At 70.4% G+C, this 57,671-nt stretch carries 46 protein-coding genes, 1 tRNA gene, 1 pseudogene and 1 riboswitch (1 of these 49 running past the window's edge); of the genes and pseudogenes, 27 read left to right on the top strand and 21 right to left on the bottom strand.

Features of this window, described 5'->3' with window-relative positions:
• The 7 genes from manA to H9623_RS14480 all read left to right on the top strand — a co-directional run.
• Window positions 1-410 carry the 3' portion of a mannose-6-phosphate isomerase, class I gene (gene manA, locus H9623_RS14510; RefSeq protein ID WP_193720745.1) on the top strand. 874 nt of this gene lie to the left of the window's left edge, so the window shows 410 of its 1,284 coding nt (coding positions 875-1,284); its start codon lies off the left edge, out of view; it ends in the stop codon at window positions 408-410.
• A 340-nt stretch (window positions 411-750) separates the two neighbouring features.
• Window positions 751-2,436, top strand: a complete 1,686-nt coding sequence (locus H9623_RS14505; protein ID WP_321575460.1) for a glycosyltransferase family protein — start codon at window positions 751-753, stop codon at window positions 2,434-2,436.
• 20 nt (window positions 2,437-2,456) lie between these two features.
• The gene (gene wecC / locus H9623_RS14500; protein ID WP_193720763.1) at window positions 2,457-3,704 is read left to right on the top strand and encodes a UDP-N-acetyl-D-mannosamine dehydrogenase; all 1,248 of its coding nucleotides are present in this window, start codon (window positions 2,457-2,459) and stop codon (window positions 3,702-3,704) included.
• A 182-nt stretch (window positions 3,705-3,886) separates the two neighbouring features.
• Window positions 3,887-5,689 carry a CgeB family protein gene (locus H9623_RS20040; protein ID WP_193720743.1) on the top strand — a complete coding sequence of 601 codons (1,803 nt, stop codon included), beginning with the start codon at window positions 3,887-3,889 and terminating at the stop codon, window positions 5,687-5,689.
• An 11-nt stretch (window positions 5,690-5,700) separates the two neighbouring features.
• Window positions 5,701-7,647, top strand: coding sequence for a glycosyltransferase (locus H9623_RS14490; protein WP_193720742.1), 1,947 nt, complete (start codon window positions 5,701-5,703; stop codon window positions 7,645-7,647).
• A complete protein-coding gene (locus H9623_RS14485) occupies window positions 7,644-9,248 on the top strand; it encodes a heparinase II/III family protein (protein WP_193720741.1) in 1,605 nt (534 codons plus the stop codon). Before H9623_RS14490 ends, H9623_RS14485 begins: the two co-directional genes overlap by 4 nt.
• Window positions 9,238-10,977: a DUF6270 domain-containing protein gene (locus H9623_RS14480; RefSeq protein ID WP_227748705.1), complete on the top strand. Its 1,740-nt coding sequence runs from the start codon at window positions 9,238-9,240 to the stop codon at window positions 10,975-10,977. The genes H9623_RS14485 and H9623_RS14480 overlap by 11 nt, the downstream gene beginning before the upstream one ends.
• 268 nt (window positions 10,978-11,245) lie before the next feature.
• Here the strand turns inward: H9623_RS14480 and wecB are convergent, their stop codons facing one another.
• From wecB to H9623_RS14455, 5 genes are read right to left on the bottom strand one after another with little or no spacing between them, the layout of a single operon-like run.
• A complete protein-coding gene (gene wecB / locus H9623_RS14475; RefSeq protein ID WP_193720739.1) occupies window positions 11,246-12,370 on the bottom strand; it encodes a non-hydrolyzing UDP-N-acetylglucosamine 2-epimerase in 1,125 nt (374 codons plus the stop codon).
• 2 nt (window positions 12,371-12,372) lie between these two features.
• A complete protein-coding gene (locus H9623_RS14470; protein ID WP_193720738.1) occupies window positions 12,373-13,308 on the bottom strand; it encodes an ABC transporter ATP-binding protein in 936 nt (311 codons plus the stop codon).
• Entirely contained in the window at window positions 13,295-14,236 is a 942-nt protein-coding gene (locus H9623_RS14465) for an ABC transporter permease (protein ID WP_193720737.1), read from the bottom strand. The genes H9623_RS14470 and H9623_RS14465 overlap by 14 nt, the downstream gene beginning before the upstream one ends.
• Window positions 14,233-15,981, bottom strand: a complete 1,749-nt coding sequence (locus H9623_RS14460) for a glycosyltransferase family 4 protein (protein WP_193720736.1) — start codon at window positions 15,979-15,981, stop codon at window positions 14,233-14,235. Before H9623_RS14460 ends, H9623_RS14465 begins: the two co-directional genes overlap by 4 nt.
• Window positions 15,978-17,210, bottom strand: coding sequence for a glycosyltransferase family 4 protein (locus H9623_RS14455; RefSeq protein WP_321575459.1), 1,233 nt, complete (start codon window positions 17,208-17,210; stop codon window positions 15,978-15,980). Before H9623_RS14455 ends, H9623_RS14460 begins: the two co-directional genes overlap by 4 nt.
• 309 nt (window positions 17,211-17,519) lie before the next feature.
• On the opposite strand from H9623_RS14455, the gene H9623_RS14450 reads away from it, so the two are divergent.
• Together H9623_RS14450 and H9623_RS14445 are read left to right on the top strand one after the other, a co-directional pair.
• Window positions 17,520-18,623, top strand: a complete 1,104-nt coding sequence (locus H9623_RS14450) for an LCP family protein (RefSeq protein ID WP_321575458.1) — start codon at window positions 17,520-17,522, stop codon at window positions 18,621-18,623.
• Between the two features lie 5 nt (window positions 18,624-18,628).
• The gene (locus tag H9623_RS14445) at window positions 18,629-19,375 is read left to right on the top strand and encodes a DUF6270 domain-containing protein (protein WP_193720734.1); all 747 of its coding nucleotides are present in this window, start codon (window positions 18,629-18,631) and stop codon (window positions 19,373-19,375) included.
• A gap of 124 nt (window positions 19,376-19,499) precedes the next feature.
• Here H9623_RS14445 and H9623_RS14440 read toward each other — a convergent pair whose 3' ends face one another.
• On the bottom strand, window positions 19,500-19,967 hold the full coding sequence (locus H9623_RS14440) for a hypothetical protein (protein WP_235534045.1): 468 nt from the start codon (window positions 19,965-19,967) through the stop codon (window positions 19,500-19,502).
• Window positions 19,968-20,074: 107 nt separating this feature from the next.
• On the opposite strand from H9623_RS14440, the gene H9623_RS14435 reads away from it, so the two are divergent.
• Both H9623_RS14435 and H9623_RS14430 read left to right on the top strand, forming a co-directional pair.
• Complete coding sequence (locus H9623_RS14435; protein ID WP_193720733.1) at window positions 20,075-20,542, top strand: MarR family winged helix-turn-helix transcriptional regulator; 468 nt, start codon at window positions 20,075-20,077, stop codon at window positions 20,540-20,542.
• Window positions 20,539-21,882 (top strand): MFS transporter, encoded by a 1,344-nt coding sequence (locus tag H9623_RS14430; protein WP_193720732.1) that lies wholly within the window; start codon window positions 20,539-20,541, stop codon window positions 21,880-21,882. The genes H9623_RS14435 and H9623_RS14430 overlap by 4 nt, the downstream gene beginning before the upstream one ends.
• A gap of 125 nt (window positions 21,883-22,007) precedes the next feature.
• Here H9623_RS14430 and serC read toward each other — a convergent pair whose 3' ends face one another.
• Entirely contained in the window at window positions 22,008-23,141 is a 1,134-nt protein-coding gene (gene serC / locus H9623_RS14425; protein ID WP_321575457.1) for a phosphoserine transaminase, read from the bottom strand.
• 133 nt (window positions 23,142-23,274) lie between these two features.
• Between serC and H9623_RS14420 the strand changes: the two genes are divergently transcribed.
• The 3 genes from H9623_RS14420 (at window position 23,275) to H9623_RS14410 (ending at window position 26,449) form a co-directional block, all read left to right on the top strand.
• Window positions 23,275-23,991 (top strand): metal-dependent transcriptional regulator, encoded by a 717-nt coding sequence (locus tag H9623_RS14420; protein WP_193720731.1) that lies wholly within the window; start codon window positions 23,275-23,277, stop codon window positions 23,989-23,991.
• Window positions 23,992-24,258: 267 nt separating this feature from the next.
• Window positions 24,259-24,421, top strand: a riboswitch (cyclic di-AMP (ydaO/yuaA leader).
• Window positions 24,422-24,423: 2 nt separating this feature from the next.
• Entirely contained in the window at window positions 24,424-25,212 is a 789-nt protein-coding gene (locus tag H9623_RS14415) for a C40 family peptidase (RefSeq protein ID WP_193720730.1), read from the top strand.
• A gap of 286 nt (window positions 25,213-25,498) precedes the next feature.
• Window positions 25,499-26,449: a universal stress protein gene (locus H9623_RS14410; RefSeq protein ID WP_193720729.1), complete on the top strand. Its 951-nt coding sequence runs from the start codon at window positions 25,499-25,501 to the stop codon at window positions 26,447-26,449.
• A gap of 74 nt (window positions 26,450-26,523) precedes the next feature.
• On the opposite strand, the gene H9623_RS14405 is transcribed toward H9623_RS14410, so the two are convergent.
• The 5 genes from H9623_RS14405 to H9623_RS14385 all read right to left on the bottom strand — a co-directional run bounded on the left by H9623_RS14405 (window position 26,524) and on the right by H9623_RS14385 (window position 32,304).
• A complete protein-coding gene (locus tag H9623_RS14405; RefSeq protein WP_193720728.1) occupies window positions 26,524-27,366 on the bottom strand; it encodes an ABC transporter permease in 843 nt (280 codons plus the stop codon).
• Window positions 27,366-28,490 carry an ATP-binding cassette domain-containing protein gene (locus H9623_RS14400; protein ID WP_193720727.1) on the bottom strand — a complete coding sequence of 375 codons (1,125 nt, stop codon included), beginning with the start codon at window positions 28,488-28,490 and terminating at the stop codon, window positions 27,366-27,368. Before H9623_RS14400 ends, H9623_RS14405 begins: the two co-directional genes overlap by 1 nt.
• Window positions 28,491-28,758: 268 nt before the next feature.
• The gene (locus tag H9623_RS14395) at window positions 28,759-30,024 is read right to left on the bottom strand and encodes an aminotransferase class I/II-fold pyridoxal phosphate-dependent enzyme (RefSeq protein ID WP_193720726.1); all 1,266 of its coding nucleotides are present in this window, start codon (window positions 30,022-30,024) and stop codon (window positions 28,759-28,761) included.
• A 10-nt stretch (window positions 30,025-30,034) separates the two neighbouring features.
• Entirely contained in the window at window positions 30,035-31,360 is a 1,326-nt protein-coding gene (gene rocD, locus H9623_RS14390) for an ornithine--oxo-acid transaminase (RefSeq protein WP_193720725.1), read from the bottom strand.
• Entirely contained in the window at window positions 31,357-32,304 is a 948-nt protein-coding gene (locus H9623_RS14385) for a dimethylarginine dimethylaminohydrolase family protein (RefSeq protein WP_193720724.1), read from the bottom strand. The genes rocD and H9623_RS14385 overlap by 4 nt, the downstream gene beginning before the upstream one ends.
• Window positions 32,305-32,708: 404 nt before the next feature.
• On the opposite strand from H9623_RS14385, the gene H9623_RS14380 reads away from it, so the two are divergent.
• Window positions 32,709-33,623 carry a PadR family transcriptional regulator gene (locus tag H9623_RS14380; protein WP_193720723.1) on the top strand — a complete coding sequence of 305 codons (915 nt, stop codon included), beginning with the start codon at window positions 32,709-32,711 and terminating at the stop codon, window positions 33,621-33,623.
• A 72-nt stretch (window positions 33,624-33,695) separates the two neighbouring features.
• On the opposite strand, the gene H9623_RS14375 is transcribed toward H9623_RS14380, so the two are convergent.
• From H9623_RS14375 to H9623_RS14365, 3 genes are all read right to left on the bottom strand, one after another.
• Window positions 33,696-34,259: an SRPBCC family protein gene (locus tag H9623_RS14375; protein WP_193720722.1), complete on the bottom strand. Its 564-nt coding sequence runs from the start codon at window positions 34,257-34,259 to the stop codon at window positions 33,696-33,698.
• Entirely contained in the window at window positions 34,256-35,266 is a 1,011-nt protein-coding gene (locus tag H9623_RS14370) for a hypothetical protein (protein WP_193720721.1), read from the bottom strand. The genes H9623_RS14375 and H9623_RS14370 overlap by 4 nt, the downstream gene beginning before the upstream one ends.
• 78 nt (window positions 35,267-35,344) lie before the next feature.
• Window positions 35,345-35,824, bottom strand: coding sequence for an OsmC family protein (locus tag H9623_RS14365; RefSeq protein WP_193720720.1), 480 nt, complete (start codon window positions 35,822-35,824; stop codon window positions 35,345-35,347).
• 107 nt (window positions 35,825-35,931) lie between these two features.
• Between H9623_RS14365 and H9623_RS14360 the strand changes: the two genes are divergently transcribed.
• The 3 genes from H9623_RS14360 to H9623_RS19585 all read left to right on the top strand — a co-directional run bounded on the left by H9623_RS14360 (window position 35,932) and on the right by H9623_RS19585 (window position 38,980).
• Window positions 35,932-36,738 (top strand): thymidylate synthase, encoded by an 807-nt coding sequence (locus tag H9623_RS14360; RefSeq protein ID WP_193720719.1) that lies wholly within the window; start codon window positions 35,932-35,934, stop codon window positions 36,736-36,738.
• Window positions 36,735-37,346 carry a dihydrofolate reductase gene (locus H9623_RS14355; RefSeq protein WP_193720718.1) on the top strand — a complete coding sequence of 204 codons (612 nt, stop codon included), beginning with the start codon at window positions 36,735-36,737 and terminating at the stop codon, window positions 37,344-37,346. The genes H9623_RS14360 and H9623_RS14355 overlap by 4 nt, the downstream gene beginning before the upstream one ends.
• 155 nt (window positions 37,347-37,501) lie before the next feature.
• Window positions 37,502-38,980 (top strand): ATP-binding protein, encoded by a 1,479-nt coding sequence (locus H9623_RS19585; protein WP_227748703.1) that lies wholly within the window; start codon window positions 37,502-37,504, stop codon window positions 38,978-38,980.
• A gap of 71 nt (window positions 38,981-39,051) precedes the next feature.
• On the opposite strand, the pseudogene H9623_RS19580 reads toward H9623_RS19585, so the two are convergent.
• Window positions 39,052-39,885 (bottom strand): annotated as a pseudogene (locus tag H9623_RS19580) (sensor histidine kinase); the annotation flags it as partial.
• Between the two features lie 452 nt (window positions 39,886-40,337).
• Complete coding sequence (locus tag H9623_RS14345; RefSeq protein ID WP_193720716.1) at window positions 40,338-40,994, bottom strand: response regulator transcription factor; 657 nt, start codon at window positions 40,992-40,994, stop codon at window positions 40,338-40,340.
• Between the two features lie 147 nt (window positions 40,995-41,141).
• Here H9623_RS14345 and H9623_RS14340 point away from each other — a divergent pair, with 147 nt between their 5' ends.
• The 5 genes from H9623_RS14340 to H9623_RS14320 all read left to right on the top strand — a co-directional run bounded on the left by H9623_RS14340 (window position 41,142) and on the right by H9623_RS14320 (window position 45,291).
• The gene (locus H9623_RS14340) at window positions 41,142-41,756 is read left to right on the top strand and encodes a hypothetical protein (RefSeq protein WP_193720715.1); all 615 of its coding nucleotides are present in this window, start codon (window positions 41,142-41,144) and stop codon (window positions 41,754-41,756) included.
• A gap of 71 nt (window positions 41,757-41,827) precedes the next feature.
• A complete protein-coding gene (locus tag H9623_RS14335; protein WP_321575456.1) occupies window positions 41,828-42,868 on the top strand; it encodes a peptidoglycan-binding protein in 1,041 nt (346 codons plus the stop codon).
• Entirely contained in the window at window positions 42,865-43,740 is an 876-nt protein-coding gene (locus H9623_RS14330; RefSeq protein WP_456093954.1) for an ABC transporter ATP-binding protein, read from the top strand. The genes H9623_RS14335 and H9623_RS14330 overlap by 4 nt, the downstream gene beginning before the upstream one ends.
• Window positions 43,734-44,933, top strand: a complete 1,200-nt coding sequence (locus H9623_RS14325) for an ABC transporter permease (RefSeq protein ID WP_321575455.1) — start codon at window positions 43,734-43,736, stop codon at window positions 44,931-44,933. Before H9623_RS14330 ends, H9623_RS14325 begins: the two co-directional genes overlap by 7 nt.
• Before the next feature lie 282 nt (window positions 44,934-45,215).
• A tRNA-Arg gene (locus H9623_RS14320) sits at window positions 45,216-45,291 on the top strand.
• Window positions 45,292-45,325: 34 nt separating this feature from the next.
• Here the strand turns inward: H9623_RS14320 and H9623_RS14315 are convergent.
• The gene (locus H9623_RS14315; protein WP_193720713.1) at window positions 45,326-46,552 is read right to left on the bottom strand and encodes an alpha/beta hydrolase; all 1,227 of its coding nucleotides are present in this window, start codon (window positions 46,550-46,552) and stop codon (window positions 45,326-45,328) included.
• Between the two features lie 715 nt (window positions 46,553-47,267).
• Here H9623_RS14315 and H9623_RS14310 point away from each other — a divergent pair.
• From H9623_RS14310 to H9623_RS14300, 3 genes are all read left to right on the top strand, one after another.
• Entirely contained in the window at window positions 47,268-47,912 is a 645-nt protein-coding gene (locus H9623_RS14310) for a vitamin K epoxide reductase family protein (RefSeq protein WP_193720712.1), read from the top strand.
• Between the two features lie 477 nt (window positions 47,913-48,389).
• The gene (locus H9623_RS14305; protein ID WP_321575454.1) at window positions 48,390-52,493 is read left to right on the top strand and encodes a hypothetical protein; all 4,104 of its coding nucleotides are present in this window, start codon (window positions 48,390-48,392) and stop codon (window positions 52,491-52,493) included.
• A 113-nt stretch (window positions 52,494-52,606) separates the two neighbouring features.
• Complete coding sequence (locus tag H9623_RS14300) at window positions 52,607-52,837, top strand: hypothetical protein (RefSeq protein WP_193720711.1); 231 nt, start codon at window positions 52,607-52,609, stop codon at window positions 52,835-52,837.
• A gap of 169 nt (window positions 52,838-53,006) precedes the next feature.
• Here H9623_RS14300 and mscL read toward each other — a convergent pair whose 3' ends face one another.
• From mscL to H9623_RS14285, 3 genes are all read right to left on the bottom strand, one after another.
• On the bottom strand, window positions 53,007-53,483 hold the full coding sequence (gene mscL, locus H9623_RS14295) for a large conductance mechanosensitive channel protein MscL (protein WP_193720710.1): 477 nt from the start codon (window positions 53,481-53,483) through the stop codon (window positions 53,007-53,009).
• Window positions 53,484-53,595: 112 nt separating this feature from the next.
• Window positions 53,596-54,282, bottom strand: a complete 687-nt coding sequence (locus H9623_RS14290; protein ID WP_193720709.1) for an SAF domain-containing protein — start codon at window positions 54,280-54,282, stop codon at window positions 53,596-53,598.
• A 100-nt stretch (window positions 54,283-54,382) separates the two neighbouring features.
• Window positions 54,383-54,736 carry an FmdB family zinc ribbon protein gene (locus tag H9623_RS14285; RefSeq protein WP_193720708.1) on the bottom strand — a complete coding sequence of 118 codons (354 nt, stop codon included), beginning with the start codon at window positions 54,734-54,736 and terminating at the stop codon, window positions 54,383-54,385.
• 160 nt (window positions 54,737-54,896) lie between these two features.
• Here H9623_RS14285 and H9623_RS14280 point away from each other — a divergent pair, with 160 nt between their 5' ends.
• Entirely contained in the window at window positions 54,897-57,599 is a 2,703-nt protein-coding gene (locus tag H9623_RS14280; protein ID WP_407671934.1) for a penicillin acylase family protein, read from the top strand.
• The last annotated feature ends 72 nt before the right edge of the window (window positions 57,600-57,671 follow it).

Here is a 57,671-nt window from a genome sequence, read left to right as displayed (position 1 = left end):
CCAAGCGGGTCGACGTCGAGGCGCTCCTGGCGTGCGTCGTGTACTCGCCGGGGCCTGCGGCGCGCCCGCGGGTCCGGCCGCTCGGGACGGGGCGCGGGGCCGGACGTCGGGGCGCACTCGCTGAGGGCGGTGGGCTCCGCGAGTACCGCGCGGCGATCCCGGAGTTCGCGCTCGTCATGGGTGAGCTGTCGGCCGACGACGGAGCCGTGACGGTGCGGGCCGAGGGCCCCCGGATCGTCCTCGTCCTCGATGGGCAGATCGAGACGCTTTGTCCTGCTGTCGGTAGCGACCGGTCGGGTGAATCTCTGCGGGCAGTGGTGCGTGCGGGAGAGTCGGTCTTCGTCCCGCACGCCACGGGAACGTTGGCGCTGCGCGGGTCCGGCCGGGTGGTCGTCGCCTTCGTGCCGTGAGACACATGCCACTGTGAGTCACCTGGGAGCGGTACTATAGTGCCGCACTCCGAGGCCTGCTCGTCCGAGCACTTCCCGCGTCCGCGCTGGATACGGGTGCTCCAAGGCAACGAGCAGGATGGCAGATGTGACGACTCGCAGGGGCGGGGGACTGGGCGCGGCGCGCCGGGCCCTCTGGCATCTTCGGCACGGCGGGGTCTCCCAGCTGCAGTCCTTCCTCCGTCGGCAGCGCGTTCCCTCCTCGGGGAGCGGGCAAGGTGGGTACCGCACCAGTGATGGCGAACTGACATTCGACCCGTGGGACTTCTCTGGTCGTCTGCCTGCTCGGCCTGGCTTGCGTGTGGGCGTCATCCTTGACGACTTCTCCCGGCTCGCGTTCGCGTTCGAGTGGGACCAGGTGCTGCTCAAGCCCTCGTCATGGCGTCAGGTGCTGGCTGACGAGCCGATCGACCTGCTCTTCGTCGAGTCGGCATGGAACGGCAACGGCGGGGCCTGGCAGTACCACCTCACCGGGACGTCGGCCCCCCGACCGGCGTTCGTCGAGCTGGTCGCGTACTGCGGTGAGCGGGGCATCCCGACGGTCTTCTGGAACAAGGAGGACCCGGTCCACTTCGAGGACTTCCTCGATGCGGCGGCGCTCTTCGACCACGTCTGCACGACCGACGTCGACCGGGTACCTGACTACGTCGCGCGGCTCGGCCACGACCGTGTGAGCGTTCTCCCCTTTGCCGCGCAGCCCGCGATCCACAACCCGATCCGGCCGCACGGGCGCGGTCCGGAGCGGGACGTCGCGTTCGGTGGCATGTACTTCGCCCACAAGTACCCCGAACGTCGTGAGCAGATGGACTTGCTCCTGGGTGGGGCGTTCGACGTCTCGTCGCGCATGGAGCACGGGCTGGAAATCTTCTCCCGCTTCCAGGGCGGCGACAAGAACTACCAGTTCCCGGAGCCGTTGGCCGACCGCGTGGTGGGCTCTCTGGACTACGAGCGGATGCTCACGGCCTACCGCGAGTACAAGGTGTTCCTCAACGTGAACTCGATCGTGGGCTCCCCGAGCATGTGCGCTCGCCGGGTCTTCGAGATCACGGCCTGCGGCACACCCGTCGTGACCACCCCGAGCCGCGCGATCGGTGAGTTCTTCCCCGCGGACGAGGTGTTCGTGGTCTCCGAGCGTGCGGAGGCAGGAAACACCGTGCGGGCACTCGTACGTTCCGAGGAGCTGCGCGATCGTGCGACGCACCTGGGGCAGCGCCGAATCTGGCGCGAGCACACCTACGGGGCCCGCATGCAGAGCGTGCTGCACAGTGTCGGCCTGGCGGACTCTCCGGTGGTTCCGCGCCCGTCCGTCACAGCATTGGTCTCGACCAACCGGCCACACCAGCTCGACCACGTCCTGCGGACGGTCGGCGGCCAGGAGGATGTCGCGCTTCAGTTGGCGCTGCTGACCCACGGGTTCGAGGTCGACGAGGCAGACCTGCGGGTGCGCGCCAAGGCGGCGGGCATCGAGGAGCTGGTGCTCCTGACTGCTGGCTCTGACGTCTCGCTCGGAGGTTGCCTGAACCGGCTGGTTTCCGCCGCGGACGGAGACGTCGTGGCCAAGATGGACGACGACGACCTCTACGGCGCGCAGTACCTCTCCGACCAGCTGTACGCCATGGCGTACAGCGGTGCGGAAGTCGTCGGCAAGCAGGCACACTACATGTACGTCGAGCGCATGGACGCCACGCTGCTGCGTTTCGCCGACCGTGAGCGCCGTTTCACCGACTTCGTGATGGGACCGACGATCGTCGCTCGCCGAGACCTGGCGACGGGCCTCCCCTTCCACGATGTGGGCCGCGGTGAGGACACCGCCTTCCTCCGGGATGCTGTGGATGCAGGGGCACGCGTGTACTCGGCGGACCGCTTCAACTTTGTCCAGGTGCGCTCCGGGTCCGGGGCGCACACCTGGACAGTTTCTGACGCCGAGCTCCTTGCGAGCGGCCGTGTCGAGTTCTACGGACGTGCGGACTCGCACGTCCTCGTCTGAGCAGGGAGAACGTGAACACCATGGGCATCAGCTCTGTCGCGGTGATCGGACTGGGATACATCGGCCTGCCGACGGCCGCGATCCTGGCGTCGCAGGACGTGACGGTCCTCGGGGTCGACATCAGTCAGAGGACCGTCGATGCGGTGAACCGCGGCGACGTACCGTTCGTCGAGCCGGACCTCGCGACGTACGTGGCGGGGGCCGTGACGCAGGGGAAGCTGAGCGCAGCGCTCACACCGTCCCCGGCGGACGCCTTCATCGTGGCTGTGCCCACGCCCTTCACGGATGGCATGAAGCCGGACCTGTCGTACATCCAGGCCGCTGCTCAGGCGATCGCGCCTCAGCTCCAGGGTGGCGAACTCTTGATCCTCGAGTCGACGTCCCCTCCCGGAGCGACGCAGCGCATGGCGGACTGGATCCTCGAGGCTCGTCCGGACCTGAGCCTCGACGGCTCGGGAAGCCGCCCGGTCATCCACGTCGCGCACTGTCCGGAGCGTGTGCTCCCTGGGCGCGTGATGATCGAGCTCGTCACGAACGACCGTATCGTCGGCGGGCTCACTGCCGAGGCTGCTGAGCGAGCTCGCGACCTCTACCAGGTGTTCTGCCAGGGCGAGATCCTCCTGACGGACGCCGTGACGGCGGAGATGGCCAAGCTCGTGGAGAACTCGTTCCGCGACGTGAACATCGCGTTCGCCAACGAACTCTCTGTCATCAGCGACAACCTGGGCATCGACGTCTGGGAACTCATCCGCCTCGCGAACCACCACCCGCGCGTGAACATCCTCCAGCCCGGCCCGGGTGTGGGGGGGCACTGCATCGCAGTGGACCCGTGGTTCATCGTCGACGCAGCCCCCGAGGACGCGCGCTTGATCCGCACCGCCCGGGAGGTCAACGATGCGAAGCCTCAGTGGGTCATCGACAAGGTGCGCACAGCCGCGGAGGGCGTCGCGAGCCCGACCGTGGCCGCACTGGGTCTCGCCTTCAAGGCGAACATCGATGACCTTCGCGAGTCTCCGGCGCGCAAGATCGTCGAACAGCTTGCGGACGAGATGGCCGATGGGACGATCCTCGTCGTCGAGCCGCACATCGAGGAACTCCCCAAGGAGCTGGCAAACCGTCGAAACGTCGAATTGGTGTCACTTGAGGACGCGTTGATGCGGGCCGACGTCTCGGTTCTCCTTGTCGACCATGATGCGTTCCACCAGGAGAACCTAAGGGAATCGGTGCCCTCGACGATCTCGATCGATACTCGGGGAATGTGGCGATGAACATGGTGAAGCGATATCTTTCTCGCAGTACCTCAACCACGAGAAGCGCACTAGGACGATTCGCCGTGGGAAGAGTTGGGGGAATTCGAACAATCATCGCGATTGCGATTGTAATACTTGGCGGAACTGCTCTCCTGCACCAGAACTATAGGGCACTCAGCGTATCGGCGGTTGCCATTCTCGTGGCAATCTATGTCGCAATCACCTCAGCCAATGACCGCCGACGCGATATTCGCGAGGGCCGTATTGAGAGCGCCGTCCGCCGCCTCGCCCAGGCCCCAGCACCCGCGCAATCGAGTGCCCGACCAAAAGGCGACTCAGCTACTTCGGCCGCACGCGGCAGCACGAATGGCGCGGCAGCACAAACGCCTGTGCCAACCGCGACCATGAATGCGTCCCGAACTGAAGATCCGGACGACGCTAGCCAGAACAGATCGAACTGGCCAATCGAGCGACAGATAATTCCGCGCATCGCAACTCCGGACGATATCGAACAGTCCTACGCCAACAAGGCGGAACGCGCGAAGGACGTGCGTGTTGCGATCATTTGTGACGAGTTTACGTACAACAGCTTCTCGCCCGAATTCGACGCGGTCGCCCTCGATCCCTCGTCGTGGCGGGAACAGATGGAAAAGCATCAACCAGAGTTTCTTCTGTGCGAATCCGCTTGGGCCGGCGTCGATCCGATCACCCGCCCCTGGCGCGGAATGATCTACGGAAGCGTAAAGTTCGCCTACGAGAACCGCAGTGTACTCTTCGATATTCTTTCGTACTGCAAAACCATGGGCATCCCAACGATCTTCTGGAACAAGGAAGATCCGACGCACTTCGGCGACAGGGTGAACGATTTTGTGGATACTGCAAGTCGATTCGACCACGTATTCACTACGGCTGAAGAGTGCATCCCGGACTACATGAAATTCATGGGGTCCGGGAGAGTCGGCCTTCTACCGTTCGCGGCGCAAACTCAACTATTCAACCCACTCCCGCTGCATGCTCGGCGAGACCAGATCATCTTCGCCGGGGCTTGGTACAGCATTCACGAAGAGCGCTCCAGCGCTATGCGGTCAATGTTCAATGACGTAATCAAATCTGGCCGATCGCTCGCGATCTACGACCGCGATTCCGCGGTCAATTCGCCTGACCGGCGGTACCCGGATGAGTACGCAAGGTACATCCACCCCGCGGTCAAACACAGTCTGACCGCGGACTTGTATCGCCGCGCAACCATCGGGATGAACGTCAATACGGTGACAACATCCAACAGCATGTTTGCGCGTCGAGTGTTCGAACTGGCCGCGTCGGGAACAATGGTTGTTTCCAACTATTCCCCGGGAATCGAAAGGTACTTCGGAGATTCCGTCGTGTTCATGGACAGGGATCGTGATCGTTTCCTTCAGTTAAACAAGGAAGAGATCGAATCCAACACCCTCCGAGGACAAGAAACGGTACTCGAGGCTCACACGTATGCGCACCGGGCTCAGACGATCCTCAGCGCCCTCGGCCGGACGGTATCGATGAGACCGCTACCCACGCTTGCGGCCAGGGTATCCTCCCTCAGCGACGCTGAAGTGATGGTTGGCGCTTACCGTCGACGAGCTGTTGAATTCCACCGCATGATCCTGATAGTGGACGCATCGGTGCCGACGCACCGCGTCGGAGAGTTCTTCACGCGATTCAATGACTCGATGTGCTCAGTAGTATCCGCGCGTCTCGCCACAAGCCAGCCTATCCAGCCCAGAACTATTCTAGAGACGCCGGATGTCCTGATGGTTGGAACACTGATTCCAAGCAAAGAGGTGATACGCCGCATGATGCTCCATCGCGCGTACTGCCTAAAGCCGATCGTTTCGGGGAACACGAGTGCTCTTCGCTGGGGGGCCAGCGCAGCTGACCAACCGATTCTCATGAGTGCGGCGGACTTCCTTCCGATGACGATGCGGCCACATCTAGCGCTCCCGGTCTTGGAGGTCCCTTCGGTATGAACGCTCGTTTGATGGCATCTCAGCCTTTCTTGACAATTATTGTGCCGATGCACAACGCTCAACACAAGATGGGACCTTGCCTCGATAGCCTTCGTGATCTCGATTTGGAGGTCGCGCATGAAGTTATTTTCGTAGATGACTCTTCGAGCGACGGTACCTTCGAGCGACTTCTTGAGGAATCGAGCGACATCGATCAATGGCGCGTCCTGCGCACGGAAGAGAACAGTGGGACCCCGTCCGTCGGTCGAAATATGGGAATAGACGCGGCTCGAGGAGAATGGCTGTTTTTCCTCGACGGCGATGATGCCATACGTCCGCGCGGAATCAATGCCGCAGTCGATCGGGCGTTGAGGGATGACGTTGACATCGTCCGCGGCTCTGTCGATCTCCACTATGTCGGTGTTCGTGAGCTAACGATCGATAGAATTCGACCCGAAGCACTGGTCGGTGACAAACTTGCGCGCGTCTCGGCAATCGCCAAGCATCAGAGCCTTACATGCATGGCGCTTATTCGTAGGAGCCTGGTCGTCGAGAATGGAGTTCAGTTCGACCAAGCAGTTCGAATGGGCGAGGATATCGTATTTACCGCCGAACTGTTGACGTGTGCGAGCGACGTAGATTATGTCGACATGCCGCTCTTTCAATACTGGCGCCGACAAGCCGGCGGAAACTCGGCCATGCACTCTTTGGGTTCTCGTGAAGTTTCAGAACTTGCTCATTCCTGGACTCGGGTCGAAGAGTTCTTCCGAGGCCTTGGGTTGAGCTACATCGAACTACACGGTGCAAGTACGATTGGTTATGCGCTTCGTCAGCTTATCCAGCATCGACGTGAAGAGATCTCCCGCGATGCATTCACGCAGCTTGCCGCGTTCTTTAGCAAGTATCGCGACAGTGTTGCGGCGCTGGTCATCCCCGAACGAGTTGAATCAATTATTGATGCGCTTGTCTGCGACGACTACATAGCATTTGTACACGAGATTCGTCCCCGCATGCTCATTGCGGGTCACGATCTCAAGTTTATCCGCGATGCCGAGCCTGAACTGTCATCCGTGTTCAATATCCGATATGACGAATGGCCGTCTGAGCGCGTACACGATGTATCAGAGTCCCGGGCGGGGGCGGCTTGGGCGGACGTAGTGTGGTGCGAGTGGCTTACGGCGTGTGCCGTATGGTACTCGAACAACGTGACACCAGGCACAAAGCTGATTGTCAGGGTGCACAGATACGAACTTGGAAGAGACTATGGCTTCCAAATCAACGAGGCTTCCGTGTCAGCCTTTGTCACCATCGCACCTCACTGTTATGAGGATGTTGTTGATCGGTTTGGCTACGCGCGTTCCAAGGTACGCTTCATACCAAACTACTATAGGACGTCAGACTACCTTCGTGGCGAGGGAATCGAACGCCTTAAGCGGTTGGCGATGATTGGCATTGCGCCGCGCCGTAAAGGCTATCTCGCTGGGCTGCAGGTACTGAATGAGTTGCGCGCTTCGGGGGAGGACTACACTCTGAGCGTTCTTGGAAGAGCACCGAATGAGTACCCGTGGATAGACTCTGATCCAGAGGAGCGCGCGTACTACGCCGCATGCGAGTCATATATCGAGGATATGGGGTTGCGCGAGGCGGTCAAGTTCGAGGGTTGGGTGGACACGTACACCGCAACCAAAGAGTTCGGCTTCGTGCTCTCTATGAGTGAGCACGAAGGATCGCATGTTGGGCCGGGCGAGGCATTCTGTGCTGGGAACCAAGGACTGTTTCTACCTTGGAGGGGCGTTGAGTACGTCTATCCTGAGCAGTTTGTCTTCTCGACGACGTCCGAGATGGTTCATCATATTCGTAGCAGTCAAAACCTGGCGGACTTCCAAGTTCTCGCTGAGAAGGGGCGCTCGTACATGGTTGACACTTACGACGTGTCGGCGTTTCTCGACCGAGTAGTAGACCTTTGGCGATCGCTATGACACCGAATCGGCTCGGTTCATACGTTGGCGCGTACCGCGATTTTTCGCCGCATGGCTGGGCGGTGAAGCCCAGTACTGCGCCTCAGGAATTTGAAGTGCGGCTACCAAACGGCTTTTTGTTCCAGATCGATGACCGCTTCTTCCCGATTGAATGGTGGAAGGTCTTTGACTATAATCATGTGACAACGCGCTTGTGGCATCGATCGCTTTGCTATCTCCCACTCCTCGCACGCGAGGCGGGCGGGTGGCAAAGGGTTAGCCAGATTCTCGTGGAGTTTCTAGACCTCATGAAGCGTGCGGCCGACGAGCCCACAATCCTGGGGATGAACAGCCTAGATCATGCGATCGCTCTCCAGCTTCGTAGCCTTTGCGCACTGCGCGCCCAGCTCCATGCCGAGCCAGTCATTGACTTGATTGATATTGACGCCCTGGACGCGATCATGGTGGAGACGGTCGCGCTCCTTGAGGTTCACGCCAGGTCAGAGGGCTTTCGCCTGGTGAACAATCATGGCATTATGCTCGGTCTGGCTCTCATGCACTCACAGTGGGTCTTCGATGACGTCCTCCGTGATGAATCGCAACTGGCTGACGATGAACGATGGCTACTGGCAAGTCTTGATGAGATCGTCGACCAGGACGGCATCGTATTCGAGAATACGCCGCAGTATCAAAGGCTCTACATCGACGCCATCGAGCAGATTTCGGAGGTGGCGCGAGATCTCTTGGGAGATCGCAATTCGGCGCAATCCTTTGCGCTAAGGTTCGCACGTGTTGTCGAGGGGTACCGCCATCTGATTTCGGCTCATGGTACTGTTCCCGCGATAGGCGATGCTCAACGCACCAAGGACCACAAGTACACGTATGTCCCAGGAGTCTTTGTATCGCCGGGGAACGGAATCTACGTTCGTAACACTTCACGGGCCCAGCTGGCAATTTCATCGGGATGTCGATCTCATGTTCACAAGCACATGGATGACTCCGCGATCCGGCTCCTGGTAGATGATATTGACGTTGTCATCGACGGGGGTCTCATAAACTACGACTCCGGTGATCCGGACGCGGTGGCGGTTCGCGGCCAACTGGGACACAGTGGATTGTTCTTTCGGGAGTTCGACACAAAACCATGCCATTGGTTCTATCCGGCTGGCGCCCCGGCGAAGGTGGACGCGTCGCTCGTTCACTGGGTGGGCGATGATGGACGCGACGTCGTGGACTGTCGATATATTATTGGCAGTTGTGAGGCGCAGCGGCGCATCGAGGTTCTTTCTGCAACCGATTTGGTAGTTACTGATCGCTGTTGGGGTCCCGCGGAGGCGGTTCAGCGATTCCTAATCCCACCCTCATCTACTGTCGCTGTCAGTTCCAGCTCAGTTGTCGCGAGTATTGGTGAGGGCTTGGCGCTTCGTGTCGAAGCGATGGACGTGTCGACCGACACGGAGTGGACGATCGGGCGAGCTGCCGTTGGCCTGGAGCGGATGCGCTCGGAGACTTGGGTTCTCGAGCGTCCTGTAGGGGCGGGAGGTGAACCCGTGCGCACACGTTTGTCCGTCGTCGATTCCGCGGGGAACACTATCGACGAAGGAGGTCTCAATGTCGTCTGATGGCGCTTGTACGCCCGATGGGCCGGTGCGCGTCTTTGTCTATGGTAGTTGCGTGGGTCGGGATTCGATAGGATCGTCAGAGACGTCAGAGACGTCACTTCTGGACTATGTCGCTAGGCAGAGCATCATAAGCTCAATGGGACCGCCGGTTGATTCTCCTGTCGCAATCTCTGCGTCGCTCAAATCTACCTTTCAGCGCTCGATGGTTGATGGGGACTTGTCGAGTAGTTTGTCGGCACGAGTCTCGCGCAGTCATGCAAAAATCGACGTCTTGCTTTGGGATCTGACGGACGAACGGTTTGGTGTGCGACATGCAGAGGGTGGCGGGTACTTCACTCCCACGAGTGAGGCGGTCGTCGGTTTCGCGAGCGACCCGGTCTTCCGGAACTCTCGTCTGATTCCCTTTGGGTCCGACGAGCATTTTGCGCTATTTCAAGATGCCGCAAGCAGGTTTGCTGAGTTCTTGAACGGGCTAGAGTTGTTTAGTTCAGTCCTGGTTTTGGGGGTTCCGCACTCGGACAGAGTTGACGTTAATGGAGTGATTGCGGTTGACTCGGTCTTAACTGGTAGCGCACGGTTAGGGAATGCGCAGTTCGGTCGCTATCTGAATTTCCTCTCCGAGAGACTCGGTTTCGCTCTCCTTGCCCTGCCTCATGCGCGTGTCTCGGTGGATTCGGAGCACAAGTGGGGGCTTGCGCCATTTCATTATTCACGAAAGGTCTATGGTGACGTGCTAGAGGGGGTGCTAGCGACGGGCCGCGCCCGCCAGGAACGAGACCGCATGAATATGTCGGCGCCGCCACGCCTAGTGGATAGATCCTTCGCTGGTGAGCGTCGCTTGTTTACGTGGGGCACCCTCTCGGACCTGTTGGATTCCGATGAACTCGCGCCCGGAATTCATACCGTTCGTATTGAACACGGCATGGAACTAGATTTTACGATTTCGGGACCTCTGGGCGACAACGCAAATGTTCCAGTGTTCTTCACGGGTGCAATTTCTGAGGCCTATTCAAGAGCGCCTGTCTTTGTTGGCGCCGGAATTGCTGGTGAGCTTGGGGTTCCGTATGTTTCGTTTGCGGATCCGACGCTCTACCATGCTCCTCGGCCGCTTCTCGGTTGGTACCTTGGGAGTGAGTTTGGCGACTTGGTTGGTTCTTTGACATCAATTCTCGACCACATCGCCGAGGTGTCAGGGTGTCGCTTCATCATGTGCGGCGGGTCGGGCGGCGGCTTCGCGGCCCTGCACTTTGCATCAAGAATGAACCACTTGCGGGCTTCGGCGTTTGTGTGGAACGCTCAGACGGATGTTCTCCGATATGGCTGGTCCAGTGTTGATTCGTATCTTGCTTCGAGTTTTCCGAGCGAGTACGTTCTTCACGCCGCGCATGCGAATTTGGATGAGTGGCGGCTCGGACTTGGAGAGCGCAGTGTGCAGTCGTCTTTGCTCGAGCCGGGGACTATCGCTGGCCTCCGAAACGTTCTGTTTGTCCAGGAAGAGGCTGATTGGCACGTTCAGGCTCATTTTGAGCCCTTATTGCGTGCCGCTGTGGCGAAGCGTGTCAGTCCAGATCGATGGCGTGCGCCGGGAGACGTTGTCTTCGTTCTGAAGAGTTGGAGCGGTTCTCATACCCCTCCCTCTCGCCAAATTCTAACGGGTGCCCTCCGTTTATTTCTCGAGGGTCGGTCGGCAACTGAGACTGCTGACGGGCTTGAAGGGCTGGAGTGGTAGTCGCTTTGTGTTTCGATAGTATTGGCGTCTCGCTTGGAGGTGTCCGTCTGGTTCGCAGTCGACGGGCCCTGAATTCTTTGGTGCTGATGATGGATGGGTGATTTGAGGACCTTCTCCGGTGGCTTATCTGTGCACATAGGGCCCGCTGGTGCCACAGTTGTGCTTGCCTAGTTGCTGGTGGTGGGCGCGGCAGGTGTGGTCAGACTTCACTGCGGGACGGGAGGCGCAGTTGTCGTATGCCCCGGTGTTCCGATGCTCACCGGCTGTCTTATTTCCTAGACGACGTTAAGTTCTTCAAAGATTGAAGAACGCGTTCGCGCGATTTCCCATCTCCGTATGGATTGAGTGCACGGGCCATGCTCTGGTAGGTCGCGGTGTCTGTAAGCAGCTCGGTGACGCTCGCGACGATGCGCTCCTCGTCGGTTCCGATGAGGCGGACGGTGCCCGCGGTGACAGCCTCAGGGCGCTCTGTGTTCTCACGCATCACCAGGACGGGCTTGCCCAGGCTGGGTGCTTCCTCCTGGACGCCGCCCGAGTCCGTCAGGATGACGGTCGAGAGCGCGAGCATCCTGGTGAACTCGCCGTACCCCAGGGGCTCCGTGACCGTGACGTTCGCGAGGCCGACGAGGTGGGGGAGCACAGCCTCGCGGACGATCGGGTTCCGGTGAGCGGGAAGGACGATCTCGAGCTCGGGGAACGCCAGCGCGATGCGAGCGAGCGCGCGGCCGACGCTCTCCATCGCACCGCCCCAGTTCTCGCGGCGGTGCGTGGTCACCAGAAGAATGCGGCGGCCTGAGGCCGCCAGGGCTTCCAGCGCCGGGTCCGCGAAGGGACGGTCCTTGCCGACGGTCATGAGGAGCGCATCGATGACGGTGTTCCCGGTGATCACGATCGTCGACTCATCGACCCCTTCAGCCAGCAGGTTGGCCCGGGAGACGTCCGTCGGCGCCAGGTGCAGTGCTGCGATCTGAGTCGTGATCTTGCGGTTTGCTTCCTCGGGGAACGGTGAGGAGATGTCACCGCTCCGCAGCCCGGCCTCGAGGTGGATCACCGGGATCTTGCGGTAGAACGCGGCGAGGGCAGCGGCCGTCGACGTCGACGTGTCACCCTGGACGATCACGGCCGCGGGCTCCTCTTTCTCAAGGATCGGATCGAGCCCGTCGATCACTCGCGCGAAGATCTGCGCGAGGGTCTGCCCGTGGCTCATGATGCTCAGGTCGTGGTCCGGCACGATCCCGAACAGCTCGTTGACCTGGTCCAGCATCTCGCGGTGCTGGCCCGTCACCACCGTGACGCTGTCGAACTCGTCGCTCGCCTCGAGTGCCTTGATAACGGGAGCCACCTTGATGGCCTCAGGACGGGTGCCGTACACGGTCATGATGCGGGGGCGCATCGCTACCTACTCTCTGCATTGTCGGCGCGGGTCTTCGGCCGCTGCCCTCGTACGTGGCGGGGGGTGTAGAGCTTCCCCGGGGGTTCTTCGATCTTGACGAACGTGTCCTCACGCTCGCTGAGCGCGTCCTCGATGATCGTCTTGGCTTCCTCGGGCTTCTCCTTGGCGATCGCCCAAGCCCACTTGCGGTAGCGCAAGGCCACATCCTCGGCGGGACCATCCAGGATGAGACGGCCGTGATTGAGCCAGATAGCCCGGGTGCAGGTTTCCTCGATGGTCTGGGCGGCGTGGCTCACGAGGAAGACGGTGCCCGCGTTCTCGCGGAGCTTCTCCATCCGGACCTCGCTGCGCTCCTTGAACGCGGCGTCCCCCGTGGCCAGGGCCTCGTCGATCAGAAGGATGTCCGGGTTCGCTGCCGTCGCGATGGCAAAGCGGAGGCGAGAGCCCATGCCCGACGAGTACGTCTTCATGGGAAGGTAGATGGACTTCCCGAGACCCGCGAGCTTGATGACGTCCGGAACAGCCAGGGCGGTCTCCTCGGGGGAGAGGCCCATGGCGAGGCATCCGAGCCGGACGTTTTGTTCACCCGACAGGTCTGGGACGAGCGCGGCGTTGACACCGATCAGAACCGGGCTGCTCTCGGCGAGCACCTGTCCGCGCGCCGGCTTCTCGAGGCCCGCGATGATGCGTAGCAGCGTGCTCTTGCCCGAGCCGTTCTGACCGACAATGCCGATCTGCTCACCGGATCGAGCGACGAACGAGATGCCGGCGAGGGCGCGCACCAAGACCATGGGCTGCTGACCCAGGAGCGTCTTGGCGGCACGTGCTAGGGGGTTCGCTCGGCGCCTTTCGGCCATGTCGGTCGACGGGACGCGGTAGCGGACGTGGACATCCTGGACCGCCACAGTCGCCGAGGCGAACGGATCAGAGACGGCCATACGACTCCTCCCCCTGCCAGAAGACGAGGAAGCCCACGATCAGAGCACCGAAGGCCCAAGCACTCAGGGCGAGCCACATGGATCCGGGTGAGTCCAGACCGTAGAGAAGACTGTTGCGCACGATGGTCAGGACCATGAACATCGGGTTGGCTTCCATGAGCGACAAGATCGTGGGGTGGTCGATGAATTTCTCATAGGAGAAGAAGACCGCAGATCCATAGAGCCATAGACGCATCGCGAACGAGATGAGTTGGTTGAGGTCCGGAAGTTTGGCGGCTGCACGCGCGAGTAACAGAGCGAGGCCAGTACAGAAGATCACCTGGAGTGCGAGGACAAGTGGGACCAGTACAAGGCGCCAGGTGAGCACCTCGGAGGGCGGGAGAACGAGGATGATCGCGAACATAGCCGCCAGGACGGGGATCATGTTGAGCATCTCGCGGAGCACCACGGAGATGGGGAGTGCCGCACGGGGAAAGGCGAACGCTCGGATGAGGTTCCGTCCGGCCGTGATGGACCTGGCGCCCCCCGTCACACAGCGCGTCGTGAACGAGAAGAGGAAGGTGCCGATGATCAGGTACCCGACGAAGTTCTCGACCCCACGGCCGGACTGCAGCAGCAGTCCGAAGATCAGGAAGTACGTCAGCCCGTCCAGGATCGGCTTGAGCACGAGCCACGCGGTGCCGAGCAGCGTCTCGCGTGTCCCGCTCGTGACCTTGGCGCGTGCGTCTGCCCACAGGAAGTAGCGCCGGTCCCAGAGCTGGGCGATGTACTCGCCGAGCGGCGGACGCGCCCCGACCCGCGTCAGGCGCCCCGCCGAGATCACCTCGACCTTGGTCTCGGGCCCCTCGAAGAGCATCGAGTAGAGGTCGACCGGGCTGGCCTTCCCCTCCGTCTGCCCCGTCGTGGGAGCCTTCGATGATGCGGTCATGCGGTGAATCCTAGGCAACGTCGGTAGATACCCCGGTACGCATCCGCGTTTTTCGCCCACGTGCGCTCGCCCGCGAGTACTCGACCTCGGGCAACGAGCTCGCCGGCGAGGGCCGGGTCGTGCTGCAGCGACTCGATCGCATCCGCCCACCCGGGCAGGTCGTCGGGGGCGACGAGCAGCCCCCCGCGCGGCGCGTCGAGCACCTCGGCCAGGGCCGGCAGGTCGCTCGCGATCACGGGACGCCCGATCGCCATGGCCTCGACCGGCTTGAGGGGCGTGACCAGGCGGGTCACGCGGTCGTCGCGGCGCGGCACGAGGAAGGCGTCGAGCGCAGCCATGTACAGCGCAGCCTGCTCGTGGGGCACCCGCCCGGGGAGGATCGCGTGCGGCCCCAGGCCCAGCTCGTCGGCCAGGCGCAGCAGGCCTGGCCGGGCCACGCCGTCGCCCACGACGAGCGCTGTCACGTCCAGACCACGCTGACGCAGCAGCGCGACGGTGCGCAGGATCGTGTCGTGCCCCTCGTATCCGACGAGGCTGCTCACCGTGCCCACGACGAACGACACCTCGGGCAGCCCCAGCGACGCGCGGGCAGCGGCAGGCGCAGGGTGCTCCGTCAGGAGCGAGGAGCGCACAGCGTTCGGCACGACCGAGATCCGCTCGGACGGAACCCCTCGGGAGACCAGCTCGTCGCGCATGGTCGCGCTCAGGGTCACGACGGCGTCGGCGGCGACCGCGAGCTCGGTCTCCTTGGCGCGCAGAAGAGCGCGCCGCTCGGACCGCTCCGCGACCTCGCGGGCCTCGGGCGTGCCGTGCGAGGCGACCCATGTCTCCTCGGGCAGCCCGCGCACCTCGTAGACCCACGGGATCCCCAACCGCTCCGCGGCGGCACGGGTGACCTCTCCGTTGGTCCCGGGCGTCGTGGTGTGCAGGACGTCGGGCTCGAACGCCTCCGGGGCCCGGACGAGAAGGTCCGTGGCCTCCGAGGACCGGCGCGCCGGATCGTTCGGCAGCCCCGACGGGATGAGCCGTCGGTAGGAGATCCCGTCGACCACGTCGACCGCGCGCGCGCCCAACGACCCGATGGTCACGGGGTAGCCCGCACGCGTGGTCGCCTCGACCCGCATCCCCGCGTCGCGCTGCGCGGTGAGGACCGCGTGGGAACGCAGGGTGTACCCGCTCTGGGTGTGAGGCAACGAGTTGGTGAGGTGGTGCAGCACGGCGAGCGGCGCCGTCGGGCCGGGGGAGGACGGGACGACCACCCGCGACCGGACCTCCGCGCGCGGAGCGAGCGCATCGACCTGACCCAGCAGGCTGGACAGGACCCGCTGCTCGGCGCGACCCGACGCGTGCGCAGCACGCAGGGCCGTGACGTCCCCTCGCTGCCACAGCGCCCGCAGGCCCGCAGGGCCGGGGGAGGGCACGCCGTCGAGGAGGTCGGGGCGTCCGACGGCGACGGCGACCTCGGCGCCGATGCGCGAGCGCCCGCCCGACTTCTGGAGCAGTCGTGACGACTCGTCGGCAGCCCCGGACGAGTCACCTGCGAGGTAGCGCGAGAGAGCGCGAGGGGCCGAGGGGGACGGTGCGAGCCCCAGTGCGCGGACCACGACAGCTCTGACCCGGGACGGCGCGCGCCGTACGGCCTGGATCGCGAGCCACACCGGGTCGTCGAGGAGCGCATGCGTCGCGAAGGACGCGGCGAAGCGGACGTTGCGCGCGAGCTCGCGCGCGGAGGACAGACCGCTCATCGGGTGAGGCCGTCGAGCAGCGCGAGGTAGGTCTCGGCGAGGACGTCGTCGTTCGCGTGGGCCGCGACCCAGGCGCTGGCCGCGTGACTCGCGACGGGCGCGATCCCGGACGTGGCGTAGCCCGCCCAGAGGTTCGCGAGGGCCTCGACGTCACCGGGCGGCACCACGTCGCCCGCCTCGAGCGACAGGACCAGCTCGGCAGACTCTCCCGCGACGCACGCCGTGACGTGGTGACCCGATGCCATGACCTCGTACAGCTTGGACGGCACGGTCCACTGGAAGGGCTCCCAGTCGCGCAGCGAGACCACCAGGGTGTCGGCCCAGTTGTAGAGGGCGTCGATCTCGGCGTGCGGGATGGGCGGGCCGATCGTCACCGGGGCACCCAACGACCTGGCGAGCCCGGCGAGCTGCGTCGCGTCGTTGCCGGCGCCGACGATCCTGACCTCGATCGGCAGTCCGCGGGACTCGACCAGGGCAGCGGCGCGCACCACGACCTCGAGGCCCTGGGACCTGCCGAGCGTCCCGGCGTAGACGACGCGGAACGGACGGGGCGCGAGGTCCGTGCCCGCAGCCACGGCGGGGCGGCTGACCACGGGGAACGCCGTGCCGTTGCGCACGACGGCCACGTTGCGGGCGCCTCGGGAGCGGACGACGTCGGCGAACGTCTCCGTGGTGGTCACCACCAGGTCGGCGCGGGACTGCAGCCGCGTGATGACCCGGTGCGCGAGCGTCGTCGCGAACGCCCGCCCAGGGCGACGCTGGGCGAGCGAGCCGGTCATGATCCCGCTGGGACGGATGAGGTCCGGCCAGGCGTCTCTCATCTCGACGACCAGGGCCGCGCGGAAGATCCGCGCGAGCGCCCAGGCCGCGAACATGCTCGGGATCCCGGGCACGGTCCCGATCACGACCGTGGGGCGGACGGTCCGTCGGCGTAGACGCCGCCACCCCAGGTGGATCGAGCTCAGGGCCGCCACGAGATGGTCCAGGGTGCGGGAGACGAGCGACGTCGTGTGCTCCCGGTAGCGCACGCGGATGATGCGCTCACCGTGCGCGCCACGCGAGACCGTCCCGGGCAGGTGCGCCTCAGAGCCGGGGGCGAGGGTTCCCGAGGGGTAGTGCGGGGGTGGCGTGAGGACGCTCACATCGACGCCAGCCGGGATGAACCGGGCGACGAGCGCCCCCCACCGGCGCTGCGGGGCCCCCGTCTCGGGTGCGTAGTGATGGGTCACGAGGAGGACGCGATGCCCCGACGACGGCTTCTGCCGCGCGTGGAGCGCCCCCCTCGGTGCGCGACCGGCCATGTCCCCTGGTTTCTCTCAGTGATCCCGGCAGGTCGACATCGACACCGCTCGTGGTGTGGGCCGGTTCGGCCCGAAATATTGCACGTGTGTCCCACGTGTTCGACGCGAAACCTCCACAGTCTATCGCCGCGCGAGAGGGTCGTTGGCACGCCAAGAGTTGGGTAGGTGGGGTGAACATCCGCGCGAGGGCGCCAGATTCGGGGCCGGGGCGGCGTGAGGTCCCCTAGGATCTCTCCCGTGTCAGACAACGAGCTGCTCCCGGTCGGGACCGAGTCGACCCCAGGTTCCGGCGACGTCGGGGCTGGGCGTCGTCATGTCCGCAAGCGCAGGCACGGCACCAGGACCGCCTTGATCGTCCTGGGCGCGCTCGTTGCGGTGCTCTGCCTGGGAGGCGTCGCGGCCGTCGTCGCGTTCCGGAACAACCTCGACAGCAACATCGAGAAGCTCGCCGACCCGTTCGAGGGTATCCAGAACCGGCCGGAGGCTGCCCCGAGCGACCCTGCTCTGCCCAACGAGGCCGTCAACATCCTGGTGCTCGGGTCGGACAGCCGCATCTCGGCGGGGGACCCGTCGCAGTGGAAGGCGGGGGCGCAGCGCACCGACGCGATCATGCTCGTCCACCTGCCGGCCGACCGGAAGTCCGCTCAGGTGGTCTCGTTCCCCCGTGACAGCTGGGTGCCGATCCCGGGTCACGGAGAGGCCAAGATCAACGCGGCCTTCTCCTACGGCGGCCCGGCGCTCATGATCGAGACCGTCGAGCAGCTCACGGGCGTGCGGATCGACCACTTCGCGCTCACCGACTTCACGTCCTTCACGTCGCTGACCGACGCCCTGGGCGGCGTGCAGATCCGCATCCCCGAGGACATCAGCGACGGCAAGAAGGTCCAGTTCGAGGCCGGCGTGCACATCATGACCGGCGAGCAGGCCCTCGCCTACACGCGTCAGCGGCACGGCCTGCCCAACGGGGACTTCGGCCGTGCGCAGCGCCAGCAGAACTGGATGCGCTCGATCCTCGCCAAGGTCAACAACAACCGGAACGACGTGCCCCTCATGACGTCGTTCTTCACCGCCTTCAGCCAGTCCGTGGCGGTCGACGAGCAGTTCACGATGGACCGCATCCAGAACCTGTACATGAGTGCGCGCGGGCTGTCGACCAACGACGTCGCGTTCCTCACGGCTCCGCACAACGGCACGGGACGCTCGGCGGACGGCCAGTCGATCGTGGTGCTCAACCGTGAGCTGCTCGACCCCCTCATGGCGTCGTTCGCGAGCGACACCGCCGCGCAGTTCGTCGAGGAGAACAAGGGAGTGCTCACGGTGCTCCCAGCGACCGTGAAGTGACGGCCTTGAGCGACTCGACAGGTAACGCTGCGCGGTCCGTCCTGATCCACGGGAGCTGCGTCACGCGCGACGCGTTCGCGCTCCCGGGGGAGTCGGGTTTCCAGCTCGTGGACTACTTTGCGCGCAGCTCGCTCGCGAGCGCGTTCGCCGACCACGGCCTTCAGGGGGTCGACACCTCGACCATCCCGTCCCCCTTCCAGCGACGGATGGTCGATCGCGACCTGGGCAAGCACTTCTGGCGCGACCTCGCCGACGTGCGGGCGGACGTGATCGTCGTCGACCTCGTCGACGAGCGCTACGGGCTCCTGGTGGACGACCGCTCAGGCGTCGGGACCCCGTCGGCGGAGCTCCTGCGTGCGGACGGCATCTCGCCCGACCTCCACCGGGTCCTTCCCGGATCGATCCACTTCCTCATGGCCTGGGAGGCCGGTCGTCGTCGTTTCATGGCCGAGGCACGGGCGGCCGGTCTGGCGGACCGCATCGTCGTGCATCAGGCCCGCTGGGCCGAACGTTGTGCCGACGGGGCACCGTTCGACTACCAGGCGTCGGCCGACGCGAACCATCTGCTGGAGTACATGTACGGGCGGCTGCGGCAGGATCTCGCGCCCAACCAGTTCGTCCGGGTGCCGGCGCACCTCGTGGTCGGTGACCCCGACCACCGGTGGGGTCGTTCGCCCGTCCACTACGTCGAGGAGTACTACCGGACCTTCCTCGACCTGCTGGACCGCGCGACGGCGTCGCCCCGCCGCTGAGCGACGGCGTCGCCGGGCGCTGAGAGCGGCCTGCCCCGCCACTGAACAGTGGCTTGGTCCCGCCGCTGAGCGTCGCGGGGCGTCGCTCAGCGGCGGGACGGGTCGAGGGGCCCAGGGAGGTCGGTCAGGCAGCGGTTCCGTCGAGCACGACGAGCCCGTCCCGGAACGACACGTCCGCGACGCTGGCGCCGGGGAGGCGGGCCTGGAGGAGACGCTGGACGTCGAGCGCGATCCTCGCGTCGGGCAGGACGCGCACCGAGCCGGCCGGCAGCCCCTTGGCGGTGACGACCGTCTCGATCCGGCTCGCGGCGAGGCCGAGGAGCTTGTGCGCGGGCAAGCCGCCCGCGTGCGCGTCCACGGAGAACGTCGCGACGCCGTCGGTCACCTCGACCACGCGCAGCGTGGCGCGGACCGTGGGCGCGAGGCGGGTCGCGAGCTTGAGGGGGGCGGGCAGGCGCTTGACCTGGCGCGGTTCCGCGACGAGGTCGAGCGCGTCGTCGCGCCCCGAGACGGAGGTGATGAAGGACGGCAGATTGCGGCCCATGAGCCCGAGGAGGTGGAGCGTCTCGGCGAGGGTGAGTTCCTGATGCACGGCGCACACCATAGCGGACGTTCGGGGCGAGTCGGGTGCCCCGTCGGGAGCGTTCTCGTCCCACCCGAACCCTTTCCTTACCTAAGGTAATGAGTTAAGGTAAAGAGATGCCTGCTGCGGAACCGATCACGTCCTCGTCCCCCACGAAGGCGCAGTGTCGGCCCGCGACCCTCGGTGGTGACCTGCGCGTCGCCCTGACCCGCGTCTCGCGCGCGCTGCGCTCGCGGCGCGGAGGAGCTGACCTTCCCGAGGGACAGTTCGGGGTCCTGACCGTGCTCCACAAGCACGGCGGCATGACCCCCGGCGCGCTCGCCACGCATGAGCGCATCCGGCCGCCCTCCATGACGCGCACCGTGAACGCGCTCGTCGAGCTCGGCCTGGTCCACAAGGTCGAGCACCCCACGGACGGGCGCCAGGTCGTCGTCGCGCTGACCGACGCCGGCGTGCTCGAGGTCAAGGAGACCCGACGCCGCCGCGACGCGTGGCTCACCCAGCAGCTGACCGCCCTGACCCCGGAGGAAAGAGAGACCTTGGCCCGCGCCAGTGACCTGTTGACCCGGATCGCCGCCCGATGAGCGCGACGTTCTCCTCGCTCAAGTACTACAACTACCGCCTGTGGTTCGGCTCCGCGCTCGTCGCGAACGTCGGGACCTGGATGCAGCGCATCGCGCAGGACTGGCTCGTCCTGACCGTCCTGACCGCGAACTCCGGCGTCGCCGTCGGCGTCATCACGGCCCTGCAGTTCGCGCCGGTCCTCGCGCTGTCCGCGTGGGCGGGCGTCCTCGCGGACCGCCTCCCGCGCCGCAAGATGCTCATGGCGACCCAGGGGGCCTCGGGGCTGCTCGCGCTCGGGCTCGGCGCCCTGGTGCTCTCGGGGCACGTCGAGCTGTGGCACGTGTACGGGTTCGCGCTCGCGCTCGGCTGCGTGTCCGCGCTCGACGGACCCGTGCGCCAGACGTTCGTCGCCGAGATGGTGCCCAGCGACAAGCTCTCCAACGCCGTGGGCCTCAACAGCGCGTCGTTCAACGCCGCGAGGCTCATCGGCCCCGGCGTCGCGGGCCTGCTCATCGCCGCCGTGGGCACCGGCTGGGTCTTCATCATCAACGGCATCAGCTTCGGGGCGACGATCTTCGCGCTGTCCCGCATGCGGACCCGGGAGATGCACCGGCTGCCGAGCGCCTCGCGCGAGAAGGGGCAGATCCGCGAGGGCATCCGCTACGTGCGCGGCCGCTCCGACATCATCGTCATCATGGTCGTGCTGAGCGTCGTGTCGACGTTCGGGCTCAACTTCCAGCTCACGTCCGCCATGATGGCGCGCGTCGAGTTCGGGATGGGCGCGGGCGAGTACGGCATGCTCGGGTCGATCCTCGCGATCGGCTCCCTGACCGGTGCGCTCATGGCGGCGCGCCGCGAGCGGCCGCGCGTGCGGCTCGTGATCGGGTCGGCGTTCGGGTTCGCGGTCGCGACCGGCGTCATGGCGCTCATGCCCAGCTACACGACGTTCGCGCTCGCGTGCATCCCGGTCGGTTTCATGTCGCTGACCATGATGACCGCGGCCAACACGACCATCCAGATGACGACCGACCCCGTCATGCGCGGGCGCGTCATGTCGCTCTACATGATCGTGTTCCTGGGCGCGACGCCCGTGGGTGCGCCCATCGTCGGCTGGATCGCCGAGGCGTACGGTCCGCGCTGGGCGATCGGGATCGGGTCCATCACGGCCCTGCTGGTCTCCGTGGGCGCCGCGATCTGGGCCATGCGGAACTGGAAGTTCACGGTCTCCTACCGCGTGACCCAGCGCCCGCACCTCCTGGTCACCTACCCCGCGGGCGGCGCCGCGCGGCGCGCCAGCCGCAGCGACACGCGTGAGCGGCTCGGCGTCGAGGACGCGCAGGAGGTCGCCGAGGCGGCGTGACCCCGCTCGGCCGTGAGCCCGGCGGCACCGCTCGGCGGTCCGGGCGGTCGCGGCGAGCAGGTGCGTGAAACGGACGTGGCCCGTCCCGGTCCTCCCGGGGCGGGCCACGTCTGCGTCGCGGTGACTCAGGCCAGGGCGTCGACCACGAAGTCGATGCTGCGCGTGAGCAGCTCGACGTCCGTGGGCTCGATCGCGGGGAACATCCCGATGCGCAGCTGGTTGCGCCCCAGCTTGCGGTAGGGGAAGACGTCGAGGATTCCGTTGGCGCGCAGGGCCGCGATGACCTGGGTCGCGTCGATCGACTCGTCCAGGTCGATCGTCCCGACGACGGTGGACCGGTCCTCGGGGCGCGTCACGAACGGCGTGGCCCACTCGCGCGCCCCGGCCCAGGAGTACAGGGTCTCGGCGGACGTCGCCGAGCGGGCGCTCGACCAGGCGAGGCCGCCCTGCTCGTTGAGCCAGTCGACCTGCTCGGCGAACGTCACGAGCGTCGTGACCGCGGGCGTGTTGAGGGTCTGGTCCTGACGCGAGTTCGTCAGGGCCGCCTGGAGCGAGAGGAACTCGGGGACCCAGCGGTCGCCGGACTCGATCTCCTCGACGCGCGCGACGGCGTCGGGGGACAGGATCGCGACCCACAGCCCGCCGTCGGACCCGAAGACCTTCTGCGGCGCGAAGTAGTAGACGTCCGTCTCCGCGAGGTCGACCGGCAGGGCGCCCGCGCCCGACGTCGCGTCGACGAGCGTCAGCGCCCCCTGCTCGCGCGAGCCCGGGACCCGGCGGACCGGGGCCATGGCGCCCGTCGAGGTCTCGTTGTGGGGCCACGCGTAGACGTCGACGCCGTCCGCGAGCCGCGGCACCGCGACCGACCCCGGGGGAGCGGTGACGACCTGCGACGGCTCGAGGAAGGGCGCCCGCGTGGTCGCGGTCGCGAACTTGGCGCCGAACTCGCCGAACGCAGCGTGCTGGGCGCGCTCGCGCACCAGGCACAGCGTCGCGACGTCCCAGAACGCCGACGCGCCGCCGTTGCCCAGGACGACCTCGTAGCCCTCGGGGGCGTCGAACAGGTCGGCGAGCCCCGAGCGGATGCGGCGCACCAGGGACTTGACCGGGGCCTGGCGGTGGGAGGTCCCCAGGAGGGACGTGCCCGCCTCGGTCAGTGCGCGGACCTGGGCCTCGCGGACCTTGGAGGGGCCGCAGCCGAAGCGGCCGTCGCTGGGCAGGAGGTGCGGGGGGACGGTGATCTGGGTGGGCTCAGGCACAGGGCCACGATAGTCCGGCGTGGCGCACGCACCGGCAGGCGTCCACAATGTCGGTGGCTCGGACCTAAACTAGTGGTCAGCGGCCCGCCGGTGCGGCAGGTGCCCCCGAGCCCCCAAGCGACAGGAGCGCGACGTGACCGACCTGATCGACACCACCGAGATGTATCTGAAGACCATCTACGAGCTCGACGAAGAGGGGATCGTCCCTCTGCGCGCGCGCATCGCGGAGCGTCTCGGCCATTCGGGTCCCACCGTCTCCCAGACCGTGGCGCGCATGGAGCGTGACGGTCTGGTCGTCGTGACGGGGGACCGTCACCTCGAGCTCACCCCCGACGGCCACGCGAAGGCGCAGCGCGTCATGCGCAAGCACCGCCTCGCGGAGCGCCTGCTGACGGACGTCATCAAGCTCGACTGGGAGTTCGTGCACGTCGAGGCCTGCCGCTGGGAGCACGTCATGAGCGAGCTCGTCGAGAAGCGCCTCATCGGCCTGCTCGACCACCCGCACTACGACCCCTACGGCAACCCCATCCCCGGGCTCTCGGAGCTGGGTGAGGACATCCAGGAGATCGAGTACCTCGACGGCGTGGTGTCCCTGCCGGCGTTCGTGGCCGCCCAGGACCGTGCGGGGCGCGCTCCTGGTGAGCTGCGCGTCGTCGTCCAGCGCATCGCGGAGCCGCTCCAGACGGACACGGACCTCCTCGTGCGTCTCGCGGCTGCGGGGATCCTGCCTCGCCAGGAGGTCGTGGTCACGCCGGAGGCCGGGGCGTTCACGGTGTCCGCGACGGGCGCGGAGACGGTCCTCGACCTGCCCGACGACGTCGCTCGCCACATCTTCGTCTCGGCGCCCTGAGCGCAGCGCACGACGGCTCCCACCGCCCTGCGCCCTCCCGGGGGCGCGGGGCGGCGTGCTGTCCGGGTCGGTCGGGGGTCAGCCGCGCGGCGGCCCCGCAGGGGCTCCCGGGCGGCGGTCTTGTGGTGCTTCGTCCCGCTCTGCCCGGCCCTTCCGGAACGTCGTGACGGGAACGTGACATTCACCCCCGGGTCGTGTACGTTCGGTTCTGCTTCACGGAAGACTCATTCGTCGGAGCCCTCGCGCGGAACGCCTAACCCTGTCACCGCGAGAGGAACACCACGACCCGCTGACAGGGACGGGGGACCCAAATTCGGGTACCGGCAACGGTGCCCTTGGGGTGAAGCCTGAAGGACCTCGGTCCTGACGGCCGGGTGATTCTCCCACCCGAACCCGACAGCTGACCTCGCAGGCGTCCAGGAGAGGTATCCAGTGAACGCAGTGACGAACGGCGCACGCCATCGTGCAGCACGACGCCCGCTTTCCACCCTTGCTTCGGCGGCGACGGCTTCCTCCGTCGGCCGCCGCACCGCTGTCGTCGCTGCCTCGTCGGGACTCATCGTCTCGATGCTGGGCGGCACCGCTGCCACCGCAGCCCCCGTCGAGCAGGACTCGACCAAGCTCAACACCGTCGACCTGAACGCCCTCACGACGCAGGCTCGCGCGGCGCTCGAGTCCGCTCCGGCCGTCACGGTCGCCGCCGAGGCCGGCTTCGCGATCGAGAGCGCGGCCGTCGCCGTGACCCCGGCTCCGGAGCCCGTGGTCGAGCGCGTCGTCGAGACCCGCGCCACCACGACCCCGTCGCGCTCCAGCGAGCGCACGGCCACCGCTGCGGCCAGCACGGCCACGACCGAGAAGAAGGCTGCCGTCGAGGTCCCGGCCTCCGCCGCCGGCTCCTCGATCGTCTCGATCGCCACCCGCTACGTGGGCGTCCCGTACGTCTACGGCGGCACCTCGCCCGACGGCTTCGACTGCTCGGGCTTCACCCAGTACGTGTTCGCGCAGGCCGGCATCAGCCTGCCTCGCACGTCGAGCGGCCAGGGCAACGTGGGCACCAAGGTGTCGCGTGCCGACGCTCAGCCCGGTGACCTCATCTGGACCCCCGGCCACATCTCGATCTACGCCGGTGACGGCATGCAGATCGACGCGCCGCGTCCCGGCAAGACCATCCAGGTCCGTCAGATCTGGCAGTCGAACCCGACGTTCATCCGCGTCGCCTGAGACCACCCGCGGTCCTCCGAGGCCGCGCGGGAGTGATCTCCGCAGTCCACCAGAGCCCCGTCCTCCCGCCTCGTGCGGGGTGGCGGGGCTCTGTCGTACCCGGTGGGACCCCGCCCTGCCCGGGCTGGGTCGGGGTGGTGAGCGGCAGGGGCGGGGCGGCGGCCCCAGGCCTCCGGGACGGTCGCGACGCGCGGTCGATCGAACCCCGGCACCACAGTGGACTTTGCCTGTTCTTTCGATAGGTTTGTCTCAGGATGGACGTTTGCCCTCGGAAGGAGACGGAACCATGACCCGTGCGGAGATCGTGCTCGTCGGCGTCGACGGATCGGCCCCCAGCCTGCACGCGCTGGACTGGGCTGCTGCGTACGCCCGCCAGGTCGGTTGGCCCCTGCACGTCGTGTGCTCGTACTCGCTCCCCTCCTTCACCGCGGCCTCGCTCGACGGCGGCTACGCCGCTCTCGACGACACCGCCATCCAGGAGGGCGCCAAGGCCGTCCTGGCAGAGGCCACCCAGCGCGCAGAGGCCGCAGGCGTGAGGACCACCGCGGCGATCGCGACCGGCGACGCGGCCGGCGTCCTCGTCGAGCTCTCGAAGGACTACGGCCTGGTCGTGGTCGGCACGAGGGGGCGCGGTGGGTTCACCGAACGGCTCCTCGGGACCGTGTCCTCGGCGCTCCCCGCGCACTCCCGGTGCCCCACCGTCGTCGTGCCGTTGAAGTCGGGGACGGACGAGGCAGGCGACCTGCCGACCGTCGCCCCGCTCAAGCGCATCGTCGTCGGCGTCGACGGGTCGCCCTCGGCGGACATCGCCCTGCGGCACGCGATCAAGCAGGCGCGGGCGTGGAAGGCCGAGCTCGTGGCCGTCGCCGGGGTCCCCGTGGGGGCCGGTGCGGGGCTGCTCGCCTGGTTGCCCGCCTCGATCGACCACCAGCAGGTCCTGGACGACATCACCGAGGGGCTCAACGTCATCGTGGACCGGCACGAGGCCGAGAACCCCGACGTCAGCATCAAGCGCATCGTCCTGGACGGGACCGGCGCGGAGCTCCTCACCGAGTTCTCGACGGCCTCGGACCTGATCGTCGTGGGCTCGCGCGGGCGCGGCGGCTTCACCGGGCTGCTGCTCGGTTCGACGAGCCAGGCCGTGCTGCACCACTCGGCCTGCCCGGTCATGGTCGTGACCAAGCGCTGCGAGGACGAGAAGGTCCCGGCCGCCGGTGACGGGGCGTCGGCGAGCTGAGAGCCGTCCACGGCAGCGTCAGGACGAGCGCGACCGCGGGGTCGCGCCCGTCCTGAGGCACCGGCGAGCAGCGCTCAGTTGCGCGTCCGGTACAGGTGCATGGTGATCGGCGCGAAGATCGCGGTCAGGACCACGGAGGCGAGCAGGACCCAGCCGATCTGGTCGAACGTCGCCGTGCCGGCCATGAGCGCCCGGACCGCGGTCGCGAGGTGGCTCACGGGGTTGACCTCGACCCACGCCTTGAGCACCGCGGGCATGGTGTCCGGGTCCACGAAGATGTTCGACGCGAACGTCAGCGGCATGAGGATCAGCATCGAGACCCCCATGACCGCGTTGGGCGTGCGCATCACGAGGCCCAGGATCGTGAAGATCCAGCTGATCGCGAACGCGAAGACCAGCAGCAGGACGACCGCCAGGAGCACCCCGACGACCCCGCCCTCGGGCCTGAACCCGATCGCGAGCCCCAGGCCCACCGTGATGACCGAGGCGATCGTGTAGCGGACGGTGTCGCCCAGGAGCGCGCCCACGATGGGGGCCGGCCGCCAGATCGGCAGCGACCGGAACCGGTCGAACACCCCCTTGGTGATGTCCGTGTTGAGCGTGAACCCCGTGTAGACCGTGATGATCAGGACCGTCTGCACCAGGATGCCGGGCAGCAGGTACTGGAGATACGTCTCCGGGTCCCCGGCGATCGCCCCGCCGAACAGGTACGTGAACATGAGCGTGAAGATGATCGGCGTCAGGGTCACGTCGAAGAGCTGCTCCGGCACGTGCTTGATCTTGAGCAGCGCCCGCCACGCGAACGTCAGGGTGTTCGCGAGCGGAGAGGGTCGTGTCGGGTGCTGGTCCATCGAGATCGCCGCCCGGAGGGCCTGCGCCTCCGGGGTCGTGATGACCTCGGTCTGTGTCGCGGCCATCAGGCCACCTCCCCGTCGATCGTGCTGCTGGGTTCGCCGCGCGCCCCGGGGGCGCTGCCGCGGGCAGCGCGCCGTCCCCGGCGCGTGGACCGGTCGCCCCCGTCGCCGTCGCCGCCGGCCGGGCGGCTCTCGCCGTCCTCGTCGCCCTCGTCGACCGGCTGGCCCGTGAGGGCGAGGAAGACCTCGTCGAGGCTCGGCTGCCCCAGCGTGAACTCGGGCACCGTGATCCCGGCGTCCGCGAGGGCCGGCAGGACCTGCGCCGCGAGGTCGGCGCCGTCGTCGGGCACGCGCGCGGAGAACGCGTACGGGTCCGCCGCGAGCACGACCTCCGCCCCGAGCGTGCGCTCGACGATCTCCGCGGCCCGGGGGCGGTCTCCGGAGGCCGCGAGCCGCAGGCTCACCGACCCCGCACCGACCGAGCGCTTGAGCTCGGTCGCGGTGCCCTCGGCGATGACCTTGCCGTGGTCGATCACGGCGATGCGGTCCGCGAGCTGGTCGGCCTCCTCGAGGTACTGGGTGGTGAGCAGGACCGTCGCGCCGTCGGCCACGAGGACCCGGATGATGTCCCACACCTGGTTGCGGCTGCGGGGGTCGAGCCCTGTGGTCGGCTCGTCGAGGAACAGGACGCGAGGGCTCATGACGAGGCTCGCCGCGAGGTCGATGCGGCGGCGCATGCCGCCCGAGTACGTCTTGACGGGACGGTTCGCGGCCTCGGCGATCCCGAACGCCTCCATGAGGATCCCGAACGCCTCCATGAGGTCGAGGGCGCGGCGCTTGGCGGCGAAGGTCGTGAAGCCGTACAGGCGGGCGATCACGATCAGGTTCTCGGCGCCCGTGAGGTCCTCGTCGACCGACGCGTACTGGCCTGTGAGGCCCACGAGCGAGCGGACCGCGTCGGGCTGGGCCAGGACGTCGTGCCCCAGGACGCGGGCCGTGCCGGCGTCGGGGCGCAGGAGGGTCGTGAGCATGCGGACGGCCGTCGTCTTGCCCGCGCCGTTGGGGCCGAGGACCCCGTAGACCGTGCCGGTCGGGACGACCAGGTCGATCCCGTCGACGGCGCGGGTCTCCTTGAAGTGCTTCACGAGGCCGTGGGCCTCGATCGCGAGATCTGGTGGGCTGGTCATGCGTGCTCCCTTCAGGGGTGGTGCACGGGTCTGTCCAGTTCCGACCGCGGGAGGAGCGAGAACTCATCGGTGCCCCGGGCGGCCGGGTCCTTGGTCGCGTCGGCCCGTCCTGCCACGTCCTGTCGCGACCGGGCGACCCTGTCCACCAGGCGACCGAGCCGACGGGGGCGGGCGCCGCAGCGACCGAGACCTCCATCATGCGACGACGGGCGGCCGCAGACCAGGGGTCCGCGGCCGCCCGTCGGGTACGGCGATGTGCAGGCGGGCGTCAGGCAGCCGCCTTCTCGGCTGCCGCGAGGAGCACGCACGTCGCGACGCCGTCGATCGCGACGCGGACCTCGTCGAGAGGGGGCAGCGTCGGGGCCAGGCGGATGTTGGCGTCACGAGGGTCCTTGCCGTACGGGAACGTGGCGCCCGCGGGCGTCAGGGCGATCCCGGCCTCCTTGGCGAGCTGGACGACGCGCGACGCGGTGCCGGGCACGACGTCGAGCGACACGAAGTACCCGCCACGCGGCGAGGTCCAGGAGACGCCGGGCTCCGCGCCCAGGCGCTCGCGCAGGATCGTGTCCACGGCCTCGAACTTGGGCGCGATGATGTCGCGGTGCTTGCGCATGTGGGCGCGCACCCCGTCGGCGTCGCCGAAGAACTGGGCGTGGCGGAGCTGGTTGACCTTGTCCGGGCCGATCGCCTGCGCCGCGAGGTGCTTCTTGTACCAGGCGACGTTGGTGGGGGAGGCGCCCAGGAAGGAGACGCCCGCCCCGGCGAACGTGATCTTGGAGGTCGACGCGTAGAGCAGCACCCGGTCCGGGTTGCCGGCCTCCGCGGCCAGGGCGAGCGCGGGCGCGGACTCGGTCTCGACGTCCGTGAGGTGGTGCACCGCGTACGCGTTGTCCCACATGATGCGGAAGTCGGGGGCCGCGGTGGGCATCGAGACGAGGCGCTGGGCGACCTCGTGCGAGACCACGGACCCGTCCGGGTTGGCGTAGGTCGGCACGACCCACATGCCCTTGATGGTCGGGTCGTCCGCGACGAGAGCGGCGACGGCCTCCGCGTCGGGCCCGTCGGCCGTCATGGGGACGGTCACCATCTCGATGCCGAACGCCTCGCACAGCGCGAAGTGACGGTCGTACCCCGGGACGGGGCACACGAACCGCACCTTCTCCTCGCGCGACCAGGGACGCGGCGAGCCGGGCACGCCGAACAGCATCGCGAACGCGAGCGTGTCGTGCATGAGCGTGAGGCTCGAGTTGCCGCCTGCGAGGAGCTGGTCCACGGGGACGTCGAGCAGCTCGGCGAAGATGCGACGGAGCTGCGGCAGGCCGTCGAGCCCGCCGTAGTTGCGCACGTCGGTGCCGTTCTCGTCGGTGACCGTTCCTGCGCCCGGCAGTGCCAGGAGGGCGTCGGAGAGGTCGAGCTGCTCGGCGGACGGCTTGCCGCGGGTCAGGTCGAGCTTCAGGCCGAGGGACTGCAGGTCGGCGTAGGCCTGCTGCCACTCGGCGAGGCGGGTGGAGGTGTCGGAGGCAGGAGTGGTCACCCTCCGGACTCTACCGATCTGCGGCGAGCTGCGTCAGTGCGTCACGCAGAGCGGCCATCCCGAGGTCGAGGTCTGGACGGTCGATCACCAGCGGGGGAGCGAGCCGGATGGTCGAGCCGTGGGTGTCCTTGGCCAGGACGCCGCGCGCGAGCAGCGCCTCGCACAGGTCGCGGCCCGTCCCGCGGGCGGGGTCGAGGTCGATCCCGGCCCACAGCCCCACGCCTCGTACGCCCGTCAGCAGCCCCTCGTCGACCAGGCGTGCGAGCCGGGCGTGCAGGTGCGTCCCCAGGTCGCGGGCGCGCGCCTGGTGCTCGCCCGTCTCGAGGAGCCCGACGACCGCGAGCCCGACGGCGCACGCGAGCGGGTTGCCGCCGAACGTCGACCCGTGCGTCCCGGGCGTCAGGACCCCCAGGACGTCGCTGCTCCCCACGACCGCAGAGACGGGCACGACACCCCCGCCCAGGGCCTTGCCGAGCGTCACGAGGTCCGGCTTCACGTCCCACAGCTCGCACGCGAGCGTGGTCCCGGTGCGGCCCAGGCCGGACTGGATCTCGTCCGCGACCAGCAGGACCCCGCGTTCGTCGCACACGCGGCGCAGCGCGGGCCAGTAGTCGTCCGGGGGGACGACGACGCCCGACTCTCCCTGGACGGGCTCCATGAGGACGGCGACCGTGGTCTCGTCGATCGCGTCCGCGACGGCCTGCGCGTCGCCGTAGGGCACGAGGCGGAAGCCGGGGGTGAACGGGTCGTACCCGTCGCGCGCGTCGGGGTCGTCGGAGAACGACACGATGGTCGTGGTGCGGCCGTGGAAGTTCCCGTGCCCGACGACGATGCTCGCCCGCCCGGCCGGCACGCCCTTGACCTCGTAGCCCCACTTGCGGGCGATCTTGATCGCGGTCTCGACCGCCTCGGCGCCCGTGTTCATGGGGACCATCATCGGGACCGCACCCGGCCCTCCGTCCTGCACGAGGGGCCCGACGAGCTGCGTCAGGCGGTCCGCGAAGGGGTGCAGCAGGTCGTGGTCGAACGCGCGCGAGGTCAGGGTCACGCGCCCGAGCTGCTCGGTCGCGGCGTCGATCAGCGCGGGGTGGCGGTGCCCGAAGTTCAGGGCCGAGTACCCGGCGAGCAGGTCGAGGTAGCGTCGACCGTCGACGTCGGTGACCCAGGCACCTTCACCGGTCGCGACGGTCACGGGCAGCGGGTGGTAGTTGTGCGCGAGCGAGCCCGGGTGCGCACCGCCCGACGGCGTCGCTCCCGTCGCGCGGTCCGGTGCGGCGGGCGCGGCGCTGCCCGTCGTGGTCGCGGCGGCCGGGACGGCCTGGCTCTGCGCGCTCATGACCGGATCTCCAGCGTGCAGCACTTGGCGCCGCCGCCGCCGCGCAGCAGCTCGGACGTGTCGACCGCGATCGTCTCGTAGCCCCGCTCGGCGAGGGCGCCCGCGAAGTGGGTCGCGGCCGGGGTGTGGACCACGTGCCGCCCGTCGCTCACGGCGTTGAGCCCGAGCACCAGGGCGTCGTCCTCGGTCGCGTGGTGCGCGTCGGGGAACCTCTCGGCCAGGACCTCCTGGGAGGCGGGCGAGAAGGCGGGCGGGTAGTAGGCCAGGTCGAGCGGCACCTGGGCGGCGGGGGCGGGCGCGAGGTGCGGGGCCTCGGGTGGGGGAGCGGCGCCGTCGGGCAGGGGGGCGAGGAACGGCGGCGGTGCGCCGCCGGGCGCCAGGCGCGGCGCGCCCTCGCTGCCGCGCAGCACCACGAGCGCGGTGTCGAGGTGGTAGAAGCGCGGGTCGACGAGCTCGAGCGTGACGACCTCGCGGCCCCAGAGGTTCGCGGCCTCCTGGTGCGCGCTGCGCTCGGTGCGGAACCCCGTGCCGGCCAGCACGACGTCGCCCGCGACGAGCAGGTCGCCCTCGCCCTCGTTGACGTGGTCGGCCGAGTGGGTCACGTAGCCGCGGTCGGCGAACCACTTGAGGTAGGCGGGGCCCTCGGGGGCGCGCTCGGGGTGGCGGAAGAGCGCGGAGTAGACCAGGCCGTCGACCACGGTCGCGCCGTTGGCCGCGTAGACCATGTCCGGCAGGCCGGGCTCGGGGGCGATCTGCTCGACGCGGTGCCCGAGGTCGAGGTACACGTCGCGCAGGCGCTCCCACTGGGAGACGGCGAGCGCGGTGTCGACGGGTCGGGCGCGGTCCATCCACGGGTTGATCTCGTAGCTGACCGTGAAGTACGTGGGGCGGCACATGAGGTAGTGCCGGGGGACCCGCGTGGGTCCCGGTGTGCTGGTCGTCATCTGCGCCTCTGTCGGGTCTCGGTGGGCGTGGGACGTGCGACGGTGCGGGGTCGTGCGTCGTTGCACGGGTGCTGCTGACTGCCGGTCCCGGGCGGTGCGAGCGCCGCCTGGGCCTTCCCGTCACTGTACGACCTGGACGGTGTCTCGTGGCGGGCGAACCGGGTGGGGGGCGGGTCCCGCAACCTGATCGAGATCGGGGGTTGACTATCGATACGTCAACGATATATCTTTAACTCATCGACGCGGCAGACGGACGGACGGACCGCACCGCGCCGAGGACCCGGACGCCAGGCCGAGGACCCGTCGGAGAACCGACGAGAACCCACCGGCACCCGCCTCCCGAGCCCGAATGCTCGGACGCCCGCGAAGGGCCCCACACGACACGACCCTGCAGGAGAATCCCCATGCGTACCCCCCACCAGCACCCAGACGCTTCCCGCCCGCCCCGCGACCGCTCCGGCCGCGCAGGCGCCCTCGACCCCTTCGGGGGCCGCACCCGTCGCCGACGCGACGACTTCCCTCCGTCCGCGGAGGGCTTCGGCCCGGACTTCGGCGACATCCCGGGGGGCCCTCGCGGTCGCCGCGGAGGACGCCCCGACGGCCCCGGCCGACCCGAGGACGGTCACGACACCCACGACCACCGGGACCACCCGGAGCACCCGGGCCACCACGGTCACGACGAGCGCTTCGACGACCGGTTCGAGGGCCGCGGTCCCCGCGGCCACCGCGGACCGGGAGGCGGCCCCGGCGGTCCCCGTGGTCGCGGGCACCGCGGCCCCGGAGGTCGTGGCCCGGGCGGCCGCGCGGGCCGCGGAGACATCCGCGCCGCGGTCCTGCTGCTCCTCGCCGAGGAGCCCATGCACGGCTACCAGGTCATCCAGGAGATCGGTGAGCGCACGTCAGGTGCGTGGCGGCCGAGCCCCGGCGCGATCTACCCCGCGCTGAGCCTGCTCGAGGACGAGGGCCTCGTGACCATCACGGCCTCGGGCGGGCGCAAGCTCGCCAGCCTCACCGACGCCGGCCGCACCTACGTCACCGAGCACGCCGACGACCTGGGCACCCCGTGGCAGGACGTCGCCGACGCCGGGACCCGTCCGGCGCGTCAGCTCCGTGGCGCGCTCGCGTCGGTCGCGGACGCCCTGCGGCAGGTCGCCCGCACGGGCACCGACGAGCAGGCCGCCCAGGCGCTCGCGCTCCTGGAGCGCACGCGCCGCGAGCTCTACCTGATCCTCGCGGGCCCGGCGGAGACGGCGGACGCCGAGGCGTCGGTCGAGCCCGCGACCGAGCCGCCGGCTGACCTGGAGGCGGACCAGGCCTGACCGGGCGAGAACGGGGTTGAGGCCGGGAACCTGATGGTTCCCGGCCTCGACCCCGTTCTCGGCAGCGGAGCGTCACCGCCCCCGCGCCACGATCCGGTCCAGACGGCGCAGCGACAGCCGGATCATGAGGTCCAGCACGCGCGCGGCGAACGGGGCCGTCACGGCCCGCGGCAGGGGACCCGCGAGATACACGTCCTCCCACCACGTCACGGCGCAGCGGCCCACCGGTTCGCGCCGGTGCACGTCCGGCAGGTGGTGCGCGGCCAGGGGCACGACGACGATCCCCGCCTCCCCGAGGAGCGCGGGCCCGAGCTTCAGGTACGTCGCCCGGCCCGCCCTGCCGTCGGAGGGCGGCACCCACTCCGTGACCCGCATCCGGTCGGGGAACCCGGGCGCCCCCTGGGGGGAGAACGGTCCGGAGACCATCGTGAACTCGGCCCCCACCCCCGGCCGCCACGCGGTCGCGGGCACCGTGGAGCCGTCCGCGCCGTGGAACGTCCCACGGCTCAGCGGCACCCAGCGGGGGTGCGTGCGGACGTCCGCGACCAGCGCGAACGCCCGCTCGGCGCTCAGGGGCAGCACGTGCGTGAGCTCGACGCGGCCGGCGGCCGGACGTCGCTCGTCGGCAGCGGTCACGAGGACTTCCCGGGTCGGCGCCAACGCACCGACCGGATGCCGCGGGGCGCCCCCGCCCCGCCGTGGGCGTCCCGGACGGCCGCACGTCCGGCCGCCTCGTCGACGACCCCCGGCCCCGCCCCGGGGACCGGTGCGTCGACCACGCCGAGCCGTTCCGCAGGTGCGGGGACGAGCAGCGGGGGAGCGGCGCCGTCGGGCACCTCGACGACCTCCAGGACCTGCCGGAACGTCGAGGGGGGCGGACCGAAGGCCCGCCGCGTCTGGCTGATCACGGTCTTGCCGAGCGCGCGCGAGCCCGCGACCCCCACGACCGCGCCCACCCCGAACGGCACGAGCCGCCCGAGCGCGAGGCCACCGTGCTTGACCATCTGGGTGCGCAGGAACTTGTTCGTCAGGGCCTTGTTGACCTTCTTGAGCGTGCTCGACGGCATGCTCGTCATGAGGACCTTGCCCCACGCCATGGCCGACCCCGCGGCCGCCCTCTCGACCTGCTCCGACCCCTTGTCCCCGAGGACCGAGGCGAGCAGCAGGGCACGGCGGCGCGCGGCGTCGTCGACCTCGAAGCCGTACACGTCCGCGACCGCGAGCGAGAACGCGGCCGACGAGCCGAAGTACGTGGCGACGTCGCTCGCGGTCAGCGCGATGCCGATGCCCGTGCCGACGGCCGGGAACGCCGCTGCCGCGCCCACCGCACCGCCCGCTGCCCCGATGACCATGAGGTACTCGCGCTCGAGGATCCCGATGACCTGCGCGGGGGACGCGTGCGGGTTGCGCCGGCGCACCGAGTCGACGTGCGCGCGGATGACCGACGACGGGATCGTCACGGCCTTGTCCAGGGCTGCGTCGAGCAGGGGCGTGCTCCGCAGGTCGCCCCAGTCGTCGGCGGGCTGCCCCTCGGGGGCGTCCTCGACCGCGGTCAGACGCCCGCGCTGCGGCTCGGGCCGCACGCTGTCCGACGTCCCCCACACGGCCACCTGGGCCTCTGCGTCCTTCTTCCTACGACTCATCGGACGACTCCCTCCTCGTGGTGGCGGCTGTCCTTCGACGCCTCGACGCGGGGTCCCGCGACGATTGCGGCAGACCCGCTACTCGCCGACGGCTCCCACGACCGGGCCGAAGGTGTGCTCCACTGTGGCACCGTTCCGGACCGTTCGCCCCACGGTGCACGTCGTCTCGATCGCACGGTCCGCGACCTTGAGCAGGCGCTCGCGCGCGTCGTCCTCGAGGCCCGACAGGTCGATCTCGAAGTGCTCGGTGATGGCCGTGTAGCGGTCCTCGGCCATGTCCTTGGCGCCGTCGACGCGGATGGTCACCTGGTAGTCGTCGCCCAGGCGGCGCGCGAACGGCGCGTCGCTGCTCATGCCGGCGCACGCGGCCAGCGCGATCTTGAGGAGCTCGCCCGGGGTGAAGACCGCACCCTCGCTCGCGGGGCCGATCGACACGCTCGCGCCGCGCGCCGAGAAGCCGGTGTACGTGCGGGTGCCGGTGCGCTCGACCCACAGGGCGTCCGCCGGTGACGGGGACGACGCGGGGATCTCTTCGGCTGCGGCTGTGGGGTTCGTCATGCTGCTGATCTTCTCACCCTTGAGGAGACGCCGATCCTAGCGGCCGATGTGTGGAACGTTCGCGTGGCGGTTCACGATACGGTGGAAACTTTGCCTAGGATCCGACCATGCCTGGCCCGATCGAGACCCCTTACGAAGACCTCCTCCGGCTCGTCCTGGAGACCGGGACGCACAAGTCGGACCGCACGGGGACGGGCACGCGCAGCGTGTTCGGCCACCAGATGCGCTTCGACCTGTCGCAGGGCTTCCCGCTCGTGACGACCAAGCGCGTGCACCTCAAGTCGATCGTCTACGAGCTGCTGTGGTTCCTGCGCGGGGACTCGAACGTGCGCTGGCTCCAGGAGCACGGCGTGAAGATCTGGGACGAGTGGGCCGACGAGGACGGCGGGCTGGGCCCCGTCTACGGCGTCCAGTGGCGCTCGTGGCCCACGCCGGACGGGCAGCACGTCGACCAGATCAGCCAGGTCCTCGACACGCTGCGCACCGACCCGGACTCGCGGCGCATGATCGTCTCGGCGTGGAACGTGGGCGAGCTCGGGGGCATGGCGCTGCCACCCTGTCACATGATGTTCCAGTTCTACGTGGCCGACGGCAGGCTCTCGTGCCAGCTCTACCAGCGCAGCGCGGACCTGTTCCTGGGCGTCCCGTTCAACATCGCGTCCTACGCGCTGCTCACGCACATGGTCGCGGCGCAGTCCGGCCTGGAGGTCGGAGACTTCGTGTGGACGGGCGGCGACTGCCACGTCTACGACAACCACGTCGAGCAGGTGCGCGAGCAGCTGAGCCGCGAGGCGTACCCGGCACCCACCCTGCGCCTGGCCCCGCGCGACTCGCTGTTCGACTACACGTACGAGGACGTCGAGGTCGTGGGCTACCAGCACCACCCGACGATCAAGGCGCCGGTGGCGGTGTGAGCCGTCCGGTCGTCGGACTGATCTGGGCCCAGGCGCGCGACGCCGCGGGCCGCCCCGTGATCGGTGCGGGCGGCGTCATGCCGTGGCACCTGCCGGAGGACCTCGCGCACTTCCGTCGCGTCACCACGGGCCACCCGGTCGTCATGGGTCGGGTCACGTGGGACTCGCTGCCCGTGCGCTTCCGCCCCCTGCCGGGGCGGCTCAACGTGGTCGTGACGCGCCAGGACGGCTGGGTGCCCGACGGCGCCGCCCGCCCGGGCGCCACCGGCACCGGCGTCGTGGTCGCCCCGTCCGTCGAGGAGGGGCTCGCGCTCGCGTCGGCTGCCGCCGAGGAGTCGGGCTCGGGGCAGGTCTGGGTCATGGGCGGCGCGCAGGTGTACGCCGCGACCCTGCCGCTCGCGGACCGCTGCGTCGTGACCGAGATCGACCTCGAGGTCGACGGCGACGCGTTCGCTCCCGGGATCGAGGCCGGGCCGGACGGCGACTGGGTGCTCGCGGGCCCCACGGACCGCACCGGCGTCCCGGTGACGGTCGGCGACGCCTGGCAGACCTCGCAGGACGGTGTCCGGTTCCGGGTGCTCACGTACGGGCGGCCGCCGGCCGCCTGACGTCACCCGGCCCCCGCCCCCGGCGGGACGGACCTCGCGGGCGGGCTGCGCCGTCGGGCAGGGTTCCGCCCGGCGGGCCGCGCCTGCGGGTGCGCTTCCGCCCGCGCTGGTCGATCCTTGTCGTGCACCGCGACCTGCGACCCCGGAGGCCCCGCATGACGACCGAGACGACGCTGTCCGAGTCCTTCGACGGGCGGCGGTTCACGTACCGCCTGCCGCGCTCGTCGAGCATCGGGCCGGGGGACTTCGTGACGATCGGGGTGACGTTCCCCGAGACGGCCGCGCACCCCGGCGCCGCCCTGGTCATGGGGCAGGTCCTGACGCGTGCGACCAAGGCGGGCGACGCCGTCGGGCACGGGCGGGTCCTCGGCGAGCTGCGCCCCGACGGCACGGTGGCGACCTCGGGCGGCGACCCGTTCACGTCGCAGGACCTCTCGCCCGCCGGCGCCGGGGTCCTCGAGGCGCTCCAGGCGCGCGAGCGGGCGACGCTGCGGATCGGCGAGCTGCACCACGTCCGGGGGAACGTCGACGCCCTGCTCCAGCCGCACCGGTTCAACCGGCACACGTTCCTGTGCGGGCAGTCGGGCTCGGGCAAGACGTACGCGCTCGGGGTGCTGCTCGAACAGCTCCTCATCGACACCGACCTGCCCATGGTCATCCTCGACCCGAACTCGGACTTCGTGCGGATCGGCGAGCTGCTCGAGACCGCGTCGCCCCAGGACGCCGCGCGCCTGCGCGCGCTCGACGTGCGCGTCCTGCGCAACGACGGCGAGCACCACCCCGTGACCGCCCGGCTGACCGCGATGGAGGCCGCGAGCCAGGCCGCGGTGCTCCAGCTCGACCCGCTGACCGACCGCGGCGAGTACAACACGTTCCTGCGGATGATCGAGGACGCCTCCGTACCGGGAGGCGCCGCAGGGGGGACCGCCGGACCGCGCAGCATCGCGACCCAGGGCAGGCTCGACCCGCACACCATCCCCTCGGCGCTGCGCGCGACGGGCGAGCCCGACGCGCTCCGCCTGGCCCAGCGGGTCGAGAACCTGGGGATCCTGGACTGGGACGTGTGGGCGGGCGTCGGGCAGTCGGTCAGCGAGGTCCTGTCCGAGGGGCCCCGTGCGGTCGTGGTCGATCTCGGGAGCCTGCACACGCACGAGGAGCAGCTCGCGGTCTCGCTCGCGCTCCTCGACGACCTGTGGGCCGCGCGCGCCGAGCGCACGCCGCGCCTGATCGTGATCGACGAGGCGCACAACGTGGTCTCGGCCGAGCCCTCGACCCAGCTCCAGCGGCTCACGACCGAGCGCGTCGTCCAGATCGCGGCCGAGGGGCGCAAGTTCGGGCTGTGGCTGCTGCTCTCGACGCAGCGACCCTCGAAGATCCACCCGAACGTGCTCTCGCAGTGCGACAACGTGATCGTCATGCGCATGAGCTCGCCCGCCGACCTGGTCGAGCTCGAGAGCGTCTACGGGTTCGCGCCGCCCGAGCTGCTCGCGGCCACCCCGTTCTTCCGTCAGGGCGAGGCGCTGATCGCGGGCGGGTTCGTGCCGGCGCCCGCGATCGTCCAGATGGGGGCGCGCCGCACGGTCGAGGGCGGCTCGGACGTACCGGTCCCGATGCCTGTCCCGATGCCCGGCTGAGCCGTCGAGCCGCGCGCCGACGGCGGACGCCCCGCCGCAGAGTCTCCCTCCGGAAGGCCCGGGAGCCGGGCGGAGACCGTGAGCCCGCCGCCCTCGCGCGGCTCGGCCGTGACCTGGCCGCCGTGCGCGGCCGCGACCGAGCGGACGATCGACAGACCGAGCCCGACGCCGCCACGCACGTAGCCCCCGCGACGGTCGGCGACGGCGCCGTCGCGCCCGAGCCGACGGAACGGCTCGAACAGCGCCTCGACCTCGTACGACGGGACGACGGGCCCCGTGTTGGACACCGCGACCTCGACCGTGCCACCAGGCCCGGGGCGGGTCACGACGGCGACGCGACCGCCGGGCTCGTTGTAGCGGACCGCGTTGTCGACGAGGTTCTGGACGAGGCGTTCGAGCAGGACCGGGTCGCCGAGGGTGCGGGCCGGTTCGGTGTCGACGTGCAGCGCGACGCCGGCCTCCCGGGCCGGGGCCCCGGCGGTCGCGACGGCCTGCGCCGCGACCTCCGCGAGGTCCACGGGCTCGGGCACGAGAGGTGACTGGTCGGCTGCGGCGAGCGTCAGGAGACCGTCGATCAGGCGTTCCTGGCGGGCGTTCACGGCGAGCAGCGTCGTGCCGAGGTGACGCGCGTCGCGCCCGGTGCCCGGGTCGTCGAGCGCGACCTCCAGGACGGTGCGGGTGATCGTGAGCGGGGTCCGCAGCTCGTGCGACGCGTTCGCGACGAAGCGCCGCTGCCCGTCGAACGCGCGGTCGAGCCGTTCGAGCATCGCGTCGAAGGTGTCCGCGAGGTCCTTGAGCTCGTCGTCGGGCCCGGTGTGCGCGATGCGTTCGTGGAGGTTGTCGTCCGCGACCCGACGGGCCGTGGCCGTGATCCGGTGCAGCGGGGCGAGCACGCGAGACGACATGACCCACCCGAAGCCGACCGCCAGGACGCCGATCCCGAGGAGGGCGACGACCGACCAGGTGAGCACGGTGCGCAGGGTCCGGTCGCGGGCCTCCTGGTTGTTGGCCTCGACGATCCTGCGCAGGTCGTCGAAGGTCTCCGAGCCGGTCGAGCCGGTCATGGCGGGGTCCACGGTCTCCGCGGCCTGCAGCGGCACGGTCCCGCCCGCGACCAGGCCGGCGCTCAGCGAGGGGTCGAGGGTCGAGTACAGGCCCGGCTCGGTGGCCTCGACGGCGCCCACGGCGACACCCACCGAGTCGACCGGCTGCCGGTCGATGGCCGCTGCGAGCAGGACGTACAGGACCGCGACGAGCAGGGCCCCCGCGACGACGAACGCCCCGGCGTACACGGCCGTGAGCCGGGCCCGCAGGGTCGGGCGGGGGAGGAGGCGGGCCGGGATCCCGCGCGGAGGTCTCACGGGACCCGGTACCCGACACCCGTGACGGTCTCGACGAGCGAGGCGTCCTCGAGCTTGCGGCGCAGCTGCTTGATGGTGAACCGCACGACGCCCGTGAAGGGGTCGATGTTCTCGTCCCACACCTTCTCGAGCAGGTGCTCGGCGGACACGGGGCGTCCGTCGGCGCGCAGCAGCTCCTCCAGGACGCCGAACTCCTTGCGGGACAGGTGCACGAACGTCCCCTCGCGGTAGACCTCGTGCCGGCTCGTGTCGAGGCGCAGGCCCGAGCGTTCGAGGACGGGCGGTGATGCCGGCCGGGCGCGACGGCCCAGGGCGCGCACGCGGGCGCTGAGCTCGGCGAACGCGAAGGGCTTGACGAGGTAGTCGTCGGCGCCCAGGTCGAGGCCGTTCACCCGGTCCAGCACGCCGCCCGACGCGGTGAGCATGAGGACGCGCGAGTCGTGCTCGGAGGCCACGATCGCCCGGCACACGTCGTCGCCGTGCACCCCGGGCAGGTCGCGGTCGAGCACGACGACGTCGTACGCGTTCACGTCGATCCTCGCCAGGGCCTCGTGCCCGTCGAGCGCGACGTCGACCGCCATCGCGAGCCGTCGCAGTCCCGTCGCGACGGCCTCCGCGATCAGCTCCTCGTCCTCCACCACCAGCACCCGCACCTGAAGAGCATGACGGTGGGGGCTGTGAGATCTCTGTGAGGGACCGGCTCACGGAGGTCTCACAGGGGGTCCGGTGAACTGCTCGTGAAGCAGCTCCCGGGCGGTCGTGCGAGGCGCCCGGGACCCGGACCGACGTGAGGACCCATCATGACCATCCACCAGAACCTGCGAGGGCGGACCGCCCGGGCGGCGGGGCGCCGCCCGGCCTCGGCGGCCGTCGTCGTCGCGCTCCTCGCCCTCACGCTCGCGGCCTGCACGCCCGACGACGCCCCCGGCGTCGCGAGCGCCGACGGCGGGGAGGGGCAGACCGCTCCGACCGAGGGCGGGACGTCCTCCGAGGACCTGACCGACGCCGAGCGCGACGACCTGGCGCGGAAGTTCGCGGGCTGCATGCGCGACAACGGCGTCGACATGCCCGACCCGGACGCCGACGGAGGGCTGGCGGTCACGTCGGGTGCCGTCGAGGCCGGCACCGCGGACGAGATGGACGAGGCGTTCGAGGCGTGCAAGGAGTTCCTGCCCGACGGCGGCGAACCCGTGAGGACGAGCCCCGAGGACCTCGAGGCGCAGCGGGCCTTCGCCAAGTGCATGCGCGACCAGGGCATGGACATGCCGGACCCCGACCCGAACGGCGGGATGACCGCGGCCGGGGACGTGGGTGACGACCTCGAGGCGTTCGAGGCGGCCCTGGAGGCCTGCAACGAGCCCGGTTCGCCCGCGGGCCTCAGCATCGGGTCGGGCACGCCGGCCGGTGACGAGTGAGCCGCCGCGGCGCCCTGCCCGGAGCGCCCGCCCCGGACCGGCGCCCACGACGCCGGGCCGTGCTGGGCGGGGTGGCAGGAGCACTCGTGATCGGCGCCGGGGTCGTCGTGGCACTGACCGGGTTCGGCCGGGGGAGCGACCCCGCACCCGCCGCGGCGGGCCCCACCGAGACGGCCACCATGACCCGCCAGACGCTCGTGCAGCGCACGACCGTCAAGGGCACGCTCGGCTACGGCGAGGCCGTCACGCGCGGGGTCCAGGGCGCCGGCGGAGCCGAGGGGGGCGGCGGCACGGTGACCTGGCTGCCCGGGGTGGGGGACGTCGTCGACCGCGGAGGAGCCCTCCTCAAAGTCGACGAGCACCCGACCGTGCTGCTGCTCGGCACGCTGCCCGTCTACCGCGAGCTGGGGATCGGCACCGAGGGCGACGACGTGCGCCAGCTCGAGGAGAACCTCGCGGCGCTCGGGTACACCGGGTTCACCGTGGACACCAGGTTCACGGGCTCGACAGCCCAGGCCGTCAAGACCTGGCAGAAGGACCGCGGGCTCGAGAGGACCGGCACGGTCGCCCCGGCCGACGTCGTCGTCGCCCCGGGGCCGGTGCGCGTCGACGCGCTGAAGGTCCGCGTCGGCGACCCCGCGGCCGCGGAGATCCTCACGACCACGGGCGTCGACCGGGCGATCTCGGTCGACCTCGACCTCGCCGACCGGGACCGGGCGGTCGAGGGCGGGACCGTGACGGTCGAGCTCCCCGGCGGTGCGACGGCAGAGGCCGTGATCACCGCCGTCGGGAACCCGGAGGTCGTCGAGGACGAGAGCGGCATGCCAGGGGCCTCCGACCAGACCGTCGTCCCCGTGACGGTGGCGCTCCCCGACGGGACCGACGCCGACGCGGGCTCCGTGAAGGTCACGTTCGTCGCGGCCGAACGCCCCGACGTCCTCACCGTGCCCGTCGCCGCGCTCCTCGCGCTCGCCGAGGGCGGCTACGGCGTCGAGGTCGTCACCGGCGCCACGACACGGGTCGTGGCCGTCGAGACCGGGATGTTCGCCGACGGGAGCGTCGAGGTCACGGGCGACGTGACCGAGGGCGACGTCGTCGGGATGCCGTCGTGAGCGCCGTCGCCGTGGAGCGAGCCGCCGTCGCGCACCCGGACCCACGCGGCACGCCCGGCACGGGGACGCCGGGCACCGCCCCCGGAGACGGCGGCGGACCCGTCGTGACCCTGCACGAGGTCTCCCGCGTCTTCCCCGGCGGGGTCGCCGCGCTGCGCGACGTCCACCTCGACGTCCACCGCGGCGAGCTCCTCGCGATCGTCGGGCCCTCGGGATCGGGGAAGTCGACCATGCTCAACGTGATCGGGACGCTCGACCGCCCCACGTCCGGCCGGGTCCTCGTCGACGACTTCCTCGTCGACGACCTCGACGACCGCGAGCTGTCCGCGCTGCGCGCGAGCCGCATCGGGTTCGTCTTCCAGCAGTTCCACCTGGCGGCCGGGGTCCCGGCCCTCGACAACGTGGCCGACGGGCTCCTGTACCGGGGCGTGGGGCGCCGCGAGCGACGACGCCGTGCCGCCGAGGCGCTCGACCGGGTGGGCCTCGGGCACCGCCTCACCCACCGCCCGCACGAGCTGTCGGGCGGCGAGAAGCAACGCGTCGCGATCGCGCGCGCCGTCGTCGGGGACCCTCCTCTCCTGCTCGCCGACGAACCCACGGGCGCGCTCGACACGGCCGCCGGTGCCGGCGTCATGGACGTGCTGCGTGACCTGCACACCGTCGGGACGACGGTCGTCATCATCACGCACGACCGCGAGCTCGCGGCCTCCCTGCCGCGGCAGGTCGCGATGCGCGACGGCGAGATCGTCGCGGACGGCACCCTGGCCCCGGGCGGGGCAGGGACGGTCCTCGCCGGCGCTGGGGGTGCTGGGGGCGCCGGGGGCGCGCTGGGCGCCCCCTCGACCACGACCGACGAGGAGGCATCGTGCTGACCACGCTGCGCCCCGCACGCCTCGGAGCCCCGGACGTCCTGCGTGTCGGCGCGACCGGGCTGCGCACCCGCCCGCTGCGCGCCGTCCTCTCGGCGCTGGGCATCGCGATCGGCATCGCGGCGATGGTCGCGGTCGTCGGGATCTCCAGCTCCTCGCGCGCCGAGCTGGACCGGACGCTCGCGGCCCTCGGGACCAACCTCCTGCGCGTCGCACCCGGGACCGACCTGTTCGGGGAGGCCGCGACCCTGCCGCCCGAGTCGGTCGACATGGTGCGCCGCATCGCACCCGTCGAGACCGCGACCTCGGTCGCGCTGCTCACGGCCAAGGCGTACCGCTCGGACCTGATCCCGACCGGGGAGTCCGGCGGGATCGGCGTGTACGCCACGGACCTCGACCTGCTCGACCCCATCGGTGGCACCGTCGCGGACGGGACCTGGCTCTCGGAGGCGACGGCGGGATACCCCGCCGTCGTCCTGGGGCACACGACCGCGAAGCGCCTCGGGATCACGGCCCCGGACCCGGCGGTCCTGGTGTGGATCGGGGACCAGTGGTTCTCGGTCGTGGGCATCCTCGACCCCGTGCCGCTGGCCCCCGAGATGGACCTCGGGGCCCTCGTGGGCCGCGAGGCGGCGGCGACGTACCTCGACTGGGACGAGCTGCCCACCACGATCTACACGCGCACCCGCGAGGACGCGGTCGAGCAGGTGCGTGCCGTCCTCGGAGCCACGGCCAACCCGCAGGCACCCAACGAGGTCGACGTCTCGCGCCCCTCGGACGCGCTCGCGGCCCAGCAGGCCACCGACGAGGCGTTCACCGGGCTGCTCGTCGGGCTCGGCGCGGTCGCGCTGCTCGTGGGTGGGATCGGGGTCGCCAACACCATGGTCATCTCGGTCCTCGAACGGCGCGCCGAGATCGGGCTGCGCCGCTCGCTCGGCGCGACCCGGGGCCAGATCCGCGGGCAGTTCCTCGTCGAGTCCCTGGTGCTGTCCCTCCTGGGCGGGGCCGCCGGGGTCCTGATCGGCGTCGGCATCACCGCGGGGTACGCGACCTCGCAGGGCTGGCCGGTCGCCGTACCACCCGTCGTCGTGGTCGGCGGGCTCGTCGCGACGCTCGCGATCGGGGCGGTCGCCGGGATCTACCCGGCGGTGCGGGCCGCGCGCATGTCCCCGACGGAGGCGCTCGCGGCCGTGTGACGCGCGACCGCTGGGTGCCCGGCCCTGGGGCTGCCGAACCCGAGGGTGCCGGGCCCCGAGGGTGCCGAACCCGAGGGTGCCCGGCCCCGAGGGTGCCGAACCCGAGGTTGGTCAGGCAGCTGCTGCCGGTTGCCTGACCAACCTCGGGTTCGCCGCGTCGGGCCACACCACCGCTTCGGGCCCGGCCCGGGTTCGACAGCGCGTCGCGGTTGGGAGACTCCCGGGCCGGGACGCTAGGCTGTCGGGCGTCCCACCGGGCCGATCCGCCGTGTTCGTGCCCGCGCGCCTGTAGCTCAGGGGATAGAGCACCGCTCTCCTAAAGCGGGTGTCGCCAGTTCGAATCTGGCCAGGCGCACCAGTACCTCCCCGCGACATGCCAGGGCACTGACGGTCTACCTCTCGTCGCGCCGCTCGCCCCGCGCCCTCGACACCTCACGCGCTTTCGACACCTCACGCGCCCTCGACGCCTCCGGTGCCCGGTGCCGTGCCACGACGACCCGCTCCGCGAACTCCTCGACCGCGGTGACCACGGCGTCGAACCGCATCGAGTGGAACAGGTCGAACCCGTGCTGCGCGCCGGGCAGCTCGGCATACACGACGGGTCGGCCCGAGGCCTCGCGCAACCGCGCCGCGAACCGCCGCGCCCCCTCGACGGGGACCATGGTGTCCTGGTCGCCGTGCACCACGAGGAACGGTGGGGCGTCGGGGCGCAGGTAGTCGCCCGGTGCGGACTCCACGTCGCGGTCTCGGCCGCTGCCGTAGTACTCGCCGAAGTACCCGTAGAGGCACACGGCCCCGACGACGGAGGTGTCGGTGTCCTCGAACCCGGGCTGGAACCGCGGGTCGCCGGGGGTGAGGGCGGCGAGCGCCGCGAGGTGCGCGCCCGCGGAGCTGCCTGCGACGACGACGCGCGCGGGGTCTGCGCCGTAGCGGGCGCCGTGGTCCTGGACCCAGGCCAGCACCTGCTTGGCGTCGACCAGGTGGCCGGGGAAGTTCGTCGTCGGGCGCAGTCCGTAGTTCGCGCTCACGCACACCCAGCCGTGGCTCGCGAGCCGCGAGAGCATCGCACGGGCCTCGAGCTCCTTGCGCCCGCTGACGTACCCGCCGCCGTGGAAGTAGACGAGGGTGGGGCCGTCGGCGGGGCGCACCCGGGGGTGGTAGACGTCGAGCCGGTGCTGGCGGGTTCCGTCGGCGTAGGGCAGGTCGCGGACGCGGGCGACGTCGTGCCGGCGGATCGCGAACGGGGCGAGGAGGATCCGGGCCCAGGGCAGCCGTCGGTTGGTGACCCTGCCGGGTCCGGTACGGAGCCCGTCCACGAGCGCCTCGTCGAGCGCGGGTGCTGCCCGCAGGCCGCGACGGGAGACCAGTGCCAGACCGGCAGCGGTCAGGGCGGCCAGGCCGAGGGCGGCGCGGCCGCCGACCGTGCCAAGGTCCCCGTCGCCGAGCGCGAGCGCCGTGATCGCGACCAGGACGAGCAGGAGCGCGAAGGGCTGCTCGTTGGCGAGGACGCTCATGCGGAAGGACAGGCGGCCCAGGCGTGGGGACCGGCGTGCCGGCGCGAGGGAGGCCGAGGTGCAGCACGCGACGAGGAGCACGGGGACGAGGTACCCGAACGGCATGGGGACTCCTCTGCTGCCGGTGGGCGCGGTGCGCGCCCTGGTTCCCGGTCTACACCGGCGTGAGCGCAGGTGCGCGGCGGGCCGCCCCGACCGGGGACGTCCCGGGGGTCGTCGCGACTGCTGATCGCGGCTGGAGGATTTTCTCCGCGGTCGTTCGGAGGTCTGCGGGCGCGGTGCGCGGAAAGGGCGGTCCGGGGCCCCGCGCGGCGGCACTCAGGTAGTTGAAGATCGAACCGAATGTCGGCTCCGTGGACCCGCGCGGGAGAACGAGCCGGTGCGGGCCGCCCGCAGGATTTCCGGCGGCGGGCGGGACCGGTTCCCGGCCCGCCCGCAGCGGTGTCCGGCCAGGTCACGCCGCGAACCCTCGGTCGTCACCCACGGGGCCGTCGCCGACCCGCTGGCACCCGTCCCGTCCCGCGCGGAATGAATGCCGCCGCCCGCAGCGCGACCGGTCGGCAAGGTGGTGGCGAACATTGACGGCGTGTGCTCGGAGGTATTTCAAGAATGGCGTCGCCGGGTATTCCCTGCGCGTCCCCTCAAAAGGTCTGCTGACGGGGAGCGCGGTGTTCTGCCCCGCATTCGACGCGACCTGGTCCACCTGCTGATCGCGACCCGTCCGCGAGACGCCGCACCCGCACGTGCAGGGAGCGCCGCGCACCTAGGCTGGAGACGCTCCCGGGGATGGCCGGGGGCCATCGCCGGAAGGGCCTCACGCATGAGCGACGTTCTGCACGACGACACGACGACCGACCCGTCGAGCATCAAGGGGTTCCGGCACAGCAGGCAGTGGGTGTTCGGCACCATGCTGGTCTCCGCGCTCATCAGCCTCACGGCCTCGTTCGTCCTGTCCTACGACGCGGTCCTCCTCGCGGCGAACCCTGCCGCGGAGCTCTCGTGCAACGTCAACGAGGTCCTGTCCTGCGGGGCCGTGGGCGTGGCGTGGCAGTCGTCGCTCTTCGGCTTCCCCAACGCGTTCCTCGGTCTGATCGCCGAGCCGGTGGTCATCACGATCGCGGTCGCGAGCCTCGGGGGCGTGCGGTTCCCGCGCTGGTTCATGTTCTCGGCGCAGGTCGTCTACACGCTGGGCCTGATCTTCGCGTACTGGCTCTTCTACCAGTCGATGTTCGTGATCGGCGCCCTGTGCCCCTGGTGCCTGCTCGTCACGCTCTCGACGACGCTCGTCTTCATGACGCTGCTGCACTGGAACATCCTGGAGGACAACCTGTACCTGCCCGCGAGGGCGCAGGAGCGTGCGCTGTCCTTCGTGCGGTCGGACGCGGACGTGTTCCTCACCGCGACGTGGGTCGTCCTGATGATCGCGGCGGTCCTGCTCAAGCACGGGCCCAAGCTCTTCGGCTGACCGGGTCGCCCGGGCAGGGGAGCCTCCGTGCCCGACGGCGCCGCCCACCTCACGGCCACACCTCGCCCAGGTGTGGCCGTGGTGCGTCGGGGCCGTCGCGCGGCACGCGCCCGGACGGCCCTCGTCCTGGAGCGCCCGGGCGACCGACCGGGCGTCCACGAAGAATCGATCACACCGTCCTGGACGGTCGTCCATCTCCGCGTGATCACATCGTGCGCGGACCCATTTGACGAACTGCGAAAGACCTTGCAGAATCATCTCTGACGGTGCGTATCGCCTGCCCCCTGCGCGGTGCGCACCGTCCTCACATCTTCTCGGCCCTGCCCCGGCGCAACGTTGCGCAGCGGACGCACCGGAGCCGGTTCTCTCCACAGACCACCACCCCGTGCGGGACCGCCGTCGTCGGCCGTGACGTGAAGTCGCCGCCCACGGCGTGCCGGTACCCGTTCCGGCGGACGGGACGGTTAGCGTGCGAGAGTGAACGCAGCCGCCCGCAACCCATCTGCCCACGAGCACGTGGCCGATCCCGCTCGGCCGCTCACCGACCAGAACGCGCACGACAGCGCCGTTCGAGGTGCGGCCCCGAGCGCCGAGGGGGCCACGGTGCTCGCGAAGCCCGCGCTCGTCGAGCCGCCGACCACGGCCGAGCTCGTCGAGGACGCCGTCCGGTCCTGGCGCGCCTCGCTCGTCGAGCTCGCGGGCGGTTCCTCCCTCGCCGACATCGGGCTGCTGGGGGACGCCGTCGTCGACCTCACCGCGGCGCACCCCTCAGGGGTCGCCCAGCTCTTCGCAGGACGCCCGACCCGCCTGTCCAACCTCTTCCGCGAGGGCGCCTCCCTGCCGGCCGCACGTCGGCGCGCGCGCGCCGTGGTGGTCCGTTCGCAGGAGCACGCCCAGCGCTACGGCGTCGCGCCGACCTACCTGGCGATCGGTGTCACGACCTGGACCGAGGGTGAGCCCTCACGCCTCGCGACGGACGACGTCGCCGCGCTCGCGCACGTCGCCGGCACGACGTACAGCCGGACCATCGACGGCGCCACGGGACTGCCGGCGGGCCCGACGGACGGCGCCCAGGACCCGTCCGACCCGGCGCGGTCCGCCGCCTCGGGTGCCCGGGCGAGCGGCGCCGTCGGGCAGGGAGACGACGGTGCGCAGGGCCCCGACGCCGAACCCGCCCTCCCGCGGATCGTCCGCGCGCCCGTCCTGCTGCGCCCCCTGACGCTCACACCCCGCGGCGACAGCGAGACCGACTACGACCTGACCCTCGAGCCGACCGTCGAGATCAACCCGGTCCTCGCCCGCACCCTGCGCGCCCACGGCGGGCTGATCGACCCCGTGACGCTCGCGCGCAGCGCGTTCACGCCCGCGGGCTTCGACCCCTCGGACGCCCTGGCCCGCATCACGGCCGTGGGCAAGGCCGTCCTCGGGGACTTCGAGCTGACGCACCGGGTCCTCGTCGGGACGTTCGTCCACCCCGGCCAGGTCCTCGTCGACGACCTCGACGAGCTGGCCCCGGGACTCGATCGGCACGAGGTCGTCGCGGCCCTCGCCGGATCGGAGGAGGCTGCGGCCGCTCTCGAGCGCGAGCTCCCGGCCCCGCGCGTCGGCGACGCGGACCCCACCCAGGAACGCGGCGTCGGCGACCTCGACCCGGCGCAGCGCCACGTCATCGACGCCCTCGCGACGGGCAGCCACCTGTTCGTCGACGCTCCCCCCGGGGCCGACACCGCGGGCACCATCGCGGCCGTCGTGGCGGAGGCCGCCGCGAGCGGCCGCAGCATCCTCTACGTGCCGGGCCACCGCCGGGCCGCGGACACGCTCACGACCCGGCTCGACGAGCTCGGGCTCGACGGCCTGCTGCTCGACATCGCCCCGGAGCCCACCTGGCGCACCACGGCCTCCCACCGCCTGCTCGGCGCCATGGCCGCCGAGGGCGAGGCGATCGACACCGACGCCGTCGCCCGGGTCCGCGACGGCCTCCTGGGCGCGCGTGCCCAGCTCTCCGGCTACATCGAGTCCCTGCACCTCGTGCGTGAGCCCTGGGGCGTGTCCGCCTACGCGGCCCTGCAGGCGCTCGCCCGGCTCACCGCGCAGCGGCCGGCGCCCGGCACGACGGTCCGGCTGGGACCCGAGGTCACGGTCCGGATCGGCACCGAGCGTCGGGCCGAGCTCACGGCGCGCCTCGTGCGCGCCGCCGAGGTCGGGGCGTTCACCCTCCGGTCCACGTCGACCCCGTGGTTCGGCGCCGACATCACGAGCGCCGAGGCCGCCCAGGACGCCCTGGTCCGGGTCGGACGGCTGTCCACCCAGACCTTGCCCCAGCTCCGCGAGCAGGTGCTCTCGGTCGCGACCACCACGGGCCTGACCCCCGCGACGTCCGTGCGCCAGTGGGGCGACCAGCTCCGCATGCTCGGCGGCATGCGCGGCACCCTCGACGCGTTCCAGCCCATGATCTTCGAGCGCACCGCGACCGACCTCGTCGAGGCCACCGGTTCGCGCGAGTGGCGGGCCGAGAACGGCATCGACATGGGCTGGGCGCACCGCCGCCGCCTGCGCCGGCAGGCCAAGGACATGCTCCGCCCCGGGGTCCGGGTCGCCGACCTGCACGCGGCCCTCGTCCAGGTCCAGGAGCAGCGCGCCGTGTGGCAGGCCCAGTGCCCGCGGGGCGGGTGGCCGACGCTCCCCGAGGGGCTCGCCGCGATCGAGGACACGTACGAGGCCGTGCGGATCGACCTCGAGGCCCTCGACCCCGTGCTCGCCACGACCCCCGTCGGGTCGGACCTGCTCGACCTGCCCCTCACCGAGCTGGCCGTGCGCCTCGCGAGCCTCGGCGAGGAGCAGGACTCGCTCGAGAACCTGCCCGCGAGGACCGCTGCCCTCCGCACGCTGCGCGAGGAGGGCCTCGGCGACCTGCTCGACGACCTGTCGGCCCGTCGCGTCGACGCGGACCTCGTGGGGCCCGAGCTCGACCTCGCCTGGTGGAGCTCGGTCTTCGAGCAGATCCTGGCGCAGGACCCGGCGCTCGCCGGACAGGACGGCGCGGGCCTCGAAGCGCTCGCCCGCCGGTTCCGCGACCTCGACCGCACGCACGTCGCGGCGCTGTCCGCCCCCGTGCGGGTCGCCGTCCGCGAGCACCTCGGCGGTGCGATGAGGGACCAGCGTCCTGAGGCCGAGGCCCTGTTCACGGAGCTGCTCGAAGGACGCATGACGAGCCTGCGGGACGCCCACGAGCGCTACCCCGAGGTCCTGCGACGGCTGCGGCCGTGCACCGTCGCGTCCCCGACCCTGGTGCCGCACCTGTTCACCGCTGCGCGCACCGTGGACCTCGTCATCCTCGACGCCGTGCAGCACATCCCGGTCGAGCTGGTCCTGTCGTCGCTCGCCCGCGGCCGTCAGGTCGTCGTGTTCGGCGACCCGCGGGCCGCCTCGGGCTCGACCGTGGGCGAGCTCGCGGCGATCCTGCCGACGGTCGCGCTGTCCGCGGGCGGGACCCGCCGCGACCCGTACCTCACGGCCTTCCTCGCCGCCCACGGCTACGAGGGGGTCCTGCGCCCCAGCCCGCTGCCCCGGGCCGAGCCGCTCGTCCACCTCGACCTGGTGGACGGCGCCGGCATGCCGGACCCTGCCTCGGGCGCGGTCGAGAGCACGCAGGCAGAGGTCGACCGGGTCGTCGAGGTCGCGATCGAGCACGCCATGACGCGGCCCGAGGAGTCCCTCGCGATCGTGACCGTGAGCTCGCTGCACGCCGACCGGATCCGGGACGCGCTGCTCGGCGAGGTCCGGCAGAACCCTGCCCTGGCCGTCTTCTTCTCCGGCGCGCGCACCGAGCCCGTCGTGGTCGCCGAGCTGTCGAGCGTCGCGGGTCTCTCCCGGGACGCGATCGTCCTGTCGGTCGGCTACGGGCGCACCCCGCACGGCCGCGTGCTGCACCGCTTCGGCGTCCTCAACGCGCCGGGCGGGGACGCGATGCTCCTCGACACGCTGGGCTCGACCCGGCGCCGGCTGCGCGTCGTCACGTGCTTCACGGCGTCCGACCTGGACCCCGAGCGGTTGCGCGGGCGCGGTGCGAAGCTCCTCGCGGAGGTCCTGGACCTCGCCGAGCAGCGCAACGGCCGTGCCGACCAGGTGACGCTGGGCAACGGGGTCGACGTCGGAGGGAACCCCGACCGGCTCGTGATCGACCTGGCCGAGCGCCTGTGGCGTGCCGGGCTCGCGGTCGAGACCGACTACGGCGTGGTGGGCGGGGACCGGATCCCGCTCGTCGTCGGGCACCCGGACATCCCGGGCGAGCTCCTGGTCGCGGTCCTGACCGACGACGACGCGTACGTCGCCGAGGCCAGCGTCCGCGTCCGGGACCGTCAGCTCGCGGAACGCCTCGAGCGCACGGGCTGGGTCGTCGCGCAGGTGTGGTCGGCCGCGGCGTTCCTCGACCCCGCCAAGGAGGCCGAGCGCATCCGCCGAGTCGTCCAGTCGGTGCGCGACGCGCGCCTGCCGGAGCTGGGCGGGATCGCGCAGACCGGGGGAGCCGACCGCATCGTCGTCGTGCCGACGGTCGCGGACGACGAGTTCGGGACCGACTGACGCGTGCGCTCGGCCCCTGGCGGGCCGCCGCAGCCCCGCGCGGCCGGGGCCCCACGGGGTCCCGGTGCCGCTGCGGGCGCCACGGGACCGGTGCCCCCTGAGAGAATGGGGGCATGTGCCCCGCCGACCCGATCACGCCCACCGACGACCCCGCACCCGGGGCGGGTGCGCCCGCGCCGCGGCGCCGCTCGCGCCGGGTCGTGCGTCCGGGGACGGAGCAGGCGGGCGTCGCGGGCCTGGGGTCCGACGACGACGCCGCGGCCTGGGGCGACGTGCGCCCGGGGGCGGCGGCCGACAACCATGACGCCGAGCTCCTGCGCGACGTCCCGCCCCACTGGTCGTGAGGCCGGACGCCACCTGAGGCTGATGCCACCCGAGACCGGCGCCTCGTGAGAGCCGCGGGCGTCGCGAGGCGTCTCGTGCGGCCCGCCCGGGCCGGGCGGGTGTGCGGAGAACGGCAGCGTCCTTCGCTGGCCGCACGCCCACCCCGGCCGGGCGCCGGGCGGCAGCGGGTCAGCGGCTGCCGGGGCCCCCGAGCCGGCCGGCTCCCTCTGCCTGACCTGCGGCGACCGGTGCGGACGCGCCTGCTGCCCGTGCGTTCTGGGCGGCGAGCAGGTCGCGGATCTCCTGCAGGACCAGGACGTCCTCGGCGGGGGCCTTGGGCTCGTCCTCGACTCCCTTCTTGCGCCGTGCGGCGAGGTGGTTCATGGGCAGCACGATGAGGAAGTAGAGCGCGGCCGCGACGCACAGGAACTTGAACACGGAGTCGAGGACGAGGCCGACGCTGAAGTCGGCGCCGTTGATCGTGAAGTTCCCGACCTCGGACAGGTCCTTCTGGCCGAAGATCGCCGCGACGAGGGGGTTGATCAGGCCCGTGACGATCGAGGTGACGACGAGCGTGAAGGCCGTGCCGATCACGATCCCGACCGCCAGGTCGATCGCGTTGCCGCGGAGCACGAAGTTCTTGAATCCGTTGAGCACGTTCTTCATCCGGGGTTCCTGTCAGGACGGGCCGACCGGTGCGTGCGCCCAGGTCAGGACACGTGCCGGGCCGGCGGGGCTGGAGGTGATCCTGCCATGCCCCCGGGGTGGGGCCGCACCGTCAGGGCACCAGGACGACGGACAGCCCGCCCCACTCGCCGACCCCTGCGAGGGCCGCGGCCTCCTCGGGGAGCACGGCGACGAGGGTGATGCCTCCCTCGGTGGTGCCGCCGCCCAGCAGCCCCCCGGGTGCGGGCTCGGTGGGAGCTCCTCCGAGCACGAGGGCCCGTCGTGCGAGGTGGGTGCCGACGCCGGGTCCCGCGGAGCTCCCGGTGACGGCGAGCAGGTCGACGCGGTCGCCCGGGTGCAGCAGGGCGGCGACCGAGGGGTCGGTGAGGCGGACGGGCGTCACGACCGTCCCGGCGGGGGCCGCGGTGGCGAGGTCGCCCGCGGCGACGAGGGACGGGGTGAGGGTCAGCCCGCGCGGCAGCGCGACGGACGTGGACCGCCCGACGGCGTCGCTCGCCCGGGTCAGCGACGTCTCGGGGGCGAGGGAGGCCGCGACCTGCACGACCGCGACGTCGCTCGTGGTCAGCGCGGTGCCGGCCTCGACCTCGCGTGCCGTGACGACGACGGGACGCGTCGCGGGCGGCGGCGGGCTCAGGCGGTCGACCACGACGGCGGCTGCCAGCCCGCAGCCCAGGGCGAGCACCACGAGGCGCGAGCGCCACAGGAGGGCGCGCAGGCGCCGTCGGGCTGCGGACGGGCGGCGGCCCGACGGGAGGGCGGACGGCGACGGCGAGGGCATGCGCCGACGCTAGGCGACCGGTGCGGGCCTCCGGACGAGCGGGCCGGCGGCCTGTGGACGAGGTGCGGGACCGGCTACCTGTGCACGGCCCGGGGGAGTGTCAGCTCGCGGAGGGCGTCGACGAGCCGGACGAGCCGCTGCTCGTGGACCCGCCGCTCGACGACGAGCCCGAGGACGACGAGCCCGAGGACGTCGAGCCCGAGGTCGACGACCCGCCCGCGTCCGAGGACTTCGACGGGGTCGAGGACGTGGTGGAGCCCGTGCTCGACGACTTCGAGGAGCGGGAGTCGGTGCGGTAGAAGCCCGAGCCCTTGAAGGTCACGCCGACCGACGAGAAGACCTTGCGCAGGCGGCCGCCGCACTCGGGGCACACGGTCAGAGCATCGTCGGTGAACGCCTGGTGGATGTCGAAGGCGTGGCCGCAGGCAGTGCACGTGTACGCGTAGGTGGGCACGGTCTCTCCTCAAGAGGTCGCGGGTGGAGTGCGGTCGTCACGGGCCGGGCGCGAGCCTGGTCCGCGGCGTCCGGTGCCTGTCGCTGGGCAGGGCCGGACTAGCACTCGGGGCTACTGAGTGCTAATCATACGCCTGGCCTGCCCGGGGTAGTCTCGCACCGTGTCTGCTGATGTCCCCGCCGGAGTCCACGGCGACCCCTCGCCGCCCGTCCCTGCTGCCCGACGGGGAGGTTCTCGTGCCCGCCGGGCCATGATCGCGATCTCCGCGCTCGTGGTCCTGCTGCTGGTCGCCGTGTCGGTGTTCGCCGTCGCGACCGTGCGCCGACCGCTCCCGCAGACGGACGGGAACCTCACCCTGCCGGGCCTCGACGCGGGGGTCAGCGTGCTCCGCGACGCGCAGGGCGTTCCCCAGATCTACGCCGACACCCCCGAGGACCTGTTCCGCGCCCAGGGCTACGTCCAGGCGCAGGACCGCTTCTTCGAGATGGACTACCGGCGCCACGTGACCGCAGGCCGCCTCGCGGAGCTCGTCGGCGACAGCAAGGTCGCGATCGACGCCGACAAGGTCACGCGCACGTTCGGCTGGCGCCTGGTCGCGGAGGAGGAGTGGAAGATCCTCGCCCCGGAGACCAAGGCCTACCTCCAGGCGTACGCGGACGGCGTCAACGCCTACATCGAGGACCGCGACCCGAGCGAGATCGCGCTCGAGTACACCGTGCTCGGCACGAGCGTCTCGGTGCCGGCCCCCGAGCCGTGGGACCCCATCGACTCGCTCGCGTGGCTCAAGGCCATGGCCTGGGACCTGCGCGGCAACTACGACGACGAGCTCGAGCGCGCGATCGCGTACGGGGGGCTCGCGGGTGCCCCGAGCGGCACCGCGGACCCGGCCGCCGTCGCGCAGGACGTGGCCCGGGTGGGGACCCTCTTCCCGACCTACCCCACCGAGGCCAACCGGCCCATCCTCGACCCGGCGGAGGTGCCGACCACGAGCGAGCCCGTCGGGATCGAGATCGACGACGCCGAGCAGACCGCATACCTGCCGACCCTCGCGGGCAGCGAGCTCCAGACGGCCGTCGCGGCCGCCGACGAGGCGCTCGCCGCGGTGCCCGTGCTCGTCGGCCGGGGCGAGGGCACCGGCTCCAACTCGTGGGTGGTCTCGGGGGAGCACACCACGAGCGGCAAGCCGCTGCTGGCCAACGACCCCCACCTCTCGCTCCAGGCGCCCAGCGTCTGGGCCCAGGTGGGGCTGCACTGCAACGAGGTCGGTCCCGCGTGCGGGTTCGACGTCTCGGGCTTCTCGTTCGCCGGCTTCCCGGGCGTCATCATCGGCCACAACGCCGACCTGGCCTGGGGACTGACGAACATGGGGGCGGACGTCACCGACTTCTTCATCGAGCGCGTGCGTGACGACACCTACCTGCGGGGCGACGACTGGGTGCCCCTCGAGACCCGCACCGAGACCATCAAGGTCAACGGCGGCGAGGACGTCGAGCTCGACATCAGCTCGACGGTCCACGGCCCGATCGTCTCGACCGTGCTCCCCATGGACAAGGTCGCGCAGTCCCCGACCGAGGGCACGCCGCTGGGGGACTACGAGGTCTCGCTCCAGTGGACCGCGCTCGAGCCCGGTCACACCGCCGACGCAGTCTTCGCGTTCAACCTCGCGACGGACGCGCAGGACATGAAGGACGCGGCGGCGCTCTTCGAGGTCCCCGCGCAGAACATCGTGTTCGCGACCACGGACGGGCACATCGGCTACCAGGCTCCGGGCCGCATCCCCGTCCGGGCGAGCATCGAGGGCCCGGTGCCGTCCGACGGGACGTGGCCACGACCGGGCTGGGACGCGCGGTACGACTGGACCGGCTGGGTGCCCGACGCGCAGATGCCCGGCGTGGTCGACCCTGAGGAGGGGTTCGTCGTCGCGGCGAACCAGGCCGTGCTCCCGGCAGGGACCACCCCGTTCCTCACGACGGACTGGGACTACGGCTACCGCTCGCAGCGCATCCGCGCCCTCCTCCAGGAGGAGATCGACTCGGGCCGCAAGGTCGACGTCGAGACCATGAACACGATCCAGAACGACGACTGGAGCCCGTACGCCGCCGCGCTGGTGATCCCGCTGCTCGAGCAGGACATCGAGAACAGCAAGGGCGTCCGCAACGACTTCGCGGCCGAGGGCCAGGAGCTCCTCGCCGACTGGGACCAGCACATGGACAAGGACTCGGCGGCCGCGGCCTACTTCGCGGCGGTCTGGCGCAACCTGCTGGAGATCACGTTCTGGGACGACCTGCCGGAGTCGATCCGCCCCGCGGGCGGCAGCCGATGGCTGGCCGTCGTGCAGAACATGCTCGAGGACGAGACCAACGCCTTCTGGGACGACCGGCAGACCGTGAGCGTCGTCGAGACCCGCGACGAGGTCCTCAACCGCGCGATCACCTCGGCCCGCCTGGACCTCACGACCGAGCTGTCGAAGAAGACGACCGACTGGGAGTGGGGCAAGCTGCACACCCTGTCCCTCGGCCACGTGGTCCTCGACAACGACGCCGTCCCGGGATTCGTCCGCTCGTACATGAACCCTCGGACGGTGTCCATGCCGGGCGGCTCGTCGATCGTCAACGCGACCTCGTGGGACGCGTCGTCGGGGAGCTTCGAGGTCACGTCGGGGCCGTCGATGCGCATGGTCGTCGACCTCGACGACCTGGACGCCTCCACCTGGGTCACGGTCACGGGCACCTCGGGGCACCCCGCGTCGAAGCACTACGAGGACCAGCTCGGCACCTGGGCCGCGGGCGAGACGTACGCGTGGCCGTTCACGGCCGGGGCGGTCCAGGAGGCGGCCAAGGACGAGCTGACGCTCGTCCCCTGACGCGCGCGGCGTCGTCGGGCCCGCCCGGCTCGTCCCCACGGCCTACGTGCCCGAGTCCGCGCAGGTCCTCGC

Origin of the sequence: Oerskovia douganii (genome assembly GCF_015142735.1) — a bacterium.
Taxonomy (GTDB): domain Bacteria; phylum Actinomycetota; class Actinomycetes; order Actinomycetales; family Cellulomonadaceae; genus Oerskovia; species Oerskovia douganii.
Note: the sequence above shows the minus strand (reverse complement) of the source record. Positions and strands in the feature narration are given on the sequence as shown.

What these genes read in the sequence shown, in the direction of transcription:
- H9623_RS14300 (WP_193720711.1), top strand. Translation starts at nt 52,607, where the DNA reads ATGTGCCCCGCCGACCCGATCACGCCCACCGACGACCCCGCACCCGGG.
- H9623_RS14470 (WP_193720738.1), bottom strand. Translation starts at nt 13,308, where the DNA reads ATGGCCGTCTCTGATCCGTTCGCCTCGGCGACTGTGGCGGTCCAGGAT.
- H9623_RS14290 (WP_193720709.1), bottom strand. Translation starts at nt 54,282, where the DNA reads ATGCCCTCGCCGTCGCCGTCCGCCCTCCCGTCGGGCCGCCGCCCGTCC.
- H9623_RS14460 (WP_193720736.1), bottom strand. Translation starts at nt 15,981, where the DNA reads ATGAGCGGTCTGTCCTCCGCGCGCGAGCTCGCGCGCAACGTCCGCTTC.
- H9623_RS14410 (WP_193720729.1), top strand. Translation starts at nt 25,499, where the DNA reads ATGACCCGTGCGGAGATCGTGCTCGTCGGCGTCGACGGATCGGCCCCC.
- H9623_RS14400 (WP_193720727.1), bottom strand. Translation starts at nt 28,490, where the DNA reads ATGACCAGCCCACCAGATCTCGCGATCGAGGCCCACGGCCTCGTGAAG.
- H9623_RS14340 (WP_193720715.1), top strand. Translation starts at nt 41,142, where the DNA reads ATGACCATCCACCAGAACCTGCGAGGGCGGACCGCCCGGGCGGCGGGG.
- wecB (WP_193720739.1), bottom strand. Translation starts at nt 12,370, where the DNA reads ATGCGCCCCCGCATCATGACCGTGTACGGCACCCGTCCTGAGGCCATC.
- H9623_RS14315 (WP_193720713.1), bottom strand. Translation starts at nt 46,552, where the DNA reads ATGCCGTTCGGGTACCTCGTCCCCGTGCTCCTCGTCGCGTGCTGCACC.
- H9623_RS14480 (WP_227748705.1), top strand. Translation starts at nt 9,238, where the DNA reads ATGTCGTCTGATGGCGCTTGTACGCCCGATGGGCCGGTGCGCGTCTTT.
- H9623_RS14385 (WP_193720724.1), bottom strand. Translation starts at nt 32,304, where the DNA reads ATGACGACCAGCACACCGGGACCCACGCGGGTCCCCCGGCACTACCTC.
- wecC (WP_193720763.1), top strand. Translation starts at nt 2,457, where the DNA reads ATGGGCATCAGCTCTGTCGCGGTGATCGGACTGGGATACATCGGCCTG.
- H9623_RS14370 (WP_193720721.1), bottom strand. Translation starts at nt 35,266, where the DNA reads ATGAGTCGTAGGAAGAAGGACGCAGAGGCCCAGGTGGCCGTGTGGGGG.
- mscL (WP_193720710.1), bottom strand. Translation starts at nt 53,483, where the DNA reads ATGAAGAACGTGCTCAACGGATTCAAGAACTTCGTGCTCCGCGGCAAC.
- H9623_RS14310 (WP_193720712.1), top strand. Translation starts at nt 47,268, where the DNA reads ATGAGCGACGTTCTGCACGACGACACGACGACCGACCCGTCGAGCATC.
- rocD (WP_193720725.1), bottom strand. Translation starts at nt 31,360, where the DNA reads ATGAGCGCGCAGAGCCAGGCCGTCCCGGCCGCCGCGACCACGACGGGC.
- H9623_RS14490 (WP_193720742.1), top strand. Translation starts at nt 5,701, where the DNA reads ATGGCATCTCAGCCTTTCTTGACAATTATTGTGCCGATGCACAACGCT.
- H9623_RS14360 (WP_193720719.1), top strand. Translation starts at nt 35,932, where the DNA reads ATGCCTGGCCCGATCGAGACCCCTTACGAAGACCTCCTCCGGCTCGTC.
- H9623_RS14430 (WP_193720732.1), top strand. Translation starts at nt 20,539, where the DNA reads ATGAGCGCGACGTTCTCCTCGCTCAAGTACTACAACTACCGCCTGTGG.
- H9623_RS14380 (WP_193720723.1), top strand. Translation starts at nt 32,709, where the DNA reads ATGCGTACCCCCCACCAGCACCCAGACGCTTCCCGCCCGCCCCGCGAC.
- H9623_RS14435 (WP_193720733.1), top strand. Translation starts at nt 20,075, where the DNA reads ATGCCTGCTGCGGAACCGATCACGTCCTCGTCCCCCACGAAGGCGCAG.
- H9623_RS14365 (WP_193720720.1), bottom strand. Translation starts at nt 35,824, where the DNA reads ATGACGAACCCCACAGCCGCAGCCGAAGAGATCCCCGCGTCGTCCCCG.
- H9623_RS14485 (WP_193720741.1), top strand. Translation starts at nt 7,644, where the DNA reads ATGACACCGAATCGGCTCGGTTCATACGTTGGCGCGTACCGCGATTTT.
- H9623_RS14405 (WP_193720728.1), bottom strand. Translation starts at nt 27,366, where the DNA reads ATGGCCGCGACACAGACCGAGGTCATCACGACCCCGGAGGCGCAGGCC.
- H9623_RS14465 (WP_193720737.1), bottom strand. Translation starts at nt 14,236, where the DNA reads ATGACCGCATCATCGAAGGCTCCCACGACGGGGCAGACGGAGGGGAAG.
- H9623_RS19585 (WP_227748703.1), top strand. Translation starts at nt 37,502, where the DNA reads ATGACGACCGAGACGACGCTGTCCGAGTCCTTCGACGGGCGGCGGTTC.